Here is a 40,714-nt window from a genome sequence, read left to right as displayed (position 1 = left end):
GGGCAGGGGGCAGGGGGCAGGGGGTAGGGGAGAGGAATTTTAGTGATGACAACTGACTCGGTGACTCCTGACTCCTTACAAAAACATTTTTAAAGAATTTGCAAAATTGGCGCGTGAGTTTGCTATTTCTTAAAAAGTCACTAAATTAGGAGAACCGCTTATGACTGCTAAAGGCAAACCTGCTGCTAAACCTTCCTACGCTTTCCGTACTGGTTGGGCGTTGTTACTTTTGGCTATTAACTTTTTGGTAGCAGCTTACTACTTCCACATCATTGAATAGTTAGAAGTAGACCGGTGCTGTTTAAATCGTGCCTTTGAATAAACCTTTGGGGCGAATTAGCAGCACCAAAATCATGATTAAAAGGGCTACACCTTGCTTGTACTGTGAACCTAGCCAGGGGGTGCTAACTTCTTGGGCAATACCAATGATAAAGGCTGCGGCGATCGCTCCGTAAGGATTGCCAATTCCCCCCAAAATCACTGAGGCAAACAAAGGTAGAATCAAAAACCAACCCATATTTGGACGCACTGCTGTAATTAGCCCATACATACTCCCACCTAAAGAAGTGAATGTCCCAGCAATTACCCAAGTCCACAAGATTACTCTATCAACATTAATACCAGAGACCCTAGCTAAATCTAAATCATCAGCTACGGCCCGCATTGCCTTACCAATTTTCGTATTTTGCAGCAAGTAGTGTAGGGATAAAATCGCCAGAACCGCTAACCCCAATACCAATAATTGATTTTGCGGTATTTTTAAAGCCCCCAATTCTAAAGCTGGAATCACGGGTAAATTATAATTTTGGTTTTTACCCCCCCAGAGAAAAATAATCCCATTGCGGAGAAATAAAGCTAGACCGATAGAGATAATAATCAGTGTTGTCGAACTAGCACGGATAGACCGCATTTTTGACCAGAGCAATTTTTCTGCTAGTAACATTCCTCCCACAGTTCCCACAGTGGCCACAATCATGGATAACCAAATATTGAGACCCATGGCATTGACCATCAGAGTCAAATAAGCGCCTAATGTGAGAAAATCACCGTGAGCAAAATTAGACAACCGCAAAATCCCATAGGTTAAGGTTAGTCCTACTGCTGCTAAGGCGATAATGCTACCGACAGCAATACCATTAATAATTAATTGAGAAAATTGTGTAATGTCCATAAATATGCAGTTGCGATGAAATTATTGTGAATTTTTACAGTCTTCTTCTTTCTTCCTCCTGGGAATTACGAGAAACCCCAAAATATCAGCATATACCGATTATTGCTCAAACGGCTATGGCAATGAAGGGCGATCGCGAAAGTTGTTTTGCGGCTGGTGTTAACGAGTATATTTCTAAGCCAATAGATTTAAAGCTTTTAGCCAGTCTGGTGGCTAAATATAGCAATTCTCAATGAGTTATGAACAACAAGATCCCCGACTTCTTAAAGAAGTCGGGGATCTGACTTGAATGAGCGATCGCTTTCTCAACAACCATGAATCTTATACTGATACTAAATTACTTTTATGGTCATACCAACTATTAATCATTGCAATAATATTATTTATTTCCTCATCATTGAGGTTTTTTAATTCCTCATTTTCATTAAATTTCAAGCTCATATTATTTCCTTCATGAATAATAGGTTCTAAAATCCATCTATAATATCCTTTATCATTATCTAGAGTAAAGAAAAATAAGCAAACTGGAAATGGTAAATCCCTAAAATTTTTCAAATTGTTATATTCTTGATTTTTTAGCTTAAAAATATCATCATCCTGAATTAATTCAGAACTAGAAACTGTAGCTTTCACTTGTATACCCCTATCATAATTCAAGATATAATTTTCTTCCCATAATATAGGGTAGGCAATTTTGCCCACCCCAGATTACTTTGCGCCTTTGTGCCTTTGCGTCAGACTATTTCAAACTATGCACCTTCCCGTAACTTATCCAACACACTGCGATCTTCCAAAGTCGAAGTATCCCCCGCTATTTCCTGACCTGATGCCAAATTTCGCAACAACCGGCGCATAATCTTGCCAGAACGGGTTTTTGGCAAAGCATCAGTAAACCTGATTTCACCAGGACGAGCGATCGCCCCAATCTCATTAACAACGTGCTTCTTCAGTTCCTTACTCAACTCCTCACTGGCTTGATAAGTCCCCTCCAAAGTCACAAAAGCCACAACCTCCTCACCTTTCAAATCATCCGGTTTACCCACCACCGCCGCCTCAGCTACCGCCGGATGAGACACCAGAGCCGATTCTACTTCCATCGTTCCCAAGCGGTGTCCAGACACATTCAGGACATCATCTACACGCCCCATCACCCAGAAATAGCCGTCCTCATCCTTTCTCGCCCCATCGCCGGCAAAATACGTATATTTACCATCTTGGGGGGGAATATGTTCCCAATAGGTACGACGGAAACGATCAGGATCACCATACACAGTCCGCATCATTCCCGGCCAAGGATGATGAATAGCTAAATAACCACCTTCATTATCAGGGACAGAATTCCCGTCTAAATCCACCACATCCGCAATAATACCGGGAAAAGGGAGCGTAGCTGAACCAGGCTTAGTGGCAATTGCCCCAGGTAGAGGTGTAATCATAATCCCACCAGTTTCCGTTTGCCACCAAGTATCCACAATGGGACAACGTTCACCACCAATGATTTTGTGATACCACATCCAAGCTTCGGGGTTAATGGGTTCACCCACACTTCCCAGTAATCGCAGAGAAGAAAGATTACGTTTGTTAGGATGGTGTTCACCCATTTTGATAAAGGCGCGAATTGCTGTTGGTGCGGTATAAAAAATATTAACGCCGTATTTCTCAATCACATCCCAAAAACATCCAGGATTAGAAGCACGGGGCGCACCTTCGTACATCAGAGTCGTTGCTCCATTGGAAAGTGGTCCATAAACAATGTAGCTGTGTCCCGTAATCCAACCGACATCGGCAGTACACCAATATACATCTGTATCTTGGAGATCAAAAATCCATTTGGTGGTGATATGGCTGTATAAGTTATAACCGCCTGTGGTATGGACTACGCCCTTCGGTTTGCCTGTACTACCGGAAGTGTAGAGAACAAACAGCATATCTTCACTGTCCATAAGTTCAGCGGGACAATCAGCGGACACACCTTTTTGTAAATCGTGCCACCAATGATCACGCCCTGCTGCCATCTGAGTTGTTTGATTTATGCGCTTGACAACTAGCACATTTGTAATGCTGGGAACTCCATTATTTTCTAAAGCTTTGTCTACCTGTTCTTTGAGGGGGACAATCCCATCCTTGCGCCAACCACCATCGGCTGTGATTACTAACTTAGCTTCGGCATCATTCAAGCGATCGCGCAAAGCTTCAGCACTAAAACCACCGAAAACAACACTGTGAGGTGCGCCAATTCTCGCACAGGCTAACATAGCAATGGCAGCTTCGGGAATCATCGGCATATAAATACCAATGCGATCGCCTTTTTTTGCCCCCAACTGCTTTAATACATTCGCAAACTGGCAAACTTCCCGATGCAATTGAGCATAAGTCAGCGTCCGTGAATCTCCCGGTTCACCTTCCCAAATCAACGCCGCCTTATTTTTCCGCCAAGTGGTGAGATGTCTGTCAAGACAGTTGTAAGAAATATTTATCTTCCCATTCACAAACCACTTCGCAAACGGCGGCTGCCAATCTAGCACCGTATCCCATTTTTGAAACCAATGCAACTCAGTTTCTGCCAAATCTGCCCAAAATTGCTGAGGATCAGCTTTGGCTTGATCATAAAGACGCTGATAATCTGCTAAACTTTTGATCTGGGCATTTTCTGAAAAATCACTGGTAGGCGGAAATAGCCGCTTTTCCTGTAAAATGGATTCTATAGTTGGTTGAGACATAATGATGGATGCAAACAATATTGTGACTGAAAACTATTTTTAACGAAGTTGTACCCAAAAACTTGAGATCTTCATCAGGTTGCGTTAAGTGTAAAGATTATTTACTGAGATGGTAATCCAGTCCTCCTCCAATACGACAATTAATTAACGCTGAATTAGTTCAGTCCGCCGTAACATAAAATAATGATAATGTTTTTAACAACCTTATTTACCGATTTAGTAGGATATAAATTCTCAGATGTCATGTTAGTATTTTACAATAGGGTATAGTTTGGAAGCCAAGGAAATTAAAGATAAACTCAACTTATTAATCGAGCAAGCCGCTGAAATAGATCCAAATCTCACCACAAAATTAAGAGATATCAACCGTTGGATTAAACACATCAAGCTTGGTTCACTGATATCCAAACCCATCGTCGTTGCCTTTTTATTAGAAGTAATTACGGATTCTCAGGTTTGGTTAGCAATTAAGTCTTTACCTTCAGAAGAAGATAAAAGATTACAGTTTGAACAAATGACCGCCAATGAAAGGTATTGGTACGGTTATCTGTTCCCTAAATGGATTAATGCCACAGACACCAAATTTTATATTTGGAAGAAAAAAATGATGGCGGGGGAGTTTAATCAAGCTGATAGTGATATCATTAAATATATAGCTCAGGATGTTGTTCATCGGGAAGGTAGTTTTTGGCGGCGTTATATAGCTGACCTTTCTATGGCGACAGACCTGATTGTTAGCAATCATCAAAATAAACCACTCTGTATTCAAGTTACCAGTGTCAGTGAAGAATTTCATAACACCAAGTATCAAAAGTGGCAAAATTCACTGCAATTGTGGGAAATAGAAAGAGGCTTATTCTTAAGTTACAACCCCCAAGACAATGATTTTATCCATCAGTTAGTCAATGTTGCCCTGTATAACAGTGATCATCTTGCGGAGGGAAAGTATATGAATTTTTCCTGATTCCCGAATGTTCAAATCGAAATCTGTGTCCTAGCTAACATCATTAATCCGCTGAAAACACCATTTATGGTTAACCAACAACAGACTAATAATAGCGCTCAACTCGAAAACCTGACAGAAGCGTTAGCAGCAGCCCGGAATATGCAGCAAGATTGGTTAAATTATGGACTAAATTTTGTTCATATTTATGTAGAAGATGTGGAGGGTGATTGGCTAGAAACTTGGGGTGATGATGAAATATCCAATCCTTTATTTGATGCGATTAAAGACTTTTTAGTTAGCGATGATGATGTCGCCATCAAAATTAGAAAGTATGTAGGAGATAGATCCTTGTTCGATTTAGCCGTAGATTTAGAAGAAGGCTTGAGAATTTCTAGGGAAAATGAGAAAATATCGGCTGTAAAAGATATATTAGCAAGTGATATTGATATTGATGATCTAGAATTATTGGATTTAGCTAATAATTTTGTAGATAAGTGTTGTCAAAAGAATTTAGAAACGAGAATTGTGGAAGTATAGTTTTGGAGAGTTTCATATCCCCGACTTCTTTAAGAAGTCGGGGATCTTGTTTTTTACCATTCATTTAATGCTGGTAAACTATTAACTATTCTCATAGTTTCTAAACTGACTCTCACTATCCTTTTGACTAAATCCACTATATAACGGGGATTTTCTGACCAATTATCCTGATTCAGACAAAAAATTGCATCCTGTAAATCCTATAATCCTGGTTATCCTGATTTAGACAATATCATAACTACACTTACCTATAGTTGTAAAGTCTCGACTAGGTTATGTTATATTAAGTTTTTTTATTATCTTAATAAAAATAATTTCATTTAAGTTAATATTCGTTGATGAACTTGTCAGAATCAGGATATCTCAGGATTTAAGGATTAACAGGATGTTATTGATCAATTTTCTGTTGATATCAAAGTTGAAAGAGATTAAATCGGCGTTGCTGAAACCAAGTATGAATTTAGATGTAGAGACGTTACATGGAACGTCTCTACAAGGGTTTGGAGATCATCAAAAATAATTTTCATACCTCAAATCAGCAACGCCATTAAATCATTATTTAATCTATGTTTATAGCGGTATGCAGTTGAATGAGATACAAACTGAAACTTAAAAATCATACAGGATAAGACTTTCCCTCCTGCCTTCTGCCCTCTGCCTCCTGCCTCCTGCTATATCATCTTTTCCTCAACAAAATAAATCATCCTGTAAATCCTGTAATCCTGGTTATCCTGATTCAGACAATTATTTATAAATTCGCCTATTTCCTTCTTTCCTGTAACTTGCGATAAACTGCTTTTAAGTCAACTTGATGATGTGCTAGTGCTACAAGAGTATGATAAAACAAATCTGCAACTTCACCCGCAATACCATCGGCATCATCATCCTTACAAGCCATAACTACCTCGGCGCTTTCCTCACCAATCTTTTTCAATATCTTATTATCACCACCAGCCAATAACTTACAGGTATAGGAATCTTCATTAGGATGATCACGGCGATCGCAGATGACCGCAAACAACTGTGATAAACTATCCCCAGGTGGTGCTGTCACCGTGCCATCAACTTGATGAAAACAACTGCGTTCCCCCGTATGACAAGCAATATCACCCAATTGCTCCACCCCAATCAAAAGAGCATCACTATCACAGTCATAACGAATAGTTTGTACCTTCTGAGTATGTCCAGAAGTCTCGCCCTTATGCCAAAACTCCTGCCGGGAACGACTCCAAAACCAAGTTTCCCCGGTATCCAAAGTCTTTTGTAACGATTCCTGATTCATCCAAGCCATCATCAGCACCGTACCATCTAAATAATCTTGGACAATTGCCGGCACTAAACCCTTGTCATCGTAGCGAATGTTTTCCACAGGGACAGCAGATTGGAAAGATAGCAGTTGAGAAGAAGACATACCAGTTAATTTACAATAATTATTTGACTCAAGATACCATTTTCAGTTAATCCTATACCAGAGAAATTCACAAGTAACTTTTCACCCTATTCTAAAATAGAAGCTTAATTTTAATCATCACCTCATAGGAGATACCCTTGGTCAATACCTCAATTAAAACCACCAAATCACAAGAGATCTTTGCTGCTGCTCAAAACCTCATGCCCGGAGGAGTCAGTTCTCCCGTTCGCGCTTTTAAATCCGTCGGGGGACAACCCATCGTATTTGATCATGTCAATGGCGCTTATATTTGGGACGTAGACGGCAACAAATACATTGACTATGTTGGTACTTGGGGCCCAGCTATTTGTGGTCATGCTCATCCAGAAGTAATATCTGCACTACACACAGCCCTAGATAAAGGCACAAGTTTTGGCGCTCCCTGCACCCTCGAAAACGTTTTAGCCGAAATGGTCATTGATGCTGTTCCTAGCGTCGAAATGGTCAGATTCGTCAACTCTGGAACAGAAGCTTGTATGGCGGTATTACGCCTGATGCGAGCCTTTACAAATCGAGAAAAAGTCATCAAATTTGAAGGCTGCTATCACGGACACGCTGATATGTTCTTGGTCAAAGCCGGTTCTGGTGTTGCTACCTTGGGTTTACCCGACTCCCCAGGAGTCCCCAAATCCGTCACCGTCAATACCTTAACTGCGCCTTTCAATGATTTGGAAGCCGTAAAAGCCCTATTTGAACAAAACCCCCAGGAAATCGCCGGTGTGATTCTCGAACCCGTAGTTGGTAACGCTGGCTTTATTACCCCTGATGCTGGTTTCCTAGAAGGACTACGGGAACTTACCCAAGAACACGGCGCATTATTAGTATTTGATGAAGTGATGACGGGCTTCCGTATTGCCTACGGTGGCGCACAAGCCAAATTTGGTGTTACCCCCGACTTAACTACAATGGGTAAAGTCATTGGTGGTGGTTTACCAGTCGGTGCTTATGGTGGTCGTCGTGAGATTATGTCAATGGTTGCCCCCGCAGGTCCTGTTTATCAAGCTGGAACACTTTCTGGTAATCCTTTAGCCATGACAGCAGGAATTAAAACCCTGGAACTCCTCAGCAAACCCGGTACTTATGAGTATTTAGAAAAAATTACTAAACAGTTAACTGATGGATTGCTAAAAATCTGCTCAGATACAGGTCATGCTGCCTGTGGTGGTCATATTAGTGCCATGTTTGGGCTATTTTTCACATCAGGGCCTGTGCATAACTATGAAGATGCCAAAAAGGCGGATACAGGCAAATTTGGTCGTTTCCATCGCGGAATGTTAGAACATGGTATTTACCTAGCCCCATCTCAATTTGAAGCTGGTTTTACTTCTTTAGCACATACTTCCGAAGATATTGAACAGACATTAGCTGCTGCTAAAGAGGTGCTGTCTAGTCTGTAAGTAGGTAATGGGTAATGGGTAATGGGTAATAAATTCCTTGTTTCCTGTTGTCTATTACCCTCCATAATGTAATAAGAGCATCATTCATTATTCCCCTGAAGCTGTTACGCAGCGAGTTTACATTGCATGAGCTATTGCGTAAATCCCACTTGTTCCCATCCTATAAATTCAGCCCCTAGTCTAATATGTCAGGCTTGTGGCTCGAAATTGCTGTTGCGCGATCGCTTTCGCGCAGTTAAACCCATCGGTCAAGGTGGTTTTGGGGCAACATTTTTAGCAGTAGATCAAAGTCTACCGGGTAATCCGCCTTGTGTGATTAAGCAATTACGTCCAGCAAGTACAACTCCGTACATATTAAAAATGGCACGGGAGTTATTCTCCAGAGAAGCAGAAACTCTCGGTAAAATCGGTAATCATCCCCAAATACCCAGACTACTAGATTATTTTGAAGACAACAATCAATTTTACCTAGTGCAAGAATATGTCAGCGGTTTTACTCTCCAACAAGAAGTGAAAAAAAATGGAGTTTATAGTGAAACCGCAGTCAGGCAATTTTTAAGTGAAATCATGCCCTTGCTGCAATATATCCACGAGCAACAGGTAATTCACCGTGATATTAAGCCAGCTAACTTAATTCGTCGTTCTCAAGATGCCAGATTGGTACTAATTGATTTTGGCGCTGTCAAAAATAAAGTCAGTCAAGTCACAACCAATCAATCCGAACAATCAGCCTTAACAGCCTATGCAATTGGTACTCCTGGTTTTGCACCTCCCGAACAAATGGCTATGCGTCCAGTTTACGCCAGTGATATCTATGCAGTGGGAGTAACTTGTGTTTATTTGCTGACTGGGAAAGTTCCTAAAAACTTAGAATACAATCCCACCACAGGGGAAATGATGTGGGAGCATCTGGTACAAGCCAGTGATCATTTCATTAAGGTATTGAGAAAAATGTTGGACGTATCTGTGCGCAATCGCTATCAAGCCGCACAGGACGTACTTACAGCTTTAGATATGGAGCCATATTTAGATAGTTTAAACCAAAGCTTACTCTCTAAACCCTCTGTACCTACTCAGAATTATTCTTCAAATTCTGGGATTGATTCTATTGGTTATACTCGTGGTAATAATGATGGTGTTGCGAAACTAGCGGCATCTATTCGAGCCAGAAAAGGCAAGACACCAACACCAGCAGACACAGAATGGAAACATGGACACAATCAGGGACGCATTCAGGGTAGAGAATTAGCATCTAAACCAGCAGCTAGAGATATAAATAACGCTGATGATCCAGTCTATGCACGAAAATTAGATTCCCAAAGTCTACTGGCAGCCTATCAAAAGGGAAGACGGGATTTTACAGGCTACAATTTTATCCGGTTGAGTGTGCCTAGTGCTAACTTATCAGACAGTAATTTCCATGCTGCTCAATTTCAGAAACCTAATTTTCAAGCGGCTAATCTTCAGAATACTGACTTTGGTAGGGCAAGTTTACAACAAGCAAATTTCAAAGATGCGGATTTAAGCAAGGCTTATTTTAGTAATGCTGATTTGGAAGGTGCAGACCTGAGAGGTGCAAACCTCAGTCAAGCTTATCTAAGTCAAGCTAATCTGCGGGGAGCTAATTTGTCTGGCGCTAATCTCACTGGCGCTAAGGTGACTAATGAACAATTGGCTGTAGCTAAAATTAATTGGTTAACGGTGCGTCCGAACGGTAAGCGCGGTTTATTTTAATTCAAGAAATTTATAAAATTATAGCAAATTGCCGATTAATGAGGTACATATACTAATTTTACGAAAACTGTCATCTGTTAACTATCTGACTTTCTATTCTGGCATATTATCTCTAAATGTTCGTTTCTGTCAAAAATTTAGAATTGATTTGTCATTTGTAATGCAATAACTTGACTAAATTACAAAAAAAGGGAACAGGGAACAGATAAGAAGTTCCCTCGGACTTCGTTGAGTCTAGAAACTACATTTTGAAATTTTCCAGGATTTCGTTTTCTACCTGATATTTTTTATTAACTAATTTTGAAACAGCACTGAAAAGGTATGCAGTTGTGCAAAACCACAAGCTACAAGGTTCATTATCTTCTCAGTTTATTCTCCGATTAGCGATCGCTATTACCATACTGGCATCTTTATCTGTGGCGAGTATTAGTGTTTTTATTGTCCTCAAATTTCGGGATATAGATCATCAAAAACCAGTAAATCCTGTGGTAGCTATACCAGAGATAAAAACCGTCACAGCACTAGGGAGAATTGAACCAGAAGGGGAAGTGATTAAATTATCAGCAGCGATATCTGGAGAAGGAAGTCGAGTTGAGGAGATATTAGTCAAAGAGGGGGATATGGTCAAAACAGGACAGGTAATTGCTATTTTAGATAATAGCGATCGCTTACAGGCAGAATTAACTGAAGCCAAGGCAGAAGTAAACATAATTAAAGCTAAAATTGCCCAAATTCAAGCAGGTGCTAAACCTGGAGAAATTACCGCCCAAAAAGCCATCATTGACAGATTAGCCGCCGAAAGTCAAGGTGATATTAATACTCAAAAAGCAACTTTAGAAAAATTGCAATCTGAATTACTCAATGCTGAAACTGAAAATAAACGTTATCAGGAATTATATACAGCAGGGGCAATTTCCGCATCTCAAAGAGATATTAAAAACCTGAATGTACAAACTGCTAAAAACAATCTTCAAGCAGCACAGTCACAGTTAAAAAAGCTGGAATTTAGTGGTCAACAAAAAATCAAAGAAGCTGCCGCAACCCTCAACCAAATTTCTGAAGTTAGGAAAGTAGATATACAAGCAGCAATAGCCGAATTAAATCGAGCAGATGCAGTAGTGAAAAAAGCCACTATCAATCTTCAAAAAGCCTATGTCAAATCTCCTCAAAATGGACAAGTATTTGAAATCTACACTCACCCAGGAGAATTAATTTCTAATAATGGCATTGCTGACATTGGTAAAACCAGTCAGATGTATGTAGTTGCTGAAGTTTACGAAAGTGATATTACAAAAATTATTCAAGGAAAACAGGTGCGGATAGTTAGCGATACTTTTTCTCAAGAATTACAAGGAAAAGTAGAACGAATCGGTTTACAAGTAAGAAAACAAAACCTCACCAATACAGATCCTTCTAGCAATATTGATAACAGAATCATAAAAGTCCACATCCGACTAAATAAAGCCTCTAGTCAGCAAGCAGCCAAATTTACCAATATGCAAGTTAAGGCAATTATTAGTCTTTAGTCAGTTGTCAGTTGTTAGTTGTCAATTATCATTTCTATGATTAGTATTTTTCAAAAATTGTGCCGACGAACTCCTTTAGGGTGGTTACAACTTACCCATGAAAAAAGCCGTTTATTGGTAGCAGTATCCGGTATTGCTTTTGCCGATGTTCTTATGTTTATGCAGTCAGGTTTTCAAACTGCTTTATATGATAGTAATACTAGATTGCATCGGAGTTTACAAGCTGATATTATTCTGATTAGTCCCCAAGCTCGTAGTTTACAAAGTATGTCTATTTTTTCTCGTAGACGACTTTATCAAGCAATGGATGTACCAGGGGTAAAATCGGCAGAAGCTATGTATTGTAACCATATTATTTGGAAGAATCCCCAAACACGATTAGAAACAGGAGTGTTAATTATTGGCATCAATCCAGATCAACCAGCTTTTGATTTACCGGAAATTAATCAACAATTACAGAAGATTAAATTACCAAATACAGTCTTATTTGATCGAGCGACCAGAGGAGAATATCAACAAGCAATTAGGCAAATTCAACAAGGTAAAACTGTCACAACTGAAATTAATGGTAATACAATTACTATTGGTGGCTTATTTAAACTTGGTGCTTCCTTTGCGGCAGATGGTAGCTTAATTACCAGTGCCAATAACTTTTCTCAAATCTTTGCCAGACAGCCTACAAGTAGCGTGAGTATTGGTTTAGTTAAAATCAAACCTGGTTATCAAACCGATCAAGTTGTTGCCCAATTAAAGGCTTATTTAAAAGATGATGTCAAAGTTCTTACTCATCAAGAATTTATCGAATTTGAAAATAATTTTTGGAGTAGTAATTCCCCCATTGGGTTTATTTTCAACCTTGGTGTATCAATGGGATTTGTCGTAGGAATAATTATTGTTTACCAAGTTCTTTCCACCGATGTTAATGCCCATTTGCGAGAATATGCAACTTTCAAAGCCATCGGATATAGTCACAATTATTTACTAACTATAGTTTTTGAAGAGGCTTTAATTTTAGCGGCTTTGGGATTTTTTCCAGGGGTAGCCGTATCTTTAGGACTTTACCAACTAACCCGAACAGCAACAAATTTGCCCATGTATATGACGATAATTCGTGGTGTACAAGTCCTACTTTTAACTATAATTATGTGTGCTATTTCTGGGGCGATCGCTACTAGCAAACTCCAATCTGCTGATCCTGCGGATATGTTTTAAGAAGTATATAAGTAGGTGAACAAAATAAAAACCAGGGGTATTACGTTTTGTAAAATGGCGGAAACTCAATCAAAATATCGCATCGAGACAACTTTACATACCGTTACTACCTTTAAATTGTTCTGTTCACCTACTTATAGCCCTTTCTACTATTATGAAATAACGTTTTTACCACCAAGTAGGGGCGGGGTTTCCCCGCCCTCTGTAAAGAAAGCGGTATAAACGCAATTTATTACCTTCTCAAGTATAGAATGATGGGGCTGGTGACAGTTTGGGCTTGGTTAAAGGATTTTTGGAGGTCGGTGATGATGTCATCAATTGACATATCAGAAGCATCCCGTAAGATTCTGGCATCAATCAATCCCAAGGCAATTGCTAGTTGAGGATCAACACCAAAACGGGTATTAACTATATTCTTCACATCGTCAATGTTTCTGGTTGGCCAAATATGCCCTTGAAATCCAGAGGTATTCAGTCCGGCCTTTTCCAGAGCTTTCCAAGTAAAGTCAATGCAACTGTTGTTAAGTACGCTGTAAGATGTGCTGAAACCGAAATCCTGTGGTCTATCGCCGAAATTTCTCATCACCTCATATTGCGCTTGCGTGATCTCTATAGTTTTAGAGTATTCGCGGCTCTGGTAGTTGGTGTTATCGCTGGTATAAACCTTGCCTGGAGCAAAAGGCGAACCGTGGTGTTGTTCGTCTGGCGCAAATCCATAGCTTTTAGCACTGCCACTGATATCTGTTAACGAATACCACATATGACCTCGATACGATGTTGTTCCATCTGCAAGAGGAGTTCCACGTCCTGCAATGTTGATAGTTACGGTTTGCATATTTGACCTCTCATTTATCTAAATAGGTAATAGGACTTCTAGAATGTTTGGCATTGGTGAATTGGGGTATAAAAGTCGAAAATTCCATCTCTCACACTTTTACTCTCTGCGCCTCTGCGTGAAATAAAATCATACTTTTACTCAGCAACACCGATTATTGGTACAAAATCAGTAATTCTAATAACTAACAATCCGAGTCGGATAAACTCTAAAAGAATCGAAAAAATTAGCCACTTCAGTATTTAATTCATTAGAAGTTATAGCTCCCAATATATAAAATCGTCGTCGCACTAAATATCCTTGATATTGTCCTTGAGTACCATCGGCATATTGCACTAGTAATTCAACGCCTGGATATCCTTTCAATACCATATTTGTGCTTTTTACAACTTTATCATTGCGAGAAATGGTTGCTCTTAAAGCAACTTGCAAAACTTCTCGAATCTCCTTTGAACCTAAATACGACATTTCTGGAGGCATATCTCTATGGGATATTAAATACACTGTTTGTGTCGCTGCATTCATTGATCTTAGAGTTTCATATGTGTTCTTTATCAATACTCCAGGCATCCAAATGTTAAAATCTCGTTGTGGTCCCCAATAATAGTCATCTATGGCAAGTTGAATAGGTGGCTTTTTGCTAAGTTTTTTGCTAGTATTTAACTCTAAATTAATCGAGAAATCGCCAAATTTTTCTTGATTCTCTAATGCAATTACTGGATTTTGTACTTGTAAAAATGCTAGTGTAAATAATGAGATTACAGTTGGCTTTAAGTTGTAATTCAACTTCATGACTTATTGCTCCTAATAGTTAAATATTTTTGATTAGAAAATTTTTTGACTACTACTAAGAGAGTGTTTGAAAAGTTTCCGGCGATTAGAAAGATGCCTCCGGCACGCTCTACGAACGCAGCTACACAGACAAAACCCACCTTCGTGGGTTCAGAACCATTAATTTTTTATTAGTCCACGTTCGCGTAGCGTGGCGTTAGCCATAAACTTTTAAAACATCCTCTAATATTCTTTGGCTGGTACTCTGAAAGCGGCATATTTCCATTCACCACTTTCTAAATATTCGATGTTAAATACTCCTTGAGTTAATAAAGCAATATCCTTGAGTTGGATAATTCCATCTTCTTTAACTACAACACAATCTGAATTAGTCACAGTAGTTTGATTTTGATTTGCATCTATTTGACTAAGAATTTTATTGCGCCGATCTTGATACTCTTGTTCTGTTATTAGTTTAGACTCGTACAATTTTTTTGATTCTCTCAGTTGGCTTTCTATATTAGATTCACCTGTTTTTTGGACATTATCTACCGTGCAAGAATCAGGTTTAAAAGCAATTTTTCTCACCGGATGATCCCACCATTTAGAAAACTGAGTGAATGCATTAGTTGTTCTGGTTGTATGTACTACTCTGACTTGATTTCCATTGATTTCTAACCGCACCCAATCAGTTGATTTTTTTTGGATTAATCCAGCAACTCCATGAAATAAAATGCTACCAACTGATACGCCAGAATCCGCTAGACGCAGCTTAATAACTCTAGATCCTATGCCTTGTGCTACTTTCATTTCAGGCTGAAATATAATTCTAGTTTTCTGAGGAAGAAAAACAGGATTTTTTTCTATAGCAACTGCTGGATTAACTGCTACAAAATTGACAAAAAATATGACCAATAAAACTCTAAATTTATTCTTCATGATTTCCTTAGATGTGGTGTTATTTTCCTTGAATTTCATTTCAAAAATTCCATATCAACAGACGAACACCGCTTTTCATCATCACAAGTAGCAGCCACTAATGAACCATCAGGCTGAACTGCAAATACAAAATTATCAGCAGCATAACTAGGATGTGAAATAGACGTTCCAGCATAAACAGGGTTATATCCTAATAAAACTAATCCTCGTGATGATCACAAAAATTAATAAATTTATTTTGTGACACATATTTTGATAGAAATTGTGACATACTTACTTACAGATGTCAACCCCAGGAGAGAGATTGAGATTTTCAGATTACTTACGTAACAGTTGGCATTGCCCAGGTCATAATAGTGACATAGGATAATTGATGTTGACTTACTGTAAAATAGTCGCAAAAGTGAATATATAGGATTCCTATTTGATTTTTGATAGCTTGCGTGGCGTAGCCATACAAAACTCGGTACACCTTTATATTCTCGAATCCTCTTGCATGATTGCCTCTTGCCTTCCTACATAGGAAAATATGGCTAACGCCACGCTATGCCTGATGGCTCCGGCTCCCGCAGGGATACGGCACACTACGTGAACGCTATCAGGAATCAAATCGGATGCCTATATAACTGATGCAACTTAAACCGAAAATGAATCAACAAGAGTTTAATCGCATATTTGATAACCTCACAGAAAACCGCAAAAATGTATTGCAGAAAATACTTGCAGGCCACACAGATCCGGCTATAGCTGAAGCCATGAACATTTCAGAAGTATCTGTCAGAAAATATGTTGAAAGAATATGTGATGAATTTAAACCGAAGAATGAATCGGCTGATCATCGTCGTTACAAACGCTCAGACTTAGTTGTATTGTTTGCTAAATACAAACCAGAGTTATTAACTGATAGTTCATCTAAATTAACAAAAGAACTAGAAAAAGCAGTAGATAAAGATAATGAAGATATTACTAAATCTATCTTGTATCTACTATCAATTAATAAACCTGTTCCAGAGGAATTTAAAAAAGTGCTAAGACGTATTGATTTCAGTGAAAAAGAAAAAAAAGAAATTGCTAGATCTCTAAATAAGTTAGGACATGAAAGCTATCTAAACAATGATTTTGCAATTGCTGCATCTTATCTAGAATTAGCAGTTGAATTAAACCAAAACTATGGTTCTGCTCACTATAACCTGGGAGCAAGTTATGAAAAGTTAGATAATTTAGATGGGGCTTGTCATCACTATCAAATTGCCACTAGATATCAAAATCGTGCTGCTGATGCTGCTATTAATAACTTGGCTCGGTTGCAAATTACCCAAGGAAATAGTGCAGATGCGGTGGAAATGATTGAACCCATTTTATCAAATGTAAAAGATAATACAGTGAAAGTAGCATTACACAAAAATCTTGCTTGGGCATATTTTCAGCAAAATTCCTATGAACAAGCACACCAGCATTTACTTATCTGTCTGGAGTTAGACAGCAATTATACTCCAGCTTATTGCTTATTAGCACAAGTCCAAGCAGCACAAGGAAATCAGCAAGCTGCTAGAGAATCATGGCGAAGTTTCCTAGAATTTTATTCCCATGATCAAGAACTTAAAAAAGCCCATTGTAAATTACCAGAATTAGAAAGTTGCAAGTTAGAAGCGATGAGAATTATTAATTCTCCAGACAAATAATATCCGCTCAATTAATTAGGAGGAACTATAGGATCATCATTCTCATCTCCTTGATGATCCTGCATAAACCAAATATTTCCTTTTTTCAGTAATTGTACTGAGAATGACTGCAAAATATGCTCTTGTCCATTGATGTTCGCAAGCTCTGACAGTGAAATTAGTGAATTATCAATACTATTCATATCACCCTCTTTTTTGTCCTTACACAACCAAGTATCTCGAAGGTCAGTGTGATTGTAAATACTAATTGTTAACCAGTGTTTTAGTTAATAAAACTAATAAAACTAATAAAACTAATAAAGTTATGGCAAATTAAGATACAATCCACAACAGGATATCAGGGGAAAACTAGACTATGGATGCGAAACAAATAATTAGAGGACTGAAGGATTGGGTAAAGCGTGAGAAAGCAATAGATTTGAACTTGAGTGATTGTCAAGAGGCGATTTTAGAATATTCTTTGCAAAATATCGCCTATGCCAATATGGAGAATCTCGGTTATGCTGTTGACACCATCAAAAATAATACCGGTCCTGAGTTATTCCAATACCTCAGTCAGGTTACGGGTAGGACAGTTAGCAAAAAGAATTGCTTGTTAACTCTTTCACGACTTTTAGAGCATCCAGGTGGTGAAAAAGATCCAGAAAACAATTCATTACGGTTAGACCTAGAAGAAGCGCCAAATCTTCAAGATGTCTATGGACGTGAGCAGGAATTATCTAAATTAGAAACATGGATAGTTACAGAACACTGTGCCTTGGTGGGTGTTTTGGGTATGGGTGGAATTGGGAAAACACTACTATTAAGAAAGTTTGTTGACAAAGTTAAAGATAAGTTTGATTATGTCATTTGGAAGAATTTTAAATATCCCGCTTTATTGGAAGACTTTTTAACTCATATAGAATCATATTTTTTCGTTAATAATTCAGAAACAACTGCAAATAAAAAAAATATATCCCAAAAAATTCTTAGCCTAATTTCTTTCTTGAAACAACATCGTTGCTTACTGATTTTTGATCATTGGGAACAACTAATGATAACTAATGAAATATCAGCAGATCAACGAGAAATCAACTATGATAACTATGGAAGATTTTTAAGGTCTGTTTCAGAATTAGAACATCAAAGCTGCGTAGTATTTATCGGTTTAGAAATACATCGGCAAATGGATATTGCCGACAAATTCAGAGTTAGAGAATTAACCTTAACTGGTTTAAACAGTCGAGATACTCAATATTCTCAATATCTGTTGAGAAATTTTCAGTTGTCAGATCAGGGAATAGAAAAACTGATTGAAGAATATCAAGGATATCCATTAGCTTTAGAATTGGCTGCTCCATATATTCAAACATATCATAATGGTCAAATTTATGAATTCCTCAAAGGAACATTGTTCGTTCATGATGCCATAACTGACATATTTGATAAACATTTTTCTCGGTTATTAAATATAGAAATCAATATTATACGAGAATTAGCTCATGAAACAGAACCAATATCACTCCCTGAACTTTATCAATTGTTCCCTTCTATTTCCCAAGCAAAAATTAGTCAATCTATGGATAAATTATGTAGAACTGGGTTAGTCGAAAAGAATGATAGCCAAAAGTTACCAACTTTTGGCGTTGTTCATCGTTTACTTACCAAGTACATTAAAAACCGTTATCGAGAAATTTAATCACTTAAAAGGATACTGACATGATAAATTTTCCTAGAAGAATCCTCAGATACCCTATATTAGCTAAACGTTTATTGTCAATAATCTTGATCCTTAGTATTGTTTTATGGGTATGTTTGATTATTAATCCGCAGTTCTTCAGAGATATTTTTTCTGACCTTTCTGAAAATTGGTGTGAAAACTTTGATTTAAAGGATAATTTGTCTTGTGGTGAGGAAAGTCTTTTTCCAGAGTATAAATCTCTATCTAGTGACTTTAAAAGTGCTGTTTATTCTTTTCAAAAAGGTAACTTTAAAGATGCTATCAATTTTTTCGAGAAGGCGAGAAAAAAGGATCAAAATAACCCCGAAACTCTAATCTATCTCAATAACGCCAAATTAATGCAAGAAAAAGGTAGAAAAAGTTACACTATTGCTGTTGTTGTTCCTATTAATCAGGATTCTAGAGGCACAGGCACAGCAGAAGCCTTGTTAAGAGGCGCGGCTCAGGTTCAAGAAGATTTTAACAAGGAAATAAAATATCCTGGTCTGAAAATTATTATTGCTAATGATGCAAATGACCCTCAAAAGGTTAATAATTTAGCAAAATATCTGCTCTCGAAAGAGGACATAGTTGCAGTTATTGGACATTATGCATCTGAAGTCGCTAAAGAAGCTTTACCTGTTTATCAACAGGAACAAGTAATTATTATGTCTTCTGCTACGGCTGCCAGAGAACATATTTTATCTGGTAGGAAATTCTCACCAAATTTTTTATTTCGGACTGCCCCTAGTGTTAAGTTTCAGGTTCCTATATTAATTAATAAGTTGAAATTATTCCAATTGGCTAATGCAGAAAAAGTAGCTATTTTTTACACACCAAGCAGCACTTTTAGTAAATCTGCTTTTGAAGAGTTCCGCAACCAATTAGGTATAAATAAGATAATTGAAAAAGATGTATCTATCTCTGGTTTTATTCCTGATAGTACCTTAAATGAAGTTAAACAGCAAGGAGCTAAAGCACTGATTCTTATTCCCGATGGTCGAGTTAGTCCCAAAAGTTTCACAAATACTTTAAGCCTGATTGATGTCAATGCAGATCAACTACCAATGGCAGGACAATTGGTTCTGTATGATGAACAAATACTCAACAAAAAAAATATTGTTAAAAACCTTTCAATAGTCATTCCTTGGCATCCTTTAAACAGTCCCAATCAAGAGGTTGTTTCCACAGCTAAACGAATCTGGGGAACCAGTAATATAAATGCTCAAAGCGGGATATTTTATGATGCTACTTTAGTTTTGGCAAAGGCTCTAGAAAAAGTGTCTATAAATGATTCTTTGAAAAAACAAAGATTGGATATACGGCAGTAATTAACTAACTTGCAGGTGCTGGAAGGAGCATCAGGACAGATTTCTTTTGATCAGGATGGAGATAGGAAAGAAAACACTTCACAACTAGTCCGTGTTGTCCCTAATAAATGTTCGACATATGGAGCTATGTTTGTGCCAATTGACTATGATATAAGTAAGTTAAATTGTCCATAAAATAATAAACTATTAAAGTAAATTAGCACTTTATTAACACAACAGAGAGAGAACTATGATTGAACCTGGAGATATTATTAATAATCGTTATCATATCCTTCAAGAATTAGGAGATGGTGGTTTTGGTAAGACTTTTGAAGTAAAAGATAGTTTTACAAATGATCATAAAGTCATGAAAATTCTAACTCAATATCGGCCAAAACTATTTGAACTTTTTGCACAAGAATGTGATGTATTAAGAAAATTAAATCATCCAGGAATTCCTCATGTTCAAGTGGATGGTTATACTATATTTGGCTGTCCTCACACCCAAGAAATTTTGCATGGTTTAGTGATGGAAAAAATTGCCGGACAGGATTTGGGTAAATGGCTGGAACAAAATAACAAAATTGCTAATACAAAACAAGCCCTTGAATGGTTAGAACAATTGATTCATATTTTGTCTCATGTTCATGCTCAAAACTATTTACACCGAGATATTAAGCCAGGTAACATAATGCTAAAACCTGATAGTCAATTAGTATTAATTGATTTTGGGATTGTTAAGGAATTTATCCAAAAAACTCAAAAGCAAACTATTCCTGCGACAATAGTAGGAACACCAGGCTATAATTCACCAGAACAAGAAGCTGGAAACCAAGTGGACTATACGTCTGATTTTTTCTCATTAGGGCGTACATTTCTTCACTTACTCACAGGTATTTACCCCGGATACGACAACTTTCTAAAAGATGCACGGGGAAGGTTATTATGGCAAGATAAAGCGCCAGAAATTTCTGAAGAATTTAAAAACTTAATTGATTATTTAATGGATAATAACCGAAAAGGTAGACCACAAAATACACAAGAAATTTTGCAAATCATTCAAAGAATTAAAGATGGTGAGAAAAAAGTTATATTCCCTATGCCAATCATTTTCTTCAGCGTTGCTCTTAATTTCCTTTTCCTGACTTTACTAGCTATGGGAGTTACATTAGATATAGGCTTAAAAGTTCTCTTTGTCGTTGTTTTATGTGTGATTAGTGGTTTTCTTGTTTTCCCTTGGATTAAATATCTATCATGACATGGACACCCCTCCACGCCCAAATACATCATACTATCCACACCCGTAATCTGTTTTCACGCAACAACAGGCTATTAGTTGCAGTATCCGGTGGGCAAGATTCTCTATGTTTAATTAAATTACTATTAGACTTACAACCCAAATGGGAATGGAACATAGCCATAGCCCATTGTGATCATTGTTGGCGCGAAGACTCCCTAGCCAACGCCCACCATGTCGCCAATTTAGCGAAAACTTGGAACAAACCCTTTTATTTAGAAACAGCCAATCAACCCGTCAACAGTGAAGCCACAGCCAGAAATTGGCGATATCAAGCCTTAACAAAAATCGCCCAACATTATAACTATCAATATATTATTACCGGACATACCGCCAGCGATCGCGCCGAAACCTTACTATACAATTTAATTCGTGGTACTGGCACAGACGGTTTGCAAGCATTAACTTGGCAACGCCCACTCACCGAAAATATTACCCTCATCCGTCCACTCCTAGAAATTACCCGTTCCCAAACAGAACAGTTCTGCCAAAAATTTCATCTGCCAATCTGGGAAGACTCCACCAATCAAAACCTCAAACACCCCCGTAACCGCATTCGTCAACAACTAATTCCATATCTCAGAGAAAATTTCAATCCCCAAGTAGAAGCAAACCTAGCCCAAACAGCAGAACTCCTGCAAGCAGAGGTAGAATTTCTCGAACAAACAGCCCTTCAGTGGCGGCTAGAAGCCTCAGCAAAGGGTGATAAAGATAATTTACAAATTAATAGGCGCATATTACAAAAAGCACCCCTAGCAGTGCAACGTCGAGTGATGCGTCAGATTCTCCAAGAAATACTTCCCCATGCACCCAACTTTGAACATATTGAAAAACTCACAGCCCTAATTACAGCCCCCAATCGTTCCCAAACAGATCCTTTCCCCGGTGGTTTGACAGCCATAGTCCAAGGTGACTGGATTAACCTGAGTTCGGAGTTTCTCCTTCGGAGTTTCTCCTTCGGAGACGCTACGCGAACGGAGTTATGATTTTTTCAAGGAGAGAATAAGGGCTTGAGACTCCTACGTGGGGTGAGTTTTCCAAAAATTATCGTTATGTCGAACTCAGGTCAGGTTCAATTAATTATTTTCGGCGATTACATTATTCCCTCTTGCCCCTTCCCTCTTGCCTGTCCCCTTTTTTTTGTAATAAATTAGACTTTTCCAAAACCCCCTAAGAAACCAATACCTCCGGTAGATTTATAAAACTCTCAATCACCTGACGCAGATCAAAAACAACCTGAAGCTGAGAATCACCAAACGCTTGTACTTGAGTCAAAGATTCACCCATCTTTGTTAACTGCTCCCGTAACCTATCAAGCTCATCCTGAATAGGTTGCAGAGCTTCCTGATAAATATTCACTCTTCCCCAACACTCAGCAGTAGCAGTTCGTAAATTCAGTAATTGCTTCTCAAGAGCATCAACTTCCCGACGCTTTATTTCTACCTCCTGAGTTTGATGATCAATAGCTACTTGATCCGCTGCAATAGTAATCAGCATCAAAGCTATATCACTTTCCAACTTTTCAATTTCCGCAGATTTTCGCTGTTTCTCGGCTGCCAATTGGGAAACCAATAATTCTAAATCACTAGGTTCCCCCTTAATCTCCACCGAAATCCCTTGTCTTTGCCACAATACCACTTGATTCTGCTGAAGAGTCTTTTGCTGTCCAATCAAATTGCGTCTTTGTCCTACCAAACTTTCGTTCAGCATCTGATAAAGATCCTGTTCATCCGCTAATTCTAAATCTAAATTTACCAGTTCTTCCCCAGTGGCATAAACAATTTTTTGTTGAAGTTCTTCTATAAGTTCTTGCTTGTATTTAAGCTCCTGCTCCTGTTCCTGGACAAAATTAGAATCCCTGTCTAACTTCTCCTGCCAATCTTGCACCATTTTCTCCAATTCTTTCAGCGGCATTTGTTGCAAAGCCGTCACATCAACTGCCGGTTTAGCCACCTCAGCGCTAGTCTTAGTCGCCAAAAGATGCAGCTTGTGGTAAAATTCCTCCTCAGTTTCTAAATGCTGTTTGAGTATGGCAGTTAATTCCTGTTTACTATTAACTATTGTTATTTGTGATTGTAACTGGGTAATTTTTTGTGCTAGAGAATCCTGTGCCTGTTGCAATTCATTTTGGCGATCGCCTAAACTTTGGACCAGTTCCTCTCCCTCCCTTTGCTGCTGATTAGCCCCATGACGTTGGATGTCCAACTTTTGCCAATGTAGATTCAAAGCATCCTGCTGTTTATTGGCAAACTCAAAAGCGTAACCTAGACTTTCCTTAACTATATTAATAGGAGCAGATGTACTTGATAAACGATTAAGCAAATCACTTAATTTTTGACCGCGCTCATTATCCACAGATTGAGACTGTTGAACATTTAATCTAATCTCCTCTAAACAGCGCTGCTCAACGCGCAGATGTTCCCACGCACCTTCTAAATCCCGGCGATTACGTTCAACTTCTGCCCGTAACCGCTCAACTTCCGTGCGAGACGTATTAACCAAGTGTTGTTGTGTATCTATCCGTTTAGAGTCATTCTCCAGTTTTTGTACCTCGTCCCACCGGGATTCCATTTCCATTTCCCGACGATTCAGTTCCTGAATTTGGAGATTCAGCGACTGTTTCCACTGGTCAATTTCTTCCTCCTTAAGTTTAAACCTTTCCACCTGTCGGGAAAAATTTTGCAAAATATTCACCAATGGACGACCAGCATCTTGAACCCGCTGTACTTGACGATTTGGACTCAAATCTACCAGTACCAATGCACCATCATTGAATTTACTTGCTTCATCAGCAACAATCATTTCGTCCGGGATTGGACTCCAATTTTGGTCAGTACGTTGACAAGCGATCAATTTTAGTTCGCTTTTGCCACCGCCACTAAGTAAGCCACCTTTCTGTTTTTGTACTTCTGCTAAATACAGCACACCGTCAATCCTTTTGATGTACTTTGTGTCCGTGTTCTAGGATATACCGTAAATAATTCTGTCAACTTGGTTTTCTTCAACATTAGTCTAGCAGCAGAACGAAGATAAAATTATTTTCTTAGATATCGCATATATTAATACTTGCTCACACTTAATCAAAATCATAAGAATACCCGGTAAGAGGGAAACGAGCGCGGCCTTAGCCCTGAGAGGGAAACGGCACGAGCCGTTTTAACCACCTTGAATATTTTTTCATCCTTGCAAGCCCAGTCCCTTTAGGGCTGAGTTACTGACTTAGGCAGTTAGGTTTTTATACAGGTTGATTACCTTTCCTGTTAACAATACTGTGGGCAAAAATCTGAAACCCTGCTGATATCGTCACGACTTTATCGGGTTTCAGCCCTATGTTTAGAAAATTGGCAAAGGTATTGTGTTAATTGAGATTATAACATCAAATATAATCAACTTATCACTGGGGGATAAGTCCCCCAGATGGCTTTCATCCCTGGCTCAAAAGACATTGATACTTAAAAATCCCCAAAATTTTTAGGTATCAATTCCGGGGTTTTTAGCCTATCTGCTGATAAGGTAGGGGGAAAGAGGTTGAGTTTTCTTGACTTTTATTCACATACCTTGAATTTTTTCTGTTAACCTACTTAGTCACGAAGAGGAAAAGGGGCAGGGTGCAAGGGGGAAGACCGGGACGGAGCTTGTACTCATGTTCCGCTCCGCTTGCGCGTTGGGGGAAAGGGCTGCCCCCGCTAGAAAGCTCCCTTCCCCCTGCCTATTTCGGTCAAAATACCTCAAGTAGTAAAACTAAAACATCAAGGAGTGCTTTGTAGCTAAATGCAGGGAAACTTAAATGAGATTGATATTTGCAGTATTCTCCAACTAATTGAGTTAGGACAACGGACTGGACAATTATGGGTAGAAGCCCGCACATCATATCCAAGTCACCAACTCAGTGGAGAAGAAACATTCAAAAATCGGCAAGGAGGAGAAAATACAGCACAGTCATGGTTTGTATTTTTTCTCAACGGTCGAATCGTCTATTGCCAAGCAGATGACAGTAGCTTATCGCGGCTTGACGATTACCTACGTTATTATCGAGTCGAACAGCGACTTGAATCTAAACAACTAGCATCTCTAGCCGTCACTAATTCTCCAGAATATGCTTATATTTGGGCGCTTTTGGAGCAAAATATTATCACTCCGAAAATTGCTCGGACAATCATTTATGGCTTGGTACAAGAAACTTTATTTGATCTCTTGAGCTTGCACCAAGGCAGTTTCATCTTTGAATTAGGGACGGCAATAGTCCCACAATTAACCACCTTGGAAATTGCTCCGCTAGTTGCTAAAATCACCAAACAAGTGCAAGAATGGAAGCAATTATACCCACATATTCAATCTACAGAACAATTACCCGTTCTAGCCGATATAGCTAAATTAAGTGCCTCGTTACCAGAAGATACAGTTAAAAAATTACATAAATGGGCTGATGGAAAAACTTCTCTACGCCAACTAGCTCGCTATCTTAACCGTGATATTTTAACTTTAGCAAAAGCTATATATCCTTATGTGCAAGAAGGTTGGCTACAATTAGTATATTCAGACACATATAAACTTGGCAAAGAAAAACAAAACTTAGAAGCAAAAAAACATAAAGGGCGGATAGTATGTATTGAAGATACACTAGTGATTTGCGAGACGATAGAATCTATCCTAAAATTGCAAGGTTATGAAGCGATTTCCATCACTCGTCCCTTACAAGCCTTGAGTCTCGTCTTTCAACTCCAGCCAGATCTAATTCTCTGCGACATTGCCATGCCAGTATTAGACGGTTACGAGATTTGTGCCATGTTACGGCACTCCACGTTATTTCGGTCTGTGCCAATTATTATGCTAACTGGCAAAGACGGGTTTATTGATCGTGTTCGTGCCAGGATGGTCGGGGCAACTGATTATCTGACTAAGCCCTTTACAGATCAAGAACTGCTCATGCTAGTAGAACAATATCTCAATTTAGATTATTGTACAAGTGTACAAACAGGAGATAAGACTTGTTGATTGAGTACAGAATAGGGTAAAAGATGTGATCACAGGAATAAAATTTAGTTGTTTAACTCCGTCTGTATACGGTAAACTAGTGAAACAATAGACTTAATTTATACAGTTAATCTTTGCCATCACAGCAAATTATTTTCCTCAACGGAAAATCTAAATCAGGAGGCTAAATAGACATTTATGAGCACAATTCTCATTGTTGAAGACAGTATTGCCCAGAGGGAGATGATTACAGACCTACTGAAAGCTAGTGGCTTAAAAGTTACTCATGCCAGCGATGGTGCAGAAGCTTTAGAAGCGATTCAAACCACACCTCCCGATTTGGTGGTTTTGGATATTGTCATGCCCCGCATGAACGGCTATGAACTCTGCCGACGATTAAAATCTGATCCTAAAACCCAAAATGTTCCTGTCGTCATGTGTTCTTCTAAAGGTGAAGAATTTGATCGCTACTGGGGCATGAAACAAGGGGCAGATGCTTATATAGCTAAACCTTTTCAACCAACTGAATTGGTAGGAACGGTCAAACAACTCCTGCGAGGACAAGGATGAAAATAACATGGTTAGTAAACCAGATTTTTTAAGTGGTACAGGGCAAGATCAATTTCGTCCCGAATTACAACTAGAAAGTCCTGAAGGTGAGTTGCATTTGCGGTTTTATCTGCCCTCACGTCAGGAGTTTGCATTACAAGCCAAGGGAATTCGGGAAGTAATTGAACTTAGTCCTGATCGGATTACACCAATTCCTAACACATCGCCCTTACTTTTAGGTACGCTAAATTTACGGGGGCGCTTAATTTGGGTGGCTGATTTGGGTCAATTTCTGGGAGGAACAACGCCATTAAATACTGGTTGCTCAGAAATTCCAGTCATTGCCATTGAAGATCAGGATACGATAGTAGGTCTAGGGGTAGAGGAAATTTGTGGGATGGACTGGCTTGACGTACAGTATCTAATGCCACAAAATAACGTACCAGATGCGATGGCTCCGTTTTTGCGTGGAGAATGGTTATTTGATACAGAAAAAGAGAAAAAATATTTGCGACTACTGGATCAAATAGCAATTTTGCGAAGTGCGCGGTGGGCAGGGTGAAATTAGTCGGAATCTAATTGGGAGAGCGGAAATGGAAATACGTATAAATGCTCGAGAAATAACTTATGATAGAGCCAGAGTGGCCTATGAGCAGCAAGATTACGAATTAGCTGCGATGGTGATTAATCAGTTGATGCAAAATTCACCAGATGACCCTGATTCACATTTGCTAAAGGGACATATCTACTATATGTTGCAACAATATGATGTAGCCAGGGATGAGTATCAAATAGTATTGCGGCTAACAGATGATCAGGAAATTGTCAGCCTTGCTAATAATAGTCTGGCAACTATAGATCAGTATACACAGCCCTTTGCTGATGATGAATCTCCATCTCAGGGGACAACTGAAATATCTTTAGATTCAGGGATTATGGGGAATTGGCATGGTAGCAGCTTGGAAATGAATTCCTTGGCAGAATCCGAACCACCCCTAGATATTCAAGAATATAATCCGTTTACTGATCCAGACGGTCTGGAATTTGATAGCGATTCATTGGATACTGCCATGACTAATGATCCCTTTGGCTTATCTACCGAATATCTCCAGGATAAGCCAATATCAGATCAATTAGAATTACCACCTTTTTGGCAAGAAGGAATTTCTTCCGGTCATAATCATGGGGATATTAATAACAATCTGGCTAATGGCAATTCAGTCGTGAGTGATGGTGAAAAGAGCTATTCACCTTTTGCAGAAACTAGATTATCGGTTGATGATGATTCTGAAAATCGGACTGAGCTATTTATGGGGGAAGATATAGATAAATTAATGGATGATAATTTTGCGGACTTAACCATTAGTCTAAAAGATACATATTTGGAGACTAATGAACAGGCTATCAACAACGATAATAATATAGGAAGTAATTGGCAAAATAGCCAAGAAGAGGAATTTTCTCTCGGTAGCCAAGATAGTTTGCTGGATAATATATCCGCGAAAACCGCATCTGGATCACAAACCCAACTTAATCAAGAACCAGTATCATTTACTAACAATTCTATACCACCACAACAGCAGCAGTTTAATTTCAACTCTTCATTAGGAAAAAATAATTTTGATGATGATAACTTTGATTTAGATGCGTTTGAATCGGCTTTTGGGTCAGAGGATGAAGTAGATTCGGGGAGTGAAACCTTTGTTTCCACTCAATATATCAGTAATATCTCTAGCGGAAATATTGGTAAGAGCAATATAGAGTTTCTCAACGACTTTGATGAATTTGATGATCTCGGTGATATTCCAGGCTTTGAACTCACTGACGATGATACTTTGGATGATAGGGAAATGCTGTCAGAATTTCTGGATAGTCGGGGAAATTCCAAGGCTGAATATGTTAATAAATCATTCCCTCATGAAAGAGGAGATGACTATCAGGATCTGGGTCATGGTGATGAAGAACTATTCACAATTACAGGCGCTCAAGAGGCAGTTCCTGTGTTTACCCAATCAGAGGTTGCAAGAACAGAACCAATTGTAGCCTCAGAACAAGGGCTATTTGGGCCTTTTGAAAATGCCTCCTTAGAGCATAAACAATGGTGGATAGCTGGCAGCGTTGGTTTGGTATCAATGTTAGGTGTAGCTCTGCTTAGTGCTTTGGCAATTTCCATTTCACCGGCTCAACAACGGGAATCTGTGAGAAATACAGGGTTGTTAATGGCTTTGGCCGCGGGAGCTACGGGTGCTGCTACTGCCGGGTTTATGGGGAATCTGACCCTTAAACAAATTCGCCGGACTACGAAGAACTTACAAGCTCAGTTTGATTCTGTGCGTCAAGGTAATTTGAATGTGGAAGCTACTGTTTATTCACAAGATGAATTAGGCTACTTGGCTACTGGCTTTAATGACATGGCTAGGGTAATTTTCACAACTACCAATGAAGCCCAACGTAAAGCTATTGAGATGGAAGAAGCCAAGGAAAACCTCCAACGTCAGGTAATTCGCCTTCTGGATGACGTAGAAGGAGCAGCTAGGGGAGATTTGACGGTGCAAGCTGAAGTTACAGCCGACGTACTGGGAGCGGTAGCTGATGCCTTTAATCTGACAATTCAAAACCTGCGGGATATTGTCCAACAGGTGAAAGTGGCGGCACGGGATGTCACCAAAGGTTCAACTAATTCCGAAACCTTTGCGAGGGCTTTGTCTGGGGATGCCTTGCGACAAGCAGAAGAGTTAGCTGTGACGTTAAATTCTGTGCAGGTAATGACAGATTCCATTCAACGGGTAGCAGAGGCAGCTAGGGAGGCGGAAACCGTAGCCCGTGATGCTAGTAAAATTGCTCAGAAAGGGGGAGAAGCGGTAGAAAATACGGTGGCAGGGATTTTGGAAATTCGAGAAACTGTGGCAGAAACTACCCGCAAGGTGAAACGTTTGGCGGAATCTTCCCAGGAAATTAACTCTATTGTGGCCATAGTTTCACAAATTGCTTCTCGCACTAATTTATTGGCTCTGAATGCCAGTATTGAGGCGGCAAGAGCGGGAGAGGCGGGTCGAGGGTTCGCTATTGTGGCTGATGAAGTGCGACAGTTGGCAGATCGATCTGCGAAGTCTTTAAAAGAAATTGAGCAAATCGTGATGCAAATTCAAAGCGAAACTAGCTCAGTGATGACAGCTATGGAGGAAGGGACCCAACAGGTAATCCATCAAACTAAATTAGCAGAAGAAGCCAAGCGATCGCTCGATAATATCATCCAGGTAGCCGAGCATATTGATATTTTAGTACGATCAATTACCAGTGATACCGTAGAACAAACGGAAACCTCTCGTGCAGTCGCCCAAGTAATGCAATCTGTGGAATTAACGGCCCAAGAAACCTCTCAAGAAGCACAGCGGGTTTCTGGCGCTTTGCAACATTTAGTGGGAGTATCCCGGGATTTAATTGCCTCCGTGGAACGCTTCCGAGTGGAAACTATCGAATCAAGGTAAGAGGTAAAAGGAACAATTAATGCCTACCTCTATGCCTAGTTTGTTACCTTTTTTGTTTGCTACCCGCCTTTTCTTGCACCTTTTACCTGTAGTAAGCCGATTTAATTAACTATGCAGCCGGAACAACAACAACGGATTTTAGGTTACTTTCTCGAAGAAGCCAGAGAACACCTAAACACTATTGAACAAGGATTACTGAATCTGCAACGGACTCTGGAAGATTCAGAAATGATTAATGAAGTCTTCCGTGCAGCCCACTCTATCAAAGGTGGTGCAGCTATGTTAGGTCTAAATAGTATTCAGCGCACATCTCACCGTCTTGAGGATTGCTTCAAAACTCTTAAAGAACATCCTATTCAAGTAGACCAAAGATTAGAATCCTTGCTACTGGATATCTGTGATACATTAAAAGCCCTAATAGAAAATCTTGGCAATCCCTTTGGATTGTCACAGGAAAAAGCTCAAGCTTTGATGTCAAAAACTGAACCAGTCATGCAATGGCTGAATGAGCATATAGAACTACTGGTAAAACAGGGTAATAATCGAGCATTGAACCATCACAACACCTCCCTTACCAGTTTACCAATAGAGTCACCTGTTTCCCCACAGATCCAAAATTCACCTGTACCAAGCAAACCAAATCAGGATTGGACAGAGTTTCAAGCACAGGTGTTACAAATTCTGCGGGAAATGTTGCAACAGTTTAAAAAAACTAACCTAGAGACTTCCCGCAACAATTTACAAGAATGCTGTCATCAATTAGTAGAAATTGGTAGAAAATTAAATTTATCAAATTGGTGCAATCTGTGTGAATCAGCAGTCCTGGCTATATCCAATCCTGATAATAGTTATTTAACCTTAGCCAAAATCATTATTACTGAAATTAAGCAAGCGCAAGAATTAGTTCTCCAACATAGAGATGGGGAAATTACTATTAGTCAACAATTAGAAAATTTGTTCCCTCTTGCACAACTAGAGTTATTAGAAGTTAAAGAAACGCAACCTGGGGAAATTTTATTTATAGATACAACAGATCTCAATTTAGAATCCAATCCAAATGGATTTACTGATCCACCTTTGTTTGATCATCAATCAACTGTGATTGAGAATTCTCCAGAAATAGGAATCTCTGAGTTAAACACTCTGGCTGATTTGTTTGAAGGCGATACTCCCGATTTAGAAAATCATTGGCAACAAGAAGAAATATTAGAAAATATAACTAGCTATCAGTTAACAAGTACCAACAGTGAGTCGGAAAATAATAATCAAAGTTTAGCTGATTTCCTCTTTTTTAAAGATGACAATACAGACAAAATAACCGCAAACAATCATGAAGATCTAAGTCTCTTATTTGATGATAGTCTATTAGAATTAGAATTTGAGAATATAGCGGAAACAGTTAGTTCTCAACCAATGGGAACTAGTAATCTGTTGGCAAATCATACAGATTTACCATTTCCATCAGATGATGTATTACTAGAATTAATCTCGATTTCCAGAGAATCTCGTCGGACTAATTCAGAAAATGAGACAAATAGCAGTAATAATTTAGAAGAATTATTGACATTCACAGCCGATGATAAATTAGTATTTACGGAGGAGACAACTGCATCAGAAAATACTGGAATTTCAGAAATAGATGGGGAATCTCCAATCAGGTTTGATAATTCCTGTTTATCGGCAAATACAGATGCCAATTTTCCATTATTAGAAGTTATTTCTCCAACTGTAAAAATATCAAAAATAAAACCATCGGCACCAGAAAGTTTATCATTAGATGATTTATTTACAGAAGCAGGAAAAAGCCAAGCACCGCTGGTACATGAAATTGATGATTTATTTAGGACAACAGAAATAACATCTCCTCTTGCTAATTCAGGAGATGATCTAGATAACTTTTGGGATGATCTAGGCATAAGTGACTCACAAAGCACTTCTGTAATTAATCAAGATATAGCGAAAGAACTAGAGGAAAGTCTATTTAGTGCATCTGTTGAAACTGGTACAAAAAATCAGCAAGGGACAACAAGCAATAGTGGAAATAAAAAAGAGTTTGATCTGATTTTCCAAGCCCAAGAACAATCTTTTGATTTATTCTTTACATCAGATAGTGATAGTGGGGCGCAAGTTATAGATAATTTATTTGGTGATATTGACAATATTTCCGAATCTAGAGAATTATTTCTCCCAGAAATTCATAATTTTTCCCAATCTCCAGAACAGCTTAATTCAATACCAGAGTTTGCCTCAATTTCGCCAACAGCAATAACGACAGCTAGTTCTGTAGTGGATGAAACTCTCTCAGAATTAGAGTTAGACAATCCACTACAATCATCTTTAATAGATGATTTCGCGGCAATAGAAGCACTGTTGGATGAACCCGGACAAGAAGATATAGTAGAAGCATCTTCAATAGATGATTTCGCGGCAATAGAAGCACTTTTATCCACAGTATCAGGAGAAATTACTGATCAGGAATCAGAATTTATCCCAGGGGACGATTTGTCCACCTTAGAAGCATTGTTGGATGAGGTTGAAAACAAAGAAGCACAGATAATTTCCCCTGTACCAATAATTGTTCAACCTGTGGTAGCAAAGTCTCAAAATACTTTTTCTCCCTTGGGATTAGAAGATGAATTTAGTGAATTAGAGGATTTGTTAGAACAGGCTGATAAAACAATATCTGGTTCGTCAGCAGTACCAGGAAAAACTTCTACTAGCAACATCCCCCGTCCGACAACTCGACGAACGATCAAAGAAGAAAGTATGAAAATTCCAGTGAAACAACTGGATGATATGAGTAACTTAGTCGGGGAGTTGGTGGTAAATCGTAACACATTAGAGCAGGATCATGAACGTCTGCGACAGTCTCTAGATAGCCTGTTAGTTCAGGTACAGCATCTATCAGATGTGGGAGTGAGAATGCAGGAATACTACGAGCGATCGCTCTTAGAAGCCTCTCTCCTATCCAATCGCCGTTCTCGAGAACAGGATGGATCCCCATCGGGTAATTCCCATAATCGCGGCTTTAGCGAAATTGAAATGGATCGGTTTACGCCCTTCCATATCCTGGCACAAGAAATGATCGAGTTCATCGTGCGAGTTCGGGAGTCAGCCAGTGATATTGACTTTGTTACCGAAGAAACAGAACAGGTAGCCAGACAATTACGCCAAGCAACTAGTCAACTACAAGAAGGATTAACAAAAGCCCGAATGGTGCCATTTAGCCAAGCTGTTGATCGGTTGCGGCGAGGGGTACGGGATAATGCCATTAGATATGGCAAACAAGTAGAATTGGTAACAGAAGGAGTTGATACCTTAATTGACAAGATGATTTTGGATCATCTCACAGATCCATTGACTCACATGGTCAATAATGCGATCTCCCACGGTATTGAAACCCCAGGAGTTAGACAAGCCGCAGGTAAATCACCCGTAGGTACCATTAATATTCGCGCCTTACAACAAGGAAACCAAACCATCATTGCTGTCAGTGACGACGGCGCAGGTATTGATCATCAAAAAGTTAAAAACAAAGCCGTGAAAAAAGGTATCCTCACCCCCGAACAGGCACAAACCATGTCTCGGATTGATACCTACGAACTGTTATTCCTCCCCAGCTTTAGCACCGCCGACGAAGTAGACGACATCAAAGGTAGGGGTGTGGGCATGAACGTCGTCCACAATGATATCAGCGAAATTCGCGGTACTGTTAGCACCGACTCCACATTAGGACAAGGAACTATCTTTACCATTCGGTTACCACTCACCCTCAGTATTTGTAAAGCCCTATTCTGCATTTGCGATCGCACCAGAATCGCTTTTCCAATGGATGGTGTGGAAGATACCCTAAATATTCCCAGCAAAAATATTCAGCAAGGTGCTAACGGAGAATCATTTATCGTCTGGAGAGAGATTATTCTGCCCTTCAAACCTTTAAAAGATATCTTAGTCTTTAATCGTCAGCTTAGTCGTGGCAACATCTATGGTACAAAGAAAGATGATGACATAATTTCCGTCGTCATTGTCCGCTCAGGTAATACTATGATTGCTTTACAAGTTGATCAAGTCCTGAGTGAACAAGAAATTGTAATTAAGCAATTTGAAGGACCAGCACCTAAGCCCAGTGGTGTAGCGGGTGCTACAGTTCTTGGTGATGGGATGATTATGCCCATTGCTGATGTGCTAGAAATTATTGACATCTTCCAAGGCAAGATGTCTAAACATATCGGTAGCAATTGGCAGCAAACAAGTTCACCATCAATAAACACCATTACCGCTGATAAAGTAGAAAAAACAGTATTAATCGTTGATGACTCCATCACAGTTCGAGAACTTCTATCTCTTACCTTTAGCAAAGCTGGTTATCGTGTAGAACAAGCCCGTGATGGACAAGAGGCATGGGATAAACTTCGTTCCGGTTTACCTTGCGATATCGTCTTCTGTGACATTGAAATGCCTCGTTGTGATGGATTAGAATTGCTATCTCGAATGCAGAAAGATGGTTCTTTTAGCAACTTACCTATTGCCATGCTGACCTCTCGTGGTGCTGACAAACATAAACAAATGGCATTACAACTCGGCGCTAGTGGCTACTTTACCAAACCCTATTTAGAAGAAGCACTTTTAGAAGCAGCTTCGCGGATGTTAAAAGGAGAAAACCTCGTAGTTACCGTTTAACCCAAAATCCTAGGGGCAATCCCCCCGTAATTGCTCCTTCTTGTCACCTGAATCCTGCTATAACAACCTTATGATTGGGGAATCAAACTGGTGGTTTTATTCACACCATCCCAAACTATCCAATTAATATCATTAGCTAAATTATCAGTTTGATTGGTAACTTTAAAATAGAATTTGTCACCATTTTTAAACTGCACCGCAAAATCAGCATTTTGGGCAAAAACAACTATAAAACCTCTATCCCGTAAACAATACATCGCCCAATTTTTTAAAGATTGTTTATGGGGTTCATGAGGAATTGGAGGATTAGTAATTACATCTGCAATCACTTTTAAAACTTTTTCCATGTTCGGATTGAATCAGAATCACAACCAACTCCCATCATAAACCCATCTGGGTCATAAAAGTATAGCGGTTTCCGCTCTTACAGCACTTTCTAATCTTATCAAGTACAGTTTTTTATCGCCAAACCCGCAGGGACTGCGCCCTCCATTGTGTTTCATGAGAACGAGAATTGCTGTATGAGGTACATCTTAACCCCCTATCGAAGAGCGGAGAGGGAGTTGGGGTTCATTAAGGTTTTCAAACCCACGCAGGTGGGTTTCGCCTGTGTAGACGCGGTTTCTAACCGCCCAGATATGTATGAATTGAGGCTGAGAGAGCTTCTTTACCCACTCACTGACTTTTCAAATAACCCTAATGAACAAATAATTTGCGCTTCCTGTTGTCTATCATCAGGATGAATCACACACAGGGAATTATTATCACGTAAAGAAATAATCATTGTTGCTAATTGTTCATCACTAATCCCACTTTTCAACTGCCGATTAAGTTTAACAATCGTCGTTTCCTTTAATGGATAAAGATAGATTTCTTCAACCGCCTTTTTCAAAGTTTGCCAATCTTCACCTAATGCAAATAACGGAGTTTTTGTTTCCGTCTTCTTAATATAAGCATCTAATTTATAATAAGTTCGATATCTCGCGCTTTTAGGGCTGCCTAATTGTCCTCCCGTTAATTTTTGCTGTTCTAATATTAAATCAGCCCCTTGCGAGACAATTTCATGATGGTTGGGATGCTTTTCTAAAGGGGGTGTATTCCGGTTACATCTCGCCATTCTCAAAATTCGCATTTGCGATTGAGTGACACTTTCTCCTTCCTGATTTATCCAAGCTAAAGCATCTGTACCATCAGCAGTGCGAAGATACATTAACACCCCTTCAGGATCTAAATTTGTTCCCTGATATTCCCGCGTAGAATAGATAACATTAGGCAGATTTTTAATAATCTTCTCTAAATCAGGATCAGCATCTATGGCATTTTTCCAAATTTGAAAAGCTTCCGATGTTAAATCAACCTCTCCATCTTCTGCTTCATCCAAAATACCAGACTTTTCATGATAAAGATCAAGAATTTCTTGATAGGAAAGAGTATCTTCAAAAAATGCCTCATCTGTTCCTACCACATTAGCATTTTCTTGTAATCTTTCACCTAATCTTCCGCGCAGATTAATTAATTCCTCCACTCCTTCCGCAGGTAAAAAGGAATAACAGAAAATTTCTGCGGCTTTCTGGCCAATTCTGTCCACCCTTCCCGCTCTTTGAATTAAACGAATAATTGCCCAAGGTAAGTCATAATTAATAATTATCCGACAATCTTGTAAATTTTGACCCTCACTTAAAACATCAGTCGCAATTAAAATTCTCACTTGTTGTTCTTGGGGAATATTTTGTTGATTACTTTCTGGACTAAACCGATATGCTAAAGTTGTGGGATCATTTATTTTTCCTGTCACTAAAGCAACTTGGGGAATATCCGCTTTTTCTAAAGATGCTTGTAAATAACGCGCTGTATCAGCAAATTGAGTAAAAATCAAGATTTTCTCATCTACATGAGTTTCTGTGACTAATTTTTTCAATGTTTGGAATTTCTGATCTTGTTGATAGTTCCATTCCCCGCAGTTATTTAATAATTTTAATAACAATAAAGCATCTTCTCGTAAATGTTTTTTTAATTCAGCATTAAATAATCGAGAATTTAGCCATTTAAACCGTTGTGGGTATTTATTTGCATAAAGTTGATAAATAACTTCTGCTTGACGTTTATATTCCGCTTCTTTGCTGGTTAAACTTGCAAAACTAATTTCATCACCTGCATCATTGTCATCATCAGCTATTTCAAAATCTAAAGCTGTAGAATTAATATTATCAGCATCTTCATCATTATTAGTCGTATCTAAAAACTCTGCATCCTGTGTACCAATCGGAATATCTAACTTATTTTCTAACGCATAAAGATAAACATAATTTCGCAAAATATGCCGTTCTAAAGACTCTAAAAAAGCAATTCCACTACTTTCCAATCTTTTAAATAAATTCGTGCGACAAAAACCCATTAACCGTCTTCCCGCACGAGATAAACCATTTAAAATCTGTTGTTCTGTTGCTGTGGGAGGTTGTTTATATTTATCTAAAGTGTAATTTCCCAAGCCGTAACGGGGTAAAGATAGAGAATTGATAATTTCGACAACTTCACTAGCATATAACTTTCCATAATGATCATTTTCGACATTACTAATAGTGAATTTAGCAGTTTTTGGAATCCGCACCGGAAAATAAGAACGATTACCATCAGTAAATTGTAAATATTTACGTCCACTTATCGGATCTGTTTCTGCATAATTATTTTTAATAAAACTACGAGTTCGCCTAATCATATACCGATTCATTAATTGTTGCCAATCTTCAAAATACTCGCTTTTTTCAAATGCTGCTAAAGTTTTGACATCAGTTTGTGGATATTTACGTTTAAATTCATGTTCACCACCTAATTTTGTAATTAAATTGTCTGGTTTAATCCCTAAATATTTTGATTCAGGAACGAATAACCGTAACTGTGCAGATAAGTCAAAATAGCTTTTATTATAAGGAGTTGCAGTCAGTAAAATACACCGACTTCCGCTTTGTTCTATATATTCTTTAATAGCTGCATAACGTTGTCCTTCTCGATTTCTTAAATTATGACTTTCATCTATTAAAACTAACCGAAACCGCGCGGGAATTGTAGATAATATTTTCGTGACTTTACTAATAGAAATTACCTTAGCTGCTAACCCATATTCATCCTTATATTTTTCCCACATAGAAACAAGATTTTTAGGACAAATAATCAAGGTACTAATCCCCAGTTCATCTTCAATAATTTTCGCTATAGCTGTCCCCACTAAAGTCTTTCCTAATCCTACCACATCCCCAACCATCACCCCACCACGACGGTTAACATAGTGGGCGGCTATTTTTACCGCTGCTGCTTGAAAAGGAAATAATTGAAAGTCTGAAGGTATTTGATATTGACTTAAACCATCTCGCGCTTCTTGGGAGAGATGATAAGCCATTTTTAGATAAACATAATAAGGATCAATTAACTTATCTGTCGCCCAACTTTCATCTATAATTTCTGCTAATTGTTCAGAAATATCTAAACAAAAATTATCTTGCCAACGTTCATTAAACCAAGTTTGTAATTTATTTGTAGCATCATGATCTAAAATATCAACATTTAATTCTCCCTGTGCTGATAAACCAGAAAAGGTTAAATTACTACTTCCTAAAAAACCGATAGCGGGTAAATTTGCATGATTTTGAGGAACTAAATATAATTTCGCGTGGAGAGGATGACGTAAATAGAGTTTCACAACTACTTTTTTAGCTTTTAATTGTGATTTAAGTCTTTTTAAACCCAACTCATCAGCATTATTGGGTTTTCCAATCATTAACTGTTGGCGAAGTTCCTGAACAATGCGTTTTTGCAGTTGCAAAGATTTACTTCTATCTATGGGTTTTTGGGATATTCCTAAACCTAACATCTCATGAAGTTCATCTTTAGGCAGTTTTTGCATTCCAATTAATAACCGACAACAATTATTTTCTCCGCCGGTAAATTGTTCAATTTCTTCCTGTATTAATTTCCATCCTCGCAAGTTAAAATAACCGACACAAAAATCAGCCCTATTTGCAGATTGCAGGCTTTTTTTGAGTATAGGTAATAGTTGATCATTAATATTATCAAAAATCCGGGGCATAGTTTTTTATATTAGTTAATTGTTTGAATTATAGCATATTTCTATATTCCCGATTTCTACAATCAATTTATCATTTATTTACAAAAGTTAAAAAGAAATCGGGAATATATTTATTTATAGTAATTTCTCAGCATACTTTTCTAACCAAACCTGCAAAGTATTTTCATCAATTTCTCCAGATGCTAAACTCTCTAAGACTAATATAATCTCTGGTTCTGGTGCATTAAAATCATAACCATTCAACCGCAGAAAAACATACATTGTCATAAAAGCAGTACGTTTATTTCCATCCACAAATGGATGATTTTTACATAATGCAAAACCATAAGCTGCTGCTAATTCCCAAATAGAAACATGAGTTTGATAGTAAAAACGATGACGAGGACGGGCTAAACTAGCCTCTAATAAGGGGTAATCTCTAATACCAGATAAACCCCCATATTCATAAATCAAACCCTCATGGATAGCAAGTGCCATTTCTTCTGTTAACCAATTTGGTTCATTCACTTAGCTAATTCCTGGAGTGCATGATGAAATTTTTTACTACCTTCATGGTAAATTGCCATTGCTTTCTCAAATTCTGGGTTATAAGCACTCAATTGAAATCCATGTTCGGTTTCTGTTATAAATAGTGTATCTCCTTCGGAAAGATTGAGTTTTTCTAACAATTCTTTAGAAAATGTTACACCTACTGAATTACCAATTTTCTGTAATTTTAAAGTTTGTATCATGGTTTTTCCTAGGATGTGGTGACAAGTGTAGTTACTATTTTACTATAATATGGTAAGATGTTTCTAGTAATTACAGATGAGTAATATGATAGCCCAAGAAATAATGGCAAAAATTGACGAAAATGGTAACATCTCTTTAGAAACTCCTTTAATGGTTAATAAACCAAGTCGGGTTAAATTAATTGTTTTGTTTATTGAAGATGAATTAGATGAAGATGATGAATCAAAAGAATCTGTTTTAGAAAGTTTGAAAATCTCATTACAAGAAGCTAAAGCAGGTAAAGTTCATCCAATTTCAGAATTTGATGATAATCTTTATCCTTTACGTGGTAAAGTAATCCATTATGATGATCCTACCGAACCTGTAGCTTTAGAAGATTGGGAATGTTTACAATGATCATACTTGATACACATATTTGGGTGTGGTGGGTTGATGGTAATAAAAGACTTACTGAAGAATATGAAACATGGATAGCAGAACATCAAGCAGAAGGTATAGGAATTAGTATTGTTTCCTGTTGGGAAGTAGCTAAATTGGTAGAAAAAAATAGACTAAATTTTTCCTGTTCGATTACTGAATGGTTAGAATTAGCGTTAGCTTATCCAGGAGTACAATTATTAAATTTAAACTTACCTATCATCATTGATTCAACTCAATTAAATGGTTTTCATAGTGATCCTTTTGATCAAATGATTGTCGCAACTGCTAGATATTATAATTCCTATTTATTAACTGCTGATAGCAAAATTATTAATTATTCCCAAGTTAAAACATTGTAATTGTAGGGGTAATTCATGAATTACCCCTACGTTGACGTTATTTAAGCATATCCCGATAAGCATTTAACCCACATTCCGCACCCCAAAATATTACAGAGGGAAATTACGGAGATGAAAATCGAAGGGAGCATCAAAACAAACAGACAAAGTGAAAAAAGGCATTTGAGAAACAGTAAATCACCAAAAATGTCATCAAAATCTATTC

33 protein-coding genes are annotated in these 40,714 nt (G+C 38.3%); 20 read left to right on the top strand and 13 right to left on the bottom strand.

What is annotated here, in order from left to right:
* The first annotated feature begins 160 nt into the window (after nt 1-160).
* Nucleotides 161-280 carry a photosystem I protein PsaX gene (psaX, locus tag PN471_RS23265; RefSeq protein ID WP_027404674.1) on the top strand — a complete coding sequence of 40 codons (120 nt, stop codon included), beginning with the start codon at nt 161-163 and terminating at the stop codon, nt 278-280.
* Between the two features lie 21 nt (nt 281-301).
* On the opposite strand, the gene PN471_RS23260 is transcribed toward psaX, so the two are convergent.
* The gene (locus PN471_RS23260) at nt 302-1,171 is read right to left on the bottom strand and encodes a branched-chain amino acid ABC transporter permease (protein ID WP_271778839.1); all 870 of its coding nucleotides are present in this window, start codon (nt 1,169-1,171) and stop codon (nt 302-304) included.
* A gap of 26 nt (nt 1,172-1,197) precedes the next feature.
* Here PN471_RS23260 and PN471_RS23255 point away from each other — a divergent pair, with 26 nt between their 5' ends.
* Nucleotides 1,198-1,407 carry a hypothetical protein gene (locus tag PN471_RS23255; RefSeq protein ID WP_271778840.1) on the top strand — a complete coding sequence of 70 codons (210 nt, stop codon included), beginning with the start codon at nt 1,198-1,200 and terminating at the stop codon, nt 1,405-1,407.
* A gap of 85 nt (nt 1,408-1,492) precedes the next feature.
* Here the strand turns inward: PN471_RS23255 and PN471_RS23250 are convergent, their stop codons facing one another.
* Nucleotides 1,493-1,873, bottom strand: coding sequence for a DUF4365 domain-containing protein (locus PN471_RS23250; RefSeq protein WP_271778838.1), 381 nt, complete (start codon nt 1,871-1,873; stop codon nt 1,493-1,495).
* 47 nt (nt 1,874-1,920) lie between these two features.
* Complete coding sequence (gene acs, locus PN471_RS23245; RefSeq protein ID WP_271778837.1) at nt 1,921-3,891, bottom strand: acetate--CoA ligase; 1,971 nt, start codon at nt 3,889-3,891, stop codon at nt 1,921-1,923.
* A gap of 271 nt (nt 3,892-4,162) precedes the next feature.
* On the opposite strand from acs, the gene PN471_RS23240 reads away from it, so the two are divergent.
* A complete protein-coding gene (locus PN471_RS23240; protein WP_271778836.1) occupies nt 4,163-4,855 on the top strand; it encodes a hypothetical protein in 693 nt (230 codons plus the stop codon).
* A 66-nt stretch (nt 4,856-4,921) separates the two neighbouring features.
* A complete protein-coding gene (locus PN471_RS23235) occupies nt 4,922-5,374 on the top strand; it encodes a hypothetical protein (RefSeq protein ID WP_271778835.1) in 453 nt (150 codons plus the stop codon).
* Between the two features lie 760 nt (nt 5,375-6,134).
* Here PN471_RS23235 and hisIE read toward each other — a convergent pair.
* Nucleotides 6,135-6,785 carry a bifunctional phosphoribosyl-AMP cyclohydrolase/phosphoribosyl-ATP diphosphatase HisIE gene (hisIE, locus tag PN471_RS23230; RefSeq protein ID WP_271778834.1) on the bottom strand — a complete coding sequence of 217 codons (651 nt, stop codon included), beginning with the start codon at nt 6,783-6,785 and terminating at the stop codon, nt 6,135-6,137.
* Between the two features lie 137 nt (nt 6,786-6,922).
* Between hisIE and hemL the strand changes: the two genes are divergently transcribed.
* From hemL to devC, 4 genes are all read left to right on the top strand, one after another.
* Entirely contained in the window at nt 6,923-8,221 is a 1,299-nt protein-coding gene (gene hemL / locus PN471_RS23225) for a glutamate-1-semialdehyde 2,1-aminomutase (protein ID WP_271778833.1), read from the top strand.
* Between the two features lie 126 nt (nt 8,222-8,347).
* Nucleotides 8,348-9,955, top strand: a complete 1,608-nt coding sequence (locus tag PN471_RS23220; protein ID WP_271778832.1) for a serine/threonine-protein kinase — start codon at nt 8,348-8,350, stop codon at nt 9,953-9,955.
* Between the two features lie 329 nt (nt 9,956-10,284).
* Nucleotides 10,285-11,481, top strand: coding sequence for an ABC exporter membrane fusion protein (locus tag PN471_RS23215; RefSeq protein ID WP_271778831.1), 1,197 nt, complete (start codon nt 10,285-10,287; stop codon nt 11,479-11,481).
* A 36-nt stretch (nt 11,482-11,517) separates the two neighbouring features.
* On the top strand, nt 11,518-12,693 hold the full coding sequence (gene devC / locus PN471_RS23210; protein ID WP_271778830.1) for an ABC transporter permease DevC: 1,176 nt from the start codon (nt 11,518-11,520) through the stop codon (nt 12,691-12,693).
* 232 nt (nt 12,694-12,925) lie between these two features.
* On the opposite strand, the gene PN471_RS23205 is transcribed toward devC, so the two are convergent.
* From PN471_RS23205 to PN471_RS23195, 3 genes are all read right to left on the bottom strand, one after another.
* On the bottom strand, nt 12,926-13,528 hold the full coding sequence (locus PN471_RS23205) for a hypothetical protein (protein ID WP_271778829.1): 603 nt from the start codon (nt 13,526-13,528) through the stop codon (nt 12,926-12,928).
* Nucleotides 13,529-13,705: 177 nt separating this feature from the next.
* Entirely contained in the window at nt 13,706-14,320 is a 615-nt protein-coding gene (locus tag PN471_RS23200; RefSeq protein WP_271778828.1) for a hypothetical protein, read from the bottom strand.
* A gap of 222 nt (nt 14,321-14,542) precedes the next feature.
* Nucleotides 14,543-15,277: an SHOCT domain-containing protein gene (locus PN471_RS23195; protein WP_271778827.1), complete on the bottom strand. Its 735-nt coding sequence runs from the start codon at nt 15,275-15,277 to the stop codon at nt 14,543-14,545.
* A 590-nt stretch (nt 15,278-15,867) separates the two neighbouring features.
* Between PN471_RS23195 and PN471_RS23190 the strand changes: the two genes are divergently transcribed.
* Complete coding sequence (locus PN471_RS23190) at nt 15,868-16,920, top strand: LuxR C-terminal-related transcriptional regulator (RefSeq protein WP_271778826.1); 1,053 nt, start codon at nt 15,868-15,870, stop codon at nt 16,918-16,920.
* An 11-nt stretch (nt 16,921-16,931) separates the two neighbouring features.
* Here PN471_RS23190 and PN471_RS23185 read toward each other — a convergent pair whose 3' ends face one another.
* Nucleotides 16,932-17,102 carry a hypothetical protein gene (locus PN471_RS23185; protein WP_193896404.1) on the bottom strand — a complete coding sequence of 57 codons (171 nt, stop codon included), beginning with the start codon at nt 17,100-17,102 and terminating at the stop codon, nt 16,932-16,934.
* A 173-nt stretch (nt 17,103-17,275) separates the two neighbouring features.
* Here PN471_RS23185 and PN471_RS23180 point away from each other — a divergent pair, with 173 nt between their 5' ends.
* The 4 genes from PN471_RS23180 (at nt 17,276) to tilS (ending at nt 22,212) form a co-directional block, all read left to right on the top strand.
* Nucleotides 17,276-18,598 (top strand): NB-ARC domain-containing protein, encoded by a 1,323-nt coding sequence (locus PN471_RS23180; protein ID WP_271778825.1) that lies wholly within the window; start codon nt 17,276-17,278, stop codon nt 18,596-18,598.
* Nucleotides 18,599-18,618: 20 nt separating this feature from the next.
* Entirely contained in the window at nt 18,619-19,950 is a 1,332-nt protein-coding gene (locus PN471_RS23175; protein WP_271778824.1) for an ABC transporter substrate-binding protein, read from the top strand.
* 229 nt (nt 19,951-20,179) lie between these two features.
* A complete protein-coding gene (locus PN471_RS23170) occupies nt 20,180-21,187 on the top strand; it encodes a serine/threonine protein kinase (protein WP_271778823.1) in 1,008 nt (335 codons plus the stop codon).
* On the top strand, nt 21,184-22,212 hold the full coding sequence (gene tilS / locus PN471_RS23165) for a tRNA lysidine(34) synthetase TilS (protein WP_271778822.1): 1,029 nt from the start codon (nt 21,184-21,186) through the stop codon (nt 22,210-22,212). The genes PN471_RS23170 and tilS overlap by 4 nt, the downstream gene beginning before the upstream one ends.
* 184 nt (nt 22,213-22,396) lie before the next feature.
* On the opposite strand, the gene hmpF is transcribed toward tilS, so the two are convergent.
* Complete coding sequence (gene hmpF, locus PN471_RS23160; protein ID WP_271778821.1) at nt 22,397-24,151, bottom strand: pilus motility taxis protein HmpF; 1,755 nt, start codon at nt 24,149-24,151, stop codon at nt 22,397-22,399.
* 846 nt (nt 24,152-24,997) lie between these two features.
* On the opposite strand from hmpF, the gene PN471_RS23155 reads away from it, so the two are divergent.
* The 5 genes from PN471_RS23155 (at nt 24,998) to PN471_RS23135 (ending at nt 34,917) form a co-directional block, all read left to right on the top strand.
* Entirely contained in the window at nt 24,998-26,221 is a 1,224-nt protein-coding gene (locus PN471_RS23155) for a response regulator (RefSeq protein WP_271778820.1), read from the top strand.
* A 177-nt stretch (nt 26,222-26,398) separates the two neighbouring features.
* A complete protein-coding gene (locus tag PN471_RS23150; RefSeq protein ID WP_027404669.1) occupies nt 26,399-26,770 on the top strand; it encodes a response regulator transcription factor in 372 nt (123 codons plus the stop codon).
* A gap of 7 nt (nt 26,771-26,777) precedes the next feature.
* Nucleotides 26,778-27,311: a chemotaxis protein CheW gene (locus PN471_RS23145; protein WP_271778819.1), complete on the top strand. Its 534-nt coding sequence runs from the start codon at nt 26,778-26,780 to the stop codon at nt 27,309-27,311.
* Nucleotides 27,312-27,342: 31 nt separating this feature from the next.
* Nucleotides 27,343-30,237 (top strand): methyl-accepting chemotaxis protein, encoded by a 2,895-nt coding sequence (locus PN471_RS23140; RefSeq protein ID WP_271778818.1) that lies wholly within the window; start codon nt 27,343-27,345, stop codon nt 30,235-30,237.
* Between the two features lie 111 nt (nt 30,238-30,348).
* The gene (locus PN471_RS23135) at nt 30,349-34,917 is read left to right on the top strand and encodes a hybrid sensor histidine kinase/response regulator (protein WP_271778817.1); all 4,569 of its coding nucleotides are present in this window, start codon (nt 30,349-30,351) and stop codon (nt 34,915-34,917) included.
* Between the two features lie 68 nt (nt 34,918-34,985).
* Here PN471_RS23135 and PN471_RS23130 read toward each other — a convergent pair whose 3' ends face one another.
* From PN471_RS23130 to PN471_RS23115, 4 genes are all read right to left on the bottom strand, one after another.
* Nucleotides 34,986-35,264 carry a hypothetical protein gene (locus PN471_RS23130; RefSeq protein ID WP_193896419.1) on the bottom strand — a complete coding sequence of 93 codons (279 nt, stop codon included), beginning with the start codon at nt 35,262-35,264 and terminating at the stop codon, nt 34,986-34,988.
* Between the two features lie 320 nt (nt 35,265-35,584).
* Nucleotides 35,585-38,998, bottom strand: a complete 3,414-nt coding sequence (locus PN471_RS23125) for a helicase-related protein (RefSeq protein WP_271778816.1) — start codon at nt 38,996-38,998, stop codon at nt 35,585-35,587.
* Nucleotides 38,999-39,112: 114 nt separating this feature from the next.
* Nucleotides 39,113-39,505 carry a type II toxin-antitoxin system death-on-curing family toxin gene (locus PN471_RS23120; protein WP_271778815.1) on the bottom strand — a complete coding sequence of 131 codons (393 nt, stop codon included), beginning with the start codon at nt 39,503-39,505 and terminating at the stop codon, nt 39,113-39,115.
* A complete protein-coding gene (locus PN471_RS23115; RefSeq protein ID WP_271778814.1) occupies nt 39,502-39,729 on the bottom strand; it encodes an AbrB/MazE/SpoVT family DNA-binding domain-containing protein in 228 nt (75 codons plus the stop codon). Before PN471_RS23115 ends, PN471_RS23120 begins: the two co-directional genes overlap by 4 nt.
* A 76-nt stretch (nt 39,730-39,805) precedes the next feature.
* Here PN471_RS23115 and PN471_RS23110 point away from each other — a divergent pair, with 76 nt between their 5' ends.
* Both PN471_RS23110 and PN471_RS23105 read left to right on the top strand, forming a co-directional pair.
* Nucleotides 39,806-40,126 (top strand): type II toxin-antitoxin system RelN family antitoxin, encoded by a 321-nt coding sequence (locus tag PN471_RS23110; protein WP_271778813.1) that lies wholly within the window; start codon nt 39,806-39,808, stop codon nt 40,124-40,126.
* On the top strand, nt 40,123-40,509 hold the full coding sequence (locus tag PN471_RS23105) for a type II toxin-antitoxin system VapC family toxin (RefSeq protein WP_271778812.1): 387 nt from the start codon (nt 40,123-40,125) through the stop codon (nt 40,507-40,509). The genes PN471_RS23110 and PN471_RS23105 overlap by 4 nt, the downstream gene beginning before the upstream one ends.
* The last annotated feature ends 205 nt before the right edge of the window (nt 40,510-40,714 follow it).

The sequence above is a fragment of the Aphanizomenon sp. CS-733/32 genome (genome assembly GCF_028330045.1).
GTDB classification, from domain to species: domain Bacteria; phylum Cyanobacteriota; class Cyanobacteriia; order Cyanobacteriales; family Nostocaceae; genus Dolichospermum; species Dolichospermum gracile.
The sequence above is the reverse complement of the archived record's forward strand: the minus strand, read 5'-3'. Positions and strand labels throughout refer to the sequence as shown.

Bases quoted from the DNA above. Each gene is read 5' to 3' on its own strand.
- PN471_RS23110 (WP_271778813.1), top strand. From the start codon at position 39,806: ATGAGTAATATGATAGCCCAAGAAATAATGGCAAAAATTGACGAAAAT.
- PN471_RS23125 (WP_271778816.1), bottom strand. From the start codon at position 38,998: ATGCCCCGGATTTTTGATAATATTAATGATCAACTATTACCTATACTC.
- PN471_RS23185 (WP_193896404.1), bottom strand. From the start codon at position 17,102: ATGAATAGTATTGATAATTCACTAATTTCACTGTCAGAGCTTGCGAAC.
- PN471_RS23200 (WP_271778828.1), bottom strand. From the start codon at position 14,320: ATGAAGTTGAATTACAACTTAAAGCCAACTGTAATCTCATTATTTACA.
- devC (WP_271778830.1), top strand. From the start codon at position 11,518: ATGATTAGTATTTTTCAAAAATTGTGCCGACGAACTCCTTTAGGGTGG.
- PN471_RS23235 (WP_271778835.1), top strand. From the start codon at position 4,922: ATGGTTAACCAACAACAGACTAATAATAGCGCTCAACTCGAAAACCTG.
- PN471_RS23195 (WP_271778827.1), bottom strand. From the start codon at position 15,277: ATGAAATTCAAGGAAAATAACACCACATCTAAGGAAATCATGAAGAAT.
- PN471_RS23180 (WP_271778825.1), top strand. From the start codon at position 17,276: ATGGATGCGAAACAAATAATTAGAGGACTGAAGGATTGGGTAAAGCGT.
- tilS (WP_271778822.1), top strand. From the start codon at position 21,184: ATGACATGGACACCCCTCCACGCCCAAATACATCATACTATCCACACC.
- PN471_RS23220 (WP_271778832.1), top strand. From the start codon at position 8,348: ATGAGCTATTGCGTAAATCCCACTTGTTCCCATCCTATAAATTCAGCC.
- PN471_RS23115 (WP_271778814.1), bottom strand. From the start codon at position 39,729: ATGATACAAACTTTAAAATTACAGAAAATTGGTAATTCAGTAGGTGTA.
- PN471_RS23135 (WP_271778817.1), top strand. From the start codon at position 30,349: ATGCAGCCGGAACAACAACAACGGATTTTAGGTTACTTTCTCGAAGAA.
- hisIE (WP_271778834.1), bottom strand. From the start codon at position 6,785: ATGTCTTCTTCTCAACTGCTATCTTTCCAATCTGCTGTCCCTGTGGAA.
- PN471_RS23130 (WP_193896419.1), bottom strand. From the start codon at position 35,264: ATGGAAAAAGTTTTAAAAGTGATTGCAGATGTAATTACTAATCCTCCA.
- PN471_RS23140 (WP_271778818.1), top strand. From the start codon at position 27,343: ATGGAAATACGTATAAATGCTCGAGAAATAACTTATGATAGAGCCAGA.
- PN471_RS23150 (WP_027404669.1), top strand. From the start codon at position 26,399: ATGAGCACAATTCTCATTGTTGAAGACAGTATTGCCCAGAGGGAGATG.
- PN471_RS23260 (WP_271778839.1), bottom strand. From the start codon at position 1,171: ATGGACATTACACAATTTTCTCAATTAATTATTAATGGTATTGCTGTC.
- psaX (WP_027404674.1), top strand. From the start codon at position 161: ATGACTGCTAAAGGCAAACCTGCTGCTAAACCTTCCTACGCTTTCCGT.
- PN471_RS23105 (WP_271778812.1), top strand. From the start codon at position 40,123: ATGATCATACTTGATACACATATTTGGGTGTGGTGGGTTGATGGTAAT.
- PN471_RS23175 (WP_271778824.1), top strand. From the start codon at position 18,619: ATGATAAATTTTCCTAGAAGAATCCTCAGATACCCTATATTAGCTAAA.
- PN471_RS23205 (WP_271778829.1), bottom strand. From the start codon at position 13,528: ATGCAAACCGTAACTATCAACATTGCAGGACGTGGAACTCCTCTTGCA.
- PN471_RS23170 (WP_271778823.1), top strand. From the start codon at position 20,180: ATGATTGAACCTGGAGATATTATTAATAATCGTTATCATATCCTTCAA.
- acs (WP_271778837.1), bottom strand. From the start codon at position 3,891: ATGTCTCAACCAACTATAGAATCCATTTTACAGGAAAAGCGGCTATTT.
- PN471_RS23145 (WP_271778819.1), top strand. From the start codon at position 26,778: ATGGTTAGTAAACCAGATTTTTTAAGTGGTACAGGGCAAGATCAATTT.
- PN471_RS23155 (WP_271778820.1), top strand. From the start codon at position 24,998: ATGCAGGGAAACTTAAATGAGATTGATATTTGCAGTATTCTCCAACTA.
- PN471_RS23190 (WP_271778826.1), top strand. From the start codon at position 15,868: ATGCAACTTAAACCGAAAATGAATCAACAAGAGTTTAATCGCATATTT.